The following is a 56,402-nucleotide window of genomic DNA, read 5'->3' as shown; positions in this document are numbered from 1 at the left end:
TAAAGGATGTCCCCGGTCCGCACACCCCGAAGGGGGAGGTGGCAGCGACCGCCAGATCGCTGACGGAGGGGGAGCCCAAACGCGTCGCGGGGCCTCAGTAGGGTTAGCCCTCCCCCCTCCCCGCCTTCGGCGCTACTCCCCCCTACGGGGGGAGAGAGTCGTGAGGTGTTCACAGAAGTCGAGAGTCGGGGACTGGCTTGGGTCGTGGCGAGCAGGGCGAGATTGGTGGGTTAGTTCCAGAGCTCAAGGATCGCGGCCATCCAAGAACTCCTCAATCCACGCGCATGGCAGGTACATCACGGCGAGACCGGTCTCGTTCGAGACTTCCAGCACCTCGAACTTAAACCGCCCGTAGTAGCCCACGGCCTCTGGCTTGGCGTCGACAAGGACACCTGCGCATCCGTGCTTCCGGCGCAGCGCCAGTGCAGCGTCAAGCGTGTCTTTCATCAGCAGGTCTCCAACGCCCTTGCCCTGCTCGGTAGTCGCGACGGCTAGCCGCGCTAGGCGTAGGGCGGGAACCCAATCAGGCAGGCGCTTGCCGAGTGGTAAGTCCCCGTCGTGGTGGATCTCAGTCGCAACGGTTGTCGCGTAGCCAACGATCTTCCCATCGAGAAGAGCTACTCGAATCCCGGCAATCCCGCGTTTGAGCGCCTGTCCTGCCTTGGTCTTGAAGTAGTCGTCGAGATCCGGCTGACCGCAGGTGAATCCTGATCGATCGTCGCTCGGTTGAAGACTCCGCATCTCGATGGAAGCTCGTGCCATCAGGGCACGTGTCTAGCAGACTCGACTGCCAGCTCCGGTTGAGAAGGGGCGTCTACTCCCTCGTCGACTGGAGTGCGGCCGGAGTCGGAGGGGCAGGCGAGTCGTTGAGTTTGGCAACCCTCTCCATTGACGAAGCACTCACGATGACCGGCAGTTCGAAAAGGTCCGCGACTTCCTTGATACGAATGGAGAGTTGCGAAACACGGCTTTCCACGTACTCATTGACGGCTTCGTCAACAAAGGCCTTCTTGCTCATACCCAGAAGTGCAGAGGCCTGCGAGATTCGCTCATCGGTCTCCGAACTCACCCGGATCGGTGATGTCGTCATGGTTGCCTCATCGGTTGCTGATGGTTGGTACTGTAGCACAAGCTACATGTAGCACAACCCGGGTCCAGGTAGAGCTTCGGGGCCCCGGAGGGCCCCGAAACGACAACTCGAGCGGCCCGGAGGGCCGCACCGTTTACATGCCCAGTTCGGACTTCAACTCGGCGAGCTTGGCGTCGGCCTGAGCCAGGGAGACGGCCTCCTTGAGCTCCATCTCGGCACCATCCGGCGTTGCCTCGTGCAGCTCGGCATTGGCCATAGCCACGGCCTTGCGCCTCTCGATCTTGTCCTCCACCGAGTCCAGACTGACGCGGTCGAGGTCGGAGGTCGACGAGATCGCCTGGATCGCCTCATTGACCGTCTCCTGCATCTTCGCCTGCTGAAGGGAACCGACCAGCTCCATCCGCTTGGCGGCGAGCTCCTGGAGGCGCATGGCGTTTTGCTGCACCGCCTTCTTGGCGTCGTCGGCCTGCTTCTGCGCCGACTCGAACTGGCTCTTGAGCGATGACAGGTTGTTCTCTGCAGCCTGCATCTTCATGGCCAGGCCCTGGGCCGCCCGGTTCCACTTGTCGGTGCCGGCGGCGTCGCCCGCATCCGAGGCTTCCTGTGCCTTCACGAGCGCCTGCTTGGCGAGCTCACGAGCCTCACCGGCGTCATCGGCAGCCCGGTCGATCTTGCTCTCCAACTGCGTCCGGTGGGCGAGCACCTTGGCCGCCTGATTGCGGAGATCCTGATCGCGCCGCTTCGCCTCGTGGACCGCCTGCTCGATCTCGACCTCGGGGTCCTTGATCTGCTCGCTCTTGGTACGGAAGAGGGCCTTGATGTAGCCCCAGAACTTCTTCATGTGATGTGTCTCCTGACTGGTCAGTGTCATGTTACGGGAGCCGCCGTGGTTCAGCGTCAGCGGCCCCGCTTCTTGGTCCTGCCCGCCCGCGAGGTCGACCCGGTCGACGGTCGGGGGGCACGATCGGTCGTCGTGGCCGAACGCGGGCCGTCTCCCGCCCGCCTGCTTCCCGCAGAGGACCACGTGTTCCGCTGGGCACGGACACGCTGCCTGCCCCAGTTGTACGAGGCGCCGGTGGCGGCGCCGCTGGTGAGGATGGTGAACAGATCGAGTCCGTCGAACCCGCTGCCCCCGTGCGACTTGGGGGCCGACGGCGCCGGCACCGGACGCCCGCCCACGTTGACCATCCGCGGCTCGGGCGTCTGGCCACGCTTCAAGAGGTCGGCGTCTGCCTTGCACACGCGGACGGTCCGCTTGCCCGTGGCCGTCTGGATCTCGGCGGTCTCGCTGGCGTCGTGGTGGGTGGGGTCGAAGAAGCACACCGGCCGCTCGGTCGGTTTCGGCTTGGGCGGCACCGGCTTGTCGAAGGCGATCGCCTTGGCTGCATCCAACTCCCAACGCGCCCCATCCAACCGATCGGAGAGAACTTCGAGATCACGCAGATCGGTGACCTCCCGGTACGCCTCTTCGACCTCGGTGAAGGTGGCACTCGCCTGGCGCAGGTACGTGTCGTCCTTGCTGGTGGCGGTCGCCGAGACGATGTCGGCGATCTCCAGCATCGTGTCGGCGACGGCGCTGATCTGGGCCCGCAGCTCGCCACGGGCTTCCTCGAGGAGCTGATCCCGCTTGCGGGTGTTGGCCCGCGAGGCCCGGCGGATACCCCAGATGACGAGCAACACGACCGCGGCGAGGACGAGGAGCAGGATGAACCCACCGCCGCCACTCGATCCGATCGACGGGTCGATCAGGTAATCGACCACCGCCGACACATAGCCCTCGTCGTCCGACGAGCGGTCCTCGGCGTAAGCGAGGGCGCCCGCGAGAGTGTCCTGTTCGAACTCCTCATCGGTCGAAAGCCCTTGCTGCGTCTCAGACAGCACGAGGACCGTCGCCGGGCCACCGGTACGGACCAGCAACGCATCCCCAAAGGTGACGGCCCCGCCGGCAGGGTCGTCGAACAGCAGCACCGCGGAGAAGCGAAAACCGGCGTTGCGCGCCCGCGACACCGACCCCGAGATGGACGCCGCGGTCGCCGGGAGCCCCTCGTCGATGAAGAAACCGGTGTTTCGGACGGCGTCGGCGACCTCGTCGACCGTCGGAGCGGCCAGCGCGGGAGCGAACACAAGCAGGCTGAGGGCGGCGAAGCCAAGGGCGAGACGCTTCATCGGCGCGAGGATAGATGATGCAGTTGCGTGTTCAGGAGACGACTGGGAGGCCGAGACGCCCTGCCGCGTCTCGGAGTGGCCGGTCGCGGGTGAGCAGCGGGCAGCCAGCAAGCAGCGCCGCAGCGAGCAGGTGCGCATCGACCCACCCCAGGCCACCTCCCCAGAGCCGGTGGGTCTCGACCGTCGTCATGACCTCATCGTGAGACACGACCTCGACGGCGGGGAGTCGCGAGAGCAGCCCGAGGACTTCCGCCCTCTCCGCCAGGGAGCCGCACGCCAGCTCGCCCACCACGAAGGGATGCGTGAGCACGGCGCCGTCGTGAAGTAGGTCTTCGAGTCCGCCCTCCCCCCGGAGATGATCTATCCACATCGATGTGTCGACGAGGACCGGACGGCTCATTCAACTCGCCGGCGGCGGCCTGCGGTCGCCGCCGGGTCCGACCCTCCAAGCGCGGCGAGGCGTCGCGATGCCTCGCGGGCGATGAGCGCGTCCAAACCGGCCCGAACCACAGCCGACTTGCCGCGGATCCCCGAGAGTCGCTGGGCTTCCTCGATCTGGGCCTCGTCAATGATCAGTGTCGTGCGCATGGCATACATATACGCCATACTTGTATGCACTGTCAAGTGCTCTCAACGACCGAACAGCGCCCGAATGAAGAACCACAGGTTGGCGGGGCGCTCCGCCAGGCGGCGGGTCAGATACGGGTACCAGGAGTCGCCGTAGGGCAAGTAGACCCGCATGGGATGCCCGGCCTCCACCAGTTCCTGCTGCAGCTTCGTTCGCACCCCGTAGAGCATCTGGAACTCCCATGGGCCGGTGCGCATCACCGCCAGGTCGAGGGCGCGGCTGATACGGGCGCCGTCATGAGTGGCGACCGCCGGCATGGTCGGCGACGACTCCATGAGCCTGCCCAGCAGGCGGTCGTACGCGGAGTCGATGTCCACCCGCGAATGGAGGGCGACGGCCACGCCCTCGTCGTAGGCCCCCTTGCACAGCCGGACGTGACCGCCGAGCGGAATGACGTGATCGAGGTCGGCGGGTGTCCGGTGCAGGTACGCCTGGATGGCCACGCCCAGATTGCCGTGAACCCGCTGCACCGTCTCGTAGAGGCGCAGCGCGGCGCCGGTGTAGGCACTCTCCTCCATGTCGATGGTGACGGTGAGCCCCAGCTCGGCGGCACGGCGGGCGAGCGCCTGCAGGTTGTCGGTGCACCGCGACTCGTTCAGACCCAATCCGAGTTGCGTGAGCTTCACCGAGATGTTGGCGTCGAGCCCATCGGCGGCGATCCGGTCGAGGCAAGCGAGGTAGGCATCCCGCGCCGCGGTCGCCGAGGCGGCATCGGTGACGTGCTCGCCGAGATGGTCGAGCGACACCGACATGCCGGCATCGTTGAGCTCCTTGGCCACCCGGGCGGCGTCGTCGAGCGCCTCACCGGCGACGAACCGCAGGGCGACGCGCCGCCCGATGCGGGTACGGGTGAAGAGCCACCGCACCGCCCGCCACGAGGTGACCGCCAGCACCACCCGAACGATCAACGCCTTCACGAATCGGACCCGCTCACCCGCGATCCCATCTCCTTCGCCCGCAGCGCCGCCACCCGGACGGCGTCCTCGACCAGCGCCCGGAACCCTCGCTCCTCGAGCAGGTGGACCGCCGCGGCCGTGGTGCCACCCGGCGAAGTCACCTGAGCACGCAGCCGCTCCGGCGTGAGATCCACCGACGACAACAGCATCCCGGCACCGCGGACGGTCTGCTCGACGAGCATCTCGGCGGCGTAGGCGGGAATGCCCTCGCGGATGGCGGCGTCGACCAGCGCCTCAGCGAGGAGGAAGACGTAGGCCGGTCCGGTGCCCGACACGGCGGTCACCGCGTCCATCAAGTGCTCGTCGAGCACGATGGTGCGACCCACGGCACCGAGAACCCGGGTGGCCACGCCGAGGGCGGCCTCGTCGGCCGATCGACCGGCGGCGACCGCGGTTACCCCTTCGGCGATCCGAGCCGGGGTGTTCGGCATCGCCCTGACCACGGCGACCCCGGGAAGGACCGCTTCATACACGGTGGTCGGCACCCCGGCGGCGAGTGACACGACGATGCCTCCTGGGTGGACGGCGCCGCTCAACGCTGGGAGTACCGCGGGCACGTCGTCGGGCTTGACCGCCACCACCACGACATCGCGCCCAACGACCGCGGCACCCACGTCGAGCCCACAGTCGAGGCCGGTCGCCTTTGAGACCTCGGCGGCGCGCTGCTCCCGGCGGGCGACGAGCACGACCTCACCGGCTTCCCAACCCCCACCGAGCAAGCCGTGGGCGAGCGCCTCCCCCATCGCTCCTGCCCCCACGATGGCCACGGTCGGACGCGTTTCGGTCATGGCGACCGAGTGTAGGGAGGCGGTCTAGAGCAGGCATCGGCGGTTGAGATCTACGCCCGGCGACCCGTTACATTCGGGAATTCATGAGTCCGACAGGATCCTCCAACGGTGTAGCACGACGCATGGCGGTCGTCGTGTCCGTGGTCGTGCTCGCCACCCTCGGCTGGGTGTCCTATCGGATCTGGGACTCGTGGAACAAAGTCGAACGGCTCTCATTCGACACCGAGGAGGTCCGCGAGGCACTCGACAGACAGCGACTACCGGTCCCGGGTGCTTCGTCGGACACAGTCGCGGACACCGTCCCACCACCGACGAGATTCGACGAATCCATCGCCTTTCTCATCGTCGGGAGCGACGAGCGACACGAGACCGATCTCAGCCGCCGCGCCGATGTCATCATCGTCTTCGTGATCACACCCGACGCGGATCCCCTGTTGTTCTCCATCCCGCGTGACCTCTGGATAACGAATCCCTGCACCGGCGGCAGGAGCCGCGTCAACGCCAATCTCAACGGTTGTGGCGACACCGCTCCTGGACCCGAACAGCTCGCCATCGCCGTCGAGGACTTCACCGGGATCGGGATCGACCACTTTGCCGTACTCGGCTTCGACGGTTTCACCGCCGTCGTCGACCGTGTGGGAGGCGTCGAGATCTGTGTGGAGAACGCGGTTCGCGATACCCGCGCCGAACTGGACCTCCCTGCCGGGTGCACCCTGGCCGATGGTACGCAGAGCCTCGCATGGGTCCGTTCACGAAACACGCAGGAGTTCGTCGACGGCGTGTGGCGTCGGATGGCGGTCGACGATCTCACCCGCAACCAACGCCAGCAGGACCTGGTGATCCAGGCGCTGGCTCGCCTGAGTGGGTTCAACAGCGTCGCCGATCTGTCCGGCATGGTCGACGACCTCGCTGGAGCATTCCTGATCGACGACGGCCTCGGCATCAACGGGGCGGTGGAACTCGCCTGGCGCCTGCGAGGAATCGACACCTCGCGGATCGTGCGCATCGTCATACCGACCGTCGGGTTCTTGTCTCCCGACGGAGAGTCGGTTCTGCGGCCCACGGAAGCCTTCCGGGACACTCTCTTCCGGGAGTATCCAGACGCCGCGCAGCTGTTGGACTCGTAAACGGCGCCAGGGTCTAGTGTCGGCGCCGATGCCCGCTGCCACACCGCCGTTCGCCGACCGCTGTCGCAGCTCTCTTGGCGTTTTCGGTGCTCACAGTCGGCATCGGCGAACATGGAGCCCGACCACGGACCCCTCCGACAATCACTGGGCTTACCGCTGACCGAGGGTCACCCATAGGGTCGCCCGGATGCGCTACCAGGTGGTCCCCAGCGACGAATCGGCCCTCTCACCATCGGTTCAAGAATTGCGGTCACCGCGCCGATACGAACCAGGTATGACGCCAACCCTCCGATTTCTCAGAACATTCCTCATCGCCGCCGCTGTCACCAGCACCTTCCTGGTCGCCGACTGGCCGACCGCTACCGCCCACCATCCCCAGGGCACCGACTTCAAGAGTGGACCCGACCACGAGTACGGTGAGATGGTCGACTACCCGCTGGTCTTCCCGCTCGAGGGCAATCTGAACTTCGCCGACAACTTCAACGCCTGGCGTGCCAACAACACCACGCACCACGCCATCGACATCATGACTTCCAGGGGCACCCCGGTACATGCGGTCGCCGCCGGCACGATCGTGCGCATCAACGGCACCCGGCGTAACAGCGAACTGCCCGGCAACTGCTGCACGATCGTCCTGCAACACGACGACGGATGGCAGAGCTGGTACTGGCACCTGAACCGCGACTCCCTCGACTCTCCGCTGTGCCTGCCCGACTCGAGCCAGGGCGACGGACTCGGCTGGGGGATCGCCGACGGGCTCGAAGTGGGCTCGTACGTCGACGCCGGTCAGCTCATCGGCTGGGTGGGGAGCTCCGGCAACGCCCACTGCAGCTCCCCACATCTGCATTTCGAGTTGCACGACCCGCACGGAGTGCTGGTCAACCCATACAACAGCCTCATGAACCCGGTGCAGCCGGGTCCGGCGAGGCCGTCGGTCTATCCGTGCACCGGTGAGGACTGCTCCGGTCTCGCCATGACGACCGGCTCGGGTCAGTGGCGAATCGCGTCCCTGGTGGACCAGTCCACGGTCAGCGATCTGTTCTACTTCGGGAACCCGGGCGACTATCAGGTCTTCGGCGACTGGAACTGTGACGGCACCAAGACCCCGGGCCAGTACCGGCAGTCGAACGGATACGTATACCTGCGTGACTCGAACACTCAGGGCAATGCCGATGTCAGCTTCTACTTCGGCAACCCCGACGATATTCCGATCGTCGGCGACTTCAACGACGACGGCTGCGACACCGTGTCGATCTATCGACCGTCCAACCAGACGTTCTACGTCATCAACAAGCTCGGCGAGGACGACCGCGGGTTGGGCATTGCAGATGTCGCCTACGCGTTCGGTGACCCGGGCGATACGCCGTTCGTCGGCGACTTCGACGGCGACGGCATCGACACGGTCGGCCTGTACCGCGAGTCCACCGGCCTCGTCTACTACCGCAATACCCACAGCAAGGGCAACGCCGACATCCAGTTCATCTTCGGTAACGCGGGCGACAAGATCTTCGTCGGGGACTGGAACGGCGACGGCACGGACACCGTCGGCGTCTACCGACCCTCCACCAAGATGATCTACCTGCGGCTCGACAACAGCCAGGGGCCGGCCGACGTCTCGTGGTGGGTGGGCGAGTACGCCACCGTCGTCGGCTGACCGACCCAACGGTTCTCCACCTCAGGGGTAGCCTGCCGAGCGATGCTCCCCACCATCCTCCGAGCGGGTGAAATCGGCCTGCTGGCACTCGTCGCATACAACGCGATCACCGCACTCCCGGGCTGGCCAACGCCGCAGCGAGCTCCGCGGTCATCGAGACGCCAGCGGTTCCGCGTCGTCGTCGCCGCCCACGACGAGGCTGCGGTGATCGGCACGCTCCTCGACGACCTCGCCCGACTCGACTACGACGCCGCTCTGCTCACCGTCTGGGTGTTGGCCGACCGATGCACCGACGACACCGCGACGATCGCACGCTCGCGGGGTGCCCGCGTGTCTGAACGCCAGACCGGTCCCAGTGGCAAGGGAGCGGTGCTTCGAGAGCATCTCGAAACCCATCCCCTGGACGAGGACGAGGCGCTGGTGGTCATCGATGCCGACAACCGGATCCCCACAGACCTGCTCGCCAGGTTCGCCGACGAGCTCGCCGCCGGCGGACACGCCCTCCAGGCATATCTCGACGTCGCCAACCCCGGCGCATCGCCCCTGACGACGGCCAGCGCCCTGTCGTACTGGGCCGGGAATCGGATGGTTCAGCTGGCGCGTACGCGGCTGGGCTGGCCCGCCGATCTCGGCGGAACCGGGATGTGCCTGACTCGCGAGGCTCTGGAACGGGCGGGAGGCTTTGGCGACTCCCTCACCGAAGACGCCGACCTCGGCGCACGCCTCGCCCGCGCGGGAATCCCGGTGCGATGGATCCACGACGTGAGGATCGGCGACGAGAAGCCGACCACGGTGGGCGTTGTCATCCGCCAGCGGGCTCGGTGGACCGCAGGTCGTCGAGGGGTGGCCCGCCGCCACGCCTTGCCGCTCCTCGGTGCCGCGCTCCGACGCAGCGACGGGGGGCTCGCCGACCTCGCACTCCGGCTCGTCCAGCCGGGCAGATCGTTCGTCGCGCTGCTATCGGGGATCCTCGCCGTACTGGCTGCGACCGTGGCCAGCGACGTTCTCCTACCCCCGGGCCTCTGGGCGGCTGCCGCCTCCACCCAGTTCCTCATGCCGCTCGCCTTCCTGGCCAGGGAAGGAGTGGCGCCCCGCTACCTGGCGGCCTATCCGCTCCTCCTCCTCCTCGCCGCGTTGTGGATACCGGTTCGGATCGCCAGTCGACTCACCCGAGGCTGGTACCACACCCCTCACCAGGGCGGCTGAACCGCCCGGAGACGGCTACGGACAGGCCACGGGCCACGGACGACGCCCCACCACAGCCCGAGCCCATACGACAGGTGCATGACCCCTCCGGCGAGTTCGACGAGAAGTCGCGGTCCGGGCCAACCGGCGAGTGCCGCCGAGGCCAGGAGCGCAACGACCCACACGCCGAGCAGCACCGCCATCGGCCAGTATGCACCTACCGCCGCCCAGTACACCCCAACTGCCAGCAGACCGGCTACCAGGAGCGCAGGTGCCAACGGTCGGCTCGACGGCCATACCCCGTTGGCCCAGAGCATCTCCGCCTTGGCCTGGCCATATCTGAAGTACTGACGGAACAGCGCCCGCGGCGATCGGCGCGGTCGGTACTCGCTGCGGATGGTGGGGTCCATCCACACCGTGCGACCGGCGCGCCGCCACCGCCAGTACAGGTCGGCATCCTCGCCGGCACCGGACGGGAAGGACCGCAGCCCACCGATCTCGAGGAAGTCGCCACGGCGAAACGCCCCGAGATAGACGGTGTCCACGAACCCCCGGTGATCCTCGCGATGGAACCGGCCGGTCCCCGTCATCAGCGGGATGCGCATCGCCGCCGCCACGGCTCGGGCGAACCCGCCAGCGGCACGCGGCCTGATCGGGCCTCCTACCGCGACCGCGTCGGTTTCGAGCAGCGCGCCAACCGATCGGGTGACGTAGTCACGGTCGTAGGTGCTGTGGGCGTCCATCCGGACGATCACCTCGCCGACGGCGGCGACAACAGCCAGGTTCATACCCGGGGATTGCCGGCGAAGCGGGTTGTGTATCACCCGCCACCACCCATCGCTGGTCTCCCACCGATCGAGACGATCGAGCGTGCCGTCGGTAGAGCCACCATCGGCGATCACCACACCCCACTCACCCTTGTAGTCCTGGTCGGCTACCGACTGCAGGCAGGCGTCGATGGTCGCGGCCTCGTCGAGCACGGGAATGACGACAGTGACCGAGGGGAGGGCGTCCGGCACCGGCGCAGGTTACCGTCGCGGCGCACGGCGACCTGAGGAGCCGAAGCGGCAAGGGATTAGATTCGCTGTCGCCCATGTCGACGCTCCCAGCAACCATCGCCCCAACTCTCCGACGGCGCCTCCTGCTGGCCCTCGTCGCGCTGCTACCGCTGCACACGGTGTTCGTCGATGCGTGGGTGGCGTGGAAGCCATGGCTCCTGCTCCTCATCGGCCTGACCGCCATCCAGGCGTGGGACGGCCTGCGGCGCCGGGTGTGGCCGTGGCACCGCGGGCTGTCGATAGGGGTCGGGCTGTTCCTGGCCGGCCTGGCGGCGTCGGGTCCCACGCCTCACATGACCAGATTCACCGGACTCTGGTTCGCGGCTGCCGCAGGCGGAGCGCTGCTGCTCAGCCTCCACCTGGAGCTGACCAATCGCCCCGGGACGACGGACGCCGTCCTGCGGATCGTCTTCCGGTCGGGTGCCGCCATGGGAGCGACCGCGCTGATCATCTCTCTAGTCGCCGTCGGTGCCTTCGGATCGTCGGCGGCCGCGGCCCTCGACGAGCTGCCCGGAGTCGCCCGCGTCGTCCAAGCCGCCTACCTCGACAACGGATTCCTCGCCCTCACCAACTGGCACACGGATCCGGGCTACGCCGCCGCATGGATGAACCTGTGGGCCGTTCTCGCCGTCGTCGCCTGGACCCGGCGCCTCGGCTCGGGGCGAATGTGGGTGGATGCCACCGTCGTCGGGAGCCTCGCCTACGGGGTCCTGATGACGCTGAGCAGAACCGGCCTGCTCGGCCTCGGCGTCGGCATGCTTCTCGCAACGTGGTTTGCCGTGCGCGAAGGGACGGCCACGGCGCAGGTCGTCCGTTTCCTGTCGGTCGCGGCCCTGGCCAGCGGGGTCCTGCTGGCAGTGACACTCGCCGTCGATCGCGCCGGCGTCGCCGGCGACCTGGGTGAGGCCTTCTCGTTTCGGCTCGGTCAGGGCGCCTCATTCGGCCCGAGTGAGGGTGAGGCCTACCCCGGAGCCGACCATCGCAGCGTCGTGTGGCCCATCTACTGGCGCTTCTTCCTGGACGATCCGCTCCGCGGGGCAGGACTCGGCACCGGCTGGGCTGCTGGTGTGCAGGAACCCCACAATCTCGCCCTCCAGCTCCTCGGCGAGACCGGCGTCGTCGGCCTGGCCGGCTTCGTCGCGCTGTTCCGTACGGTCGTCCGCGGCGGGGTGGGCCGACTCGGGGTCCTCGCATTGGCCACGACGCTGTCGGCGTCGATCACGCAGACCGTGCTCTTCGAACCCACCTGGTGGTTCGCCGCCGCCCTGGCATCGGCTCACCGTACGCTGAGCCCGTCGAGAGAGTGACGGCCATGACCCTAGTGGTGATCCCCGCCTTCAACGAGCAGAGCACCGTCGGTGAGGTGGTCCGGGCCGTCGCCGAGATCGGGCTGGACTGTGTCGTCGTCGACGACGGCTCCACCGACGACACCGCCGCCGTTGCTAGGGCCGCGGGCGCCGTCGTGGTGCGCCTCCCGGTCAATCTGGGTGTCGGCGCAGCCCTCCGAGCCGGCTTCCGCTACGCCGTCCGCAACGGATATCGCCGGGCGGTTCAAGTCGACGCCGACCTCCAGCACCACCCCGGGTCGATCCCCGACCTGCTCGCCGCCGCCGATGCCGGAGCTCACCTGGTGATCGGTTCTCGGTTCGCGGCCGGCTACGAGGTCGGCAGATCACGCCGACTGGTGATGCGAACCCTCGCCCGATTGGTATCGCGCCGGGTCGGCGTGCCTCTCGACGACGTCACCTCCGGGTTCCGGGCGATCACCGAACCGTTGCTGGGGCATTTCGCCGAGGACTATCCGGCCGACTACCTGGGTGATACCGTCGAGGCCATCGTGATCGCGCACGAACTCGGAGCAACGGTGGCACAGGTCCCGGTAACGATGGCCCAGCGGCGCGACGGAGCAGCCACATCAGGAGCGCGAGCATTCGGGCATTTACTCAGGCTGCTCCTGGTCCTGTCGATCCGACCGATCCGTCATCGGCGATGACCGGACGCGCTCAGATCGCCGTCTTCGTCCTCGCCGGGATCGTGTTTCTCGCCATCGTCGTCTTGGTCCGGCGCGGCAAGCTCAAAGAGCGGTTTGCTCTCCTCTGGCTGGGTATCGGCTTTGGCGTGGTCGTACTCGCCGCGGTCCGTCCCTGGCTGGACGCGCTCAGCGAGTTCCTCGGTATCCAATCGGGTACCACCACCCTGTTCGTCGCGTCCACCCTCTTCCTCCTCGGGCTGGTCCTCCACCTCTCGATCGCCGTGTCGCGGTTGACCGAGCAGGTCCGCGACGTGGCGGAGACACTGGCGATCCTCGAGGCGGAGCAGCGCGAGGGTTAGAGCCCGCGTCGCCGATCGAGAAATCGCACGAGTGGGATGACGACGCCAACGTAGGCCCGGGTGAGACGATCCACGATCCCCGTTCCCAGTGGCACCCGCACTTCGGGAATCGGGATCGACGCCACGGCGCCGGTTCTTTCGGCAAGGATCTCGGCGTCCCCGACCACGCGCTCGGCCTGGATCGATCGGTAGCGACGACGGCCCTCACCGCCGAGGGCGCCCGTTCGCCAGGACCTCATCTTCGCGAGGAACCAGCGGTCGCGAATCGACACCACGAGGGTGCCCAGCTCGTGCAGCACGAGCACCGGGGCCAGGAGGAGCACCGTCGACCTTCGGTAGTTGGTGAGCACCATCCGGAGCCGGTTGCGCTCCAACAGCCACAACTTGCCCGGGTTCCGGGCGAACTCGTACCGGTGCATCACCCGGGATGCCGGGACCCGGACGCTGTGGAGACCGCGCATTCGCAGCCGCCACCCGAGATCGGTGTCCTCGTGGTAGAGAAAGAAGTCTTCGCGAAACCCACCGAGCCGGTCCCAGATCGCCCGCCGCATGGCGAAGGCCGCCCCCGACGGGAAGGGGATCGGCACCGACTCGACTTCGTCGGTGGGAATCGGCTGGCCCAGGTCGGTTATCCACGCCATCCCGGAAACGGTCACCGCCCCGCCCGAAGTGTTGAACGAGCCGGGGTCGTCGGTGAGCGCGACCGTCGCCGATGCGGCCCCGATCCCGTCGGCATCGAGCGCATCGACCAGGGGAGGGAGCCAGCCCGGCGAGACCTGCACGTCGTCGTTGATCACGGCGACCACCGTCTGGGTCGCCAGTTCCACGCCGGCGTTGGCGGCAGCACCGAACCCGTCGTTGGTCTGACGAGCGTGCAGCTGCACCGTGGGTCGCTGTGCCACCACCTCGGCCGTGGTGTCGCTGGATCCGTTGTCGACGACGATCACCTCAGCCGGGCCCTCGGGATCGGAGAGGAGCGCGTCGAGCGTTTCACCGATGTGGTGGGCTGAGTTGTGGGCGACGACGATCACCGTCGCCGGCGTGGCACCGGGCATCAACCCCAGTTTCCACTCACCGGCGTTCGATTGGGCGGACCAAAGTTGAACACGACCTCGGCGCCACTCGGCCCGTAGTCGTTGCGGAGGGTGAACGTCGCCGTCGACGGCCGGTAGACGCCGACCGTGTCGATCCCGTTTCCGTTCCAGTCGCCCACGATGACCCGGTCACCCGCCTGAGCTTCCGAGTAGGAGTAGGTGATGTCGACGGTCGAACCCGTCGGAGAGTTGCTGAGGTAGAGCATGCGGGAAGACGGGCGGTAGACCCCGACGGTGTCAAGACCGTTGCCGTTCCAGTCGCCGACCAGGGGCACGTCGCCCACGTTGCCAAATGGGATGGTGACATCGGCCACTCCGGCGGTGTTGCTGTTGCGCAGGTAGAAGGTCGCGTTCGACGGGCGATAGATACCAACGGTGTCGCACCCGTTGCCGTTCCAGTCGCCACCGAGAGGAACGTCACCCGGGTTGCCGTAGTAGATCTCGACGTCGGCGATCCCCTGGGTGTTGGTGTTGCGCAGGAACAGATAGCCCGCGCTCACCCGATACAACCCTGGCGTGTCGACGCCGTTGCACGACCAGTCACCCGTGTACGGGATGTCAGCGGGGTTGCCGAAGTAGAAGGTCCTCTCCGCTCCCCCGGGCACAAGCTGCGAGAAGATCCCCGTGGCCGGATCGTGGTAACCGACCGAGGTGGCGACGTGGGTGTCCGCAGGCTCGCCGCCGCCCTGGCCGCTGCCACCGGAGATGGACTGGATGTAGTGGGACCGCAGGCCGAGCCGGCTCACCAGCTGTGGGATGGTCCCCTGGCCTGCCGACGGTGAGCGGCTGACGAAGTCCTTGTGGATGAGCTGGCCGCCAGCGACGCCGGTCACCCGGATCCGCTTGGGGCTCCCCGATGCGTTGTGCTCCTCGATGGTGATCGACACCAGCTCGGTCAGGCCGGGGAAAACGGGCTCGAGCAAGCTGACGATCTGACCGGCCGTGAAGTCGAAACGCCACCGGATCGACGTTGACGACGACGGCGTACTCGGGGCGTACAGGGAGCTCCATGGGTCGGACTTCGACACCAGGTAGGGATAGGAGGCCTGGTTCGATCCCCACACGTCGGAAACGTTCTCGGTGGCTCCTCCGGTGGACGACGAGTAGTAGGTCTGCGCCAGCGTGGTGCTCGACGGTGACGTCACGACCACCTGGCCAGCAGTGCTGTCCACGGCATCACGCCAACGCTGTCCGTAGATCGGGTCCCCCTCCGAGTTGTGGTGCCAGCCCCGATAGGCCTGATCCCAGGTGTCCCATACGAGGTGACACGAGCAGTCGGAGCGCACACCGCCGGTCGCCTTCCAGGCGCCAAAAGTGCGGGCGGCGACAGCCTGTGACTTGAGGGCCTCCATGTGCCACTTCGGGGGAACCTCGGCGATGCCCTTGACGTAGTCCTCGAGCGAGAGCACCACGTTGAAGTGGAAGCCGGTCCACCCGAGATAGCCCTCGTTGCGATGCTCGGTGACCGGTCCGACGAACGAGATGTACCCACGGGCAAAGGTCCGAGCCACATCTGGGTTGGTGGCGAACGACACCCTGGTATTGGGCTGGTCAGACCAGAACAGCCTGATGTTGCAGTTCGATGCGTCGCTGTACATCACCGCCGAGTTCCGGGTGACCGCGCAGAAGCCTCCGTCCTCGGGATGCCAGCGATATCGCCAGCTCTCTCCTGGATTGGCCGTGAAGCAATCGCCCCCCGCCTCCTGTCCCGGCTTGCATACCTGGACGGGACCGTTGACCGCGGTGAAGTCCAGCCACCTGAAGGGGCGCTTCTGCAGCTCGCCGCCGCTGAGGACGTAATTGATGCCGATCCGCAGCGGATCGGGCACGGTCGCCGACACCTCGGTCACCTGCTTCAGCGCGGTGCCGGAGTACCAATACGAGAGGATCGAGTCGTAGGTGTTCCCGCCGTGCTCGGCCATCCCCTGCGCACCCCACTGGGGCATACCGATGGCGTGACCCCAGCCGCCACCTTCGATGGTGATGGGCGTGCTCGAGGGCACCGCAAGGGCGGTGTGGGCTGGCAGCAGCGTCACTGCCGTCACCATCGCCGTCAGCGCTACGGCAAGTCGTCGACGCATGGTCTCGGTCCTCTTACGCATCGGGGCTGCCGTCCCTCGGACCGCCCGTTCTGCAGCCGACCCGATGCTCGGTTCGATCGAATCTAGACCGACCTCGAAATTGTGCATACAGCGTTTGTCGGCCTCACTACTCCACACTTGAACGGATTTCGCGACCTCGAGTGATTGGTCACCGTTGGTCAACCCGAGTCCCGCGGAGACCGAAGAAGCGTAATGCTGGTGTGCATGACCTGCGCCCGACTGATCGTCTTCGCCGAAGGCGGCTGGTCTCACCGCGAGGACTCCGAGTGCGCAAACCTCGTGATCGCATGGCCCCCGCACCTCGAGGACGAGCCCGAAGAGGCGGCGATGCCATCGGCGGACCCCAACGCTGCCTGAGAGGGAGTCGAAGGGCGGGTCGGCCACTAGCCTCGGCCCCGATGCGGAGATTCACTTTCGCTGTGACCACCGTCGGTCTCCTCGTCGGAGCCTGTTCGTCGCCACCCGATCAGTCGACCACGATCACCAGTGCGGCGGATCAGGCGACCACGACGACGACACCCACCACGACCACCACCCGCCCGCCGGGGACCGAGGCCATCTCCCCACTCAACGGCCTTCCGGTGGACGACGAGACTCTGCTGGAGCGTCGAGTCCTGGCGATCAAAGTAGACAATCACCCGTCGGCGCGGCCGCCATCGGGCCTCCAGGAAGCCGATGCGGTCCTCGAACTCCTCGTCGAGGGAGGCTTCACTCGCTTCGTCGCGCTCTTCCACAGCGCCGACAGCGGCTACGTCGGGCCGATCCGTTCGGTCCGGCCCACCGATCCGCAACTGATCAGTGCGCTCGGCGGCACCATCGTGATGTCAGGGGGACAGCCCTGGGTCCAACAGATCGCTGCCGGACACGGCGTGAGCGTGCTCACCGAGGCATCGGGCGGTTCGTTCCGGATCGGAAGTCGGTCGGCTCCTCACAACCTGTATGGCGATACGACGGTGTTGCGAGAGATCGCCGACACACTCGGATACCCCGATGAGCCACCACAGGCCTGGTTCCCGATCGGCGACTGGCACACCCCGAACGACACCGCAGCGACGATTCTGATCCACTGGTCGGTCAGTGACGTCGTCGAGTGGACCTACGAGGGTGGCGAGTACCGGCGGCGCTTCGGCGGCTCCCCCCAGGAGTGGGTTGATGCCGACGGCGAACGCGGTCAGATAGCGGCCGACGTCATCGTGGTGATCGGGTCGCGCTTCTACCTCGCCACACCACCACCGGGTGTCGAAGCCACCCCCCTCCCCGCGGTCGATACCATCGGCGAGGGGCCGGCCTGGATCTTTGCCGACGGTCGGGCCTGGGAGGGCACCTGGCGACGCGCCTTCCCCGAGGATGCCTTCACGCTGTTGAACGACGACGGCACACCGGCCCTGGTACCGACAGGCCGTCCCTGGATCTCGTTCCTGCCGCTCGGCCAACTGGTCGAGTGGGACTGACGCTCGGACGCGTCCCCCGCACTCTCCTCCCCCGAAGGGGGAGGTGGCAGCGGCCAAAGGCCGCTGACGGAGGGGGAGGCCAAACGCGTCCCCCACACTCTCCTCCCCCGACGGGGGAGGTGGCAGCGGCCAAAGGCCGCTGACGGAGGGGGAGGGCTGACGCGTCGCGAGGGGCCTCCAATAGGGTTCGCCCTCCCCCCTCCCCGCCGCTCGCTCCGCTCCCGGCGGTACTCCCCCCTACGGGGGGAGGAACCGCGGGGAGGGCAGGCGGTTCCGATTAATGGGAGGGACCCTCTGTGCAGTCACCTCCCCCGAAGGGGGAGGTGACTGCGGCCAAAGGCCGCTGACGGAGGGGGAGGGCTGACGCGTCGCGGGGCTCCTGCCTGCCTCTCCGCTGATGCTCTAAGTCACTCCACGACCGAGTTGTAGGGCCCGAAGCCAGCCCACTGGTAGACCAACAGCCCGCGCGGATGCTCCAGGGAAGTGGACCGAACCCACACCCGCCCGGGCTCGTGATCCCAAGCACTGTCGACCGCCGAGGCGAGGAGGTACTTGCCCAGGCCTCGCTCGATGAAATCGGGAGCCAGTCCGAAGTGCCGCAGCTCGACCTCACCTTCCACGCGCCGATCCAACTCGAACATGCCGGCGGGCACACCGCCCATGTAGAAGACGAAGACATCCACGGCGGGATCAGCGATGACCGTCAACAGCTCCTCATCGTCGAGACCCGCCCGCTCCTTCCAACCCCACCGAGATCCGACCGTCTCGTACAGGTATCGATAGAAACCGACGGTCGGAGGATCGAGCCGCAGGAGCATCCCCGACTGAAACGGGCGCGGAACCGACAGCGAAGGACGCGAGCGCATCTCCAGGAAGGTGGTGATGACCGACATGGACGTATCCTGCCCGAGCCAAAGACTCGATGCACACGGCGAGCGCCCGCCTGCCCCCTCGATGTAGCGCGGTACCCTTGACCCTCATGGGGCCACCGAGCATTCGAGGCCGATACAAGCGAATGCGGAGCACACACCTGTGATCCTCGTGACCGGTGGCACAGGACAGCTCGGCACGGCCCTTGCCTCGATCCTGGACCGAGCCGTGTATCCGACCAGGGATGAGCTCGACCTGGCGCGACCGGAGACCGTCGCCCGAGCCGCCGACGCCTATTCCCCGTCGGTGATCATCAACGCGGGTGCCTACACCGCCGTCGATCAGGCTGAGCATGACGAGGCGACGGCATGGCGGGTGAACGCCGACTCGGTCAAGGCCCTGTCTGCCTATGCCTCAAGGCAATCGATCCCGTTTGTGACGGTTTCGACCGACTATGTGTTCGATGGTGATACGGCGACTCCCTACCTCGAGTCATCACATCCCAACCCGCTGAACGCCTACGGGCGCAGCAAGCTTGCGGGAGAAAGGGCGGCACTGACCGAATACGGCGACGCGCTGGTCGTCCGTACCTCCTGGGTCATGTCCTCGACCCACAACTCCTTCCTGACTATCGCGATCAAGGCCGCACGAGCCGGAGGGATGCGCGCGGTCACCGACCAGCGAAGCTGCCCGACGTCCGCCTCCGACCTTGCGATCGGGTTGGTGGCCGCCTTGGAAGCGGGCGCGACGGGCATCCTTCACATGGCGAACGACGGAGATGCCACGCGTTACGAACTGGCTCTGGAGGCAGCACGGCTGATCGGCCTGGACTCGAACCTGATTCAGCCAGCCCTATCCACCGACTTCCCGAGTCCCGTCGTGAGGCCCCGATACTCGGTGATGCGGTCGGAGCGGCTCGCCAGCCTTGGACTGGCTCCCCTGAGGCCATGGCAGGAGGCCCTCGTCCCGTTGATCTCGGCCTTGGTCCTGGGGAGCACCCCAGAGAACTCGTCGACCTAGCGAACCACCCGATATGGCCTCATCGAGCCGGGCTGCCGGAAGCAACCACAAGCCCAAGAAGCGCGGCGGTCTCGCCCACGAGGAGCGCCGTCGCGACCCGGGCCGTTGGATCGATCTGCAAACTGATCACGGTGATCACTGCCATGATCAGTCCGAATACCCAAGCCAGAGCCAATCGCCCCGTATGTCCACGGCCAACCAGCACCTGCGTCGCGACGAGCGCGGCGAGGGCGACGACGACCGCTGCTGCGGCTAGACCAGCAAGCAGCGCGGTTGGGCGGAACTCCTGGCCGTAGAGCGTCTGCACTATCCATGGGCCGACCAGCATCGCTCCGGCTCCTGCTGCGCCAGCCGCGACCCCACCGCCGATCGCGGCCCGCCTGACAAGAGTACTCAGGAGATGATCGCCTTCACTCGCAGCACGACGGGTCACCGATGGCAAGAGCCTCGCCATCAGATTGTACGAAACGGACAGCGGGCCTCTGAATAGCGTGGTGGTCACGAAGTAGACGCTGATGGCGGCAGCCGAGGCACCCAGGGCGCCGAGAACGAGCGGACCGGACGCGAGGAGAACTTGCGACGCTGCGGTCCCCACCAGATAGCCACCGAGGAACCGCCGGTCCGACCCGGGCGGTGCTCCCGCGGGCACAGCATCGCGCGGAGTTCGCCATGGGCGGGCCAGGACTACCACCACGGGTGTCAACGCCAGCACCCAGCACAACGCGACACCGCCCAGTCCGAGCAGCACGACGAGTACCGTCCCAACGACTTTGCTGAGCGCGTCGCCCGCCACTACCGCCCCATAGGCCGTATACCTCTCGCGCCCCGCAAGAAGACCGCGGCCGACCACATGAACGGCTGAGACCGGAAAGAGTGCCACAGCGACGAGCACGTACCCCCAGTCACCGACGAAGAGCGACTGACGGACCGCCACCGCGAGACCGCCTGCGAGAACCGTTGCAGCGAGGGTGACCATGGCTACCACACGAACCGTGGGCGAAGAGACACCCCCGCCGGCGAGGGTCACTCGCCGGATGACCATCTGCTCGATCGGGAGCATGAAAATGGTAAACCCGATGAAGAGCATCGCCCATATCACGGATACCGGGGCGAATCCCGTCGGGCCAAGGGCCCTACCGCCGAGGACCTGAACCACATAGGCGCCGATAGCACCGATCAGCGCGCCAGCGACCATGAAGGAGGTCCCGCGGCGATGCGTAAGAGGACCGCGAGGCCTAACTGACGCCACGCCGGGACGATACACGACGCTGCGCCTGGTTCAGCGGCGCGTTCTGTCAGCAAAGCACCGTACCATTGCCGCCCCGCACCCCAACCGGAGGCTCCGTGAGCCCACAGCACCCACCAAGAGGCTCGATAGCGGTCGTCTTGGGCACCCGACCCGAGATCATCAAACTAGGCCATGTCATCCGGCTGTTGGGAGATGCCACATCGATCGTCCACACCGGACAGCACTACGACGCCTCGCTCTCGTCGGACTTCTTCGACGCGTTCCAGCTTCCAGCACCCGACCACCAACTCGGCGTGGGAGGTGGTTCGCGGGGTGCTCAGATCGGCTCGGCGTTGCAGGCTCTAGATGAGCTGTTCTTGAAGACAGAGCCAGCCGCCGTGATCGTACAGGGGGACACGAACTCTGCCGTTGCTGGCGCTCTCGCAGCCAATGCGCGTGGGATTCCGCTGGTTCACGTGGAAGCTGGCCTCCGCAGCTTCGACCGCCGGATGCCCGAAGAACACAACCGGGTGATCGCCGACCACCTCGCGGACCTGCTCTGCGCCCCAACAGCCACGAGCCGGTCGAACTTGCTTGCAGAGGGGATCAGCGAGGAACGCATCGTCATTACCGGAAACACGGTCGTCGAAGCCGTGACCTCGCTGCTTCCGGACGCGAGCGTGCGACGCTCTCTGCTCGCTGAATTCAACCTCGAGCCAGGCGAGTTCATCCTGAGCACATTCCACCGACCTGAGAACGTGGATGACCTACACACGCTCCGGACGATCCTCGACGAGCTAGCCCGCCTCCCAAAGCCGGTGGTCCTACCCCTGCACCCTCGAACGGCCGCTCGGGCGGGTCGCGACCTCGCGACATCGAAACTGCTCGGACAGTTACGGGTTGTCGAGCCGCTGCCTTACCCGGCGTTCCTGGGACTCTCGGCCGAGTCAGCAATGATGATTTCCGACTCCGGCGGGGTCCAGGAGGAAGCCTCGGTGCTCAAACGGCCTGTTCTCGTAGTGCGCAGATCCACCGAACGCCCGGAGGTGATCGGTACGTTCGCTGAACGCGTCGAGGTCGGTCCGGACATGGGCACCACGGCGTTGGCGTGGCTCGCAGATCTCCCGGCGCTCCACGAAAAGCTCGGGGCGATCGCGAGTCCCTACGGAGACGGGACTGCCTCGAAGAGAACCGTCGACGCGATCCTTGAGCTACTGGCTGATTCGGGTGTCTAAGGGCTTCGCGTTGATCCGCAAAGCCCTCGGTCGCCGCAGGGCTGCCGAACCCGCGCTTGTGCTTCCTTCGCCCGAGGCGACCGGCTCGACACTGAGTGTCTGCCATCCCAATTGGCGAGGGGTCCGCACCTCGGCCAAGGCCTTCGGCGACCCACTGGTCGAAACGGCGGACGCTGGTGCCCACGCCGCCGCCATCGTCGACTCCGCCACAACCAACGGTGCCGCTGCAATCGTGATTCATGGCTTCCCACCCGGAGCCGACCTCCTACTGACCCGCGCCAAGGCCGCCGGCTTGCGCACCCTGGCAGTTGTCCACTCCTCACCGGCCCAGCACGGTGCCGAGGCGTGGGAGGCAGCTGTGGTCGACCGCGTCATCGCTCTCGCCCGCGACGGTGTCGTCGACCGAGTCGGTTTCGTCAAGGCCGGAGTCGCCGAAGTCTTCTCGGGCATGGGTATCGACGCCGTGCACACGCCAAACCGGGCTCCACGCTTGGAGGCATTCGAACCGCTCGACCTGGGGCCCGGGAAGCACATCGGCGTGTTCGCTGCGCCGTTCTGGCGTAAGAACGTGGTGACCCAGCTGGCCGCGGTGTCCCTGATGGGAGGGACCACGGCGCACGTGCTGGAGCGGCCGGCGGTGGGCTATCTGGATGATCTCGACATCGTGGAACACGGTGAGGTCTCCTGGCCCGACTTCGTGCGGCTTCAGGGGAGCGTCGATCTCAACCTGTATGTGTCGCTGTCTGAGTGCCACCCGATGAGCCCGATGGAGTCGTATCTGGCGGGTGTGCCGTGCCTGATGTCCCGTACCTCAGACCTGTTCCGGGACGACCCCGACCTATGGGAGACGGTGACCGTTTCGGAGGCCGATGATCCGACCGCGATCGCTGCCGCGGCGGGTCGCCTCTTGGACGCTGGCCCTTCAGTGGTCGCGCGGGCCCGGGAGTGGATAGAGGCTGCCGATTCCCGGGCCGCTCGCAGTTGGGCCGCATTCACAGGCGAGACCCCCGCGTGACGGCCGCCATACCTGCCCAGTGGCGTACCCACGGGTTTCGCGGTGTCGCTGTGATCGAGACCTCCGCTCGATAGCAGTCGTACGCCTCGATCGGTCGCGCCACCCCCACCTGATCCGTCGGGATCAGCCCCCGCTCCGATACGCCGACACCGTGCGGGCGACGCCATCGGACAGACTCGTCCGCGGCTGGAAGCCGAGGTCCTGGAGTCGGTCGATCGAGGCCACTCGAGACGACGGGCCGGACGGTTTGGCGGCATCGAAGACGATCCTGGCTTCAGGCGCAACGGCTGCCACCACCGCTGCCGCCAGATCCCGAATGGCGACCGCCTCACCACTGTCCACGTTGTAGGCGGTGCCAGCGGCACCAGCGGTGAGGATCAGGCTCACCGCCCGAGCCACGTCCTCGACGAACACGAACGACCGCACCGCCGACCCGTCGCCCCACACGGTCAGCGGCTCACCCGCCTCCAGCCGGGCGGCGCGATCGATCAACGCGTGCACCACCGTGGATCGCTGTGCGTCAAACGGCGCGCCGGGTCCGTAGACGTTGCCGAACCGCCCGACCACCACCTCGACGTCATCCACCCATGAGGCGACGACCTCATCGGTGATCTTTGACCACGCATACGGCGAAGGATTGTCTCCAAGGCTGAGGAGCGGGTGATCCTCGGTGAGGGGCTCTGGGGCGGACCGGTACACGACCGTCGACGACGCCAGGAAGACGCGCGATACACCCGCCCTTCGGGCACCTGACACGACCGTGTCGGTGATCTCCCGGTTCGAGCGGAACACCTCCGCGGCACGCTCGGCCTGGAACTGCACGCCGCCCGCCCGGGCCGCCAAATGCACCACCGCCTCGGCACCCTCCAAGAGAGCATCGACCGCAGGGGCATCGGTGAGATCGACGACCGCCGACTCGTGGGGGACATCCACCGGATCACCCTTCGGGTGGGCCACCGCCACCGTGCTGAATCCGTCGGCGGCCAGGGCGGCGACCACATACCGACCGATGAATCCGTGACCCCCGGTGACGACGACGCGGGCTCCGGCGGCGAGCCCCTCAGGCATCGAGGCCATGGGCGGCGAGGTCGGCGAGCACCATCTCGCGAACCAGCTCCTCGAAGGTCACTTCGGGTGACCATCCCAGAACCGTCTTCGCCCTCAGGGGATCCGCCTGGAGGAAGTCCGCCTCGGCGGGCCGGTAGAAGCGGGGATCGATCTCCACGAAATCGGTCCAGTCGAGGTCGACCACGGCAAAGGCAGCGTCCAGGAACTCCCGCACCGAGTGCGCTTCACCCGTGCCGATGACCAGATCGAGTGGCTCATCATGCTGCAGCATCAGATGCATGGCACGGACGTAGTCGCGGGCATGACCCCAATCTCGCTTGGCATCCAGGTTGCCGAGCAACAGCTTCTTCTGCTCCCCCTTCATCAGTCGGGGGATCGCTGCCGTGATCTTGCGGGTGACGAACGCCTTCCCGCGCCGGGGACTCTCGTGGTTGAACAGGATCCCGTTGGACGCGTGGATACCGTATGACTCACGATGATTGATCGTGGCCCAATAGGCGTACACCTTGGCGACGGCGTACGGGCTGCGAGGGTGAAACGGCGTCTCCTCGTTCTGCGGGGGCGGAGCGGCGCCGAACATCTCGCTGCTCGATGCCTGGTAGAACCGGATGGACGGATCGGCGTGGCGGATCGCTTCGAGCAAGCGCACCGCTCCCAGACCGGTGACGTCCCCGGTGTGCACCGGTTGATCGAAGGAGGCGCGAACGTGCGACTGAGCGGCCAGGTTGTACACCTCGGCGGGCCGAGTGTCGTCGATGAGTCGCATCAGCGAGTGCGAGTCGCCGAGGTCCGTGATGTGCACCTCAACCTGCGGGGGGTCGGTGGTCACCAGGTGGCCGATACGGGTGTCCTCGAGGTCGTGCGTGGTGGTGCGAATAGTCCCATGCACCTCGTAGCCCAGGCCGAGCAGATACTCGGCGAGGTACGAACCGTCCTGTCCTGTGATACCGGTGATGAGCGCCCGCGGCATTCACCCTCCTCATCGACGCATACCGGCGAGGATCGTACCCACCTCGCTGCCCCGCCGCCTCCCTAGAACGGACCGAGGCGAAAGTGGTACCGGCGAATACAGCTTGTTGACGTGGTGACGTTGTCACGTCGTCGGACATCACCGCCTGGTCGGCGTCGAACGGCACCGACGTCGATCGCATCTGGGAGGTCAGCGCCCCTGACTGGAGATTGCCGCCAACGCCGGTCCACGTCGGGTGAAAGCGCGGGCAGCAGTACGATACCCTTCCATCCTCAATCAGCAAGCCGCGAATATGAGTCGAGAATCCATCCTCGCCGCCGTGCGCGAGCATGCGAGCAAGTCGTTCGCGCAAACACCCTTCATCCCAGGCCAAACCCCGATCCCTGTCTCTGGCAAAGTCCTCGACGCCGACGACATCGTGGCGCTCGTCGAGTCGAGCCTCGACGGCTGGCTGACCGCAGGCCCATTTGCGAAAAGCTTCGAAAGGAAACTCGCGAGTCGAGTCGGTACTCGCCACGCCCTCTTGGTCAACAGCGGATCTTCGGCCAACCTCGCCGCCTTCTCTGCACTGACCAGCAGGAGGCTCCCGGAGAAACGCCTTCATCCCGGCGACGAGGTATTGACTGTGGCCCTTGGGTTCCCGACAACGATCAACCCTGCGATTCTCCACGGTGTTCGGCCCGTTGTGGTCGACGTCGACCCGTCGACATTGAACGCGGATCCGGACCTCCTGCGCGAAGCTGTCGGTCCAGAGACGAAACTGATCATGATGGCGCACACGCTCGGGAATCCGTTCGATCTCGACGTCGTAACCGAACTCGCAGTGCAGAACGACCTCTGGGTGATCGAAGATGCCTGCGATGCCCTCGGAGCAACGTTTCGCGGCAAGAACGTCGGCACCTTCGGCGATCTTGCGACATTCAGCTTCTACCCCGCCCACCACATCACAACAGGCGAGGGTGGAGCTGTGGTCACGAACAAGCCGCGACTCAAGAAGCTCGTCGAGTCCTTTCGCGACTGGGGGCGAGACTGCTATTGCGAACCGGGCAAGGCCAACACGTGCAAGAAGAGATTCGATTGGCAACTCGGAGACCTCCCCTATGGCTACGACCACAAGTACATCTACTCCGACATCGGCTACAACCTGAAAGCGACAGACATGCAGGCAGCCATCGGCTGCACCCAGCTCGACAAGCTCGACTCGTTCATCAAGCGGCGAAAATCGAACTGGGCAGTCCTGCGAAGGAACCTCGAGGACATCCCCGGGCTGCACCTGGTCGACCCAACACCGAACTCCGAACCGAACTGGTTCGGGTTTCCCATGTCGGTCGACCCCGGCGTGGGATTCGAACGCCGAGATCTGCTTGTATTCCTGGAGAGTCGGCAGATTGCGACGCGACTCGTCTTCGGTGGGAATCTCCTCCGGCAGCCGGCCTATGAAGACGTCGAGTTTCGGGTGGTCGGAAGTCTCAAGAACACTGACTATGTAATGCGGCAGACGTTCTGGATCGGGGTCTTTCCTGGCCTCACGACCGAGATGCTGGACTATGCCGCACATTCAATCCGGGAGTTCTTCGAATCCCCCGGGCGGTTCATCTCCTAGGTGGTCGAAAGAGAAGCCCAAGCCGGTATCCGATTCAACTCGGTAGTGACTTGACTCCTCGTCGATCACGTAGAGCGGCCGAGCCTTGACCTCCATGTAGATCCGCCCTACATACTCTCCAATCAATCCAACCGCGGCCATGTTGACTCCAATGGAGAACAACAACAGCAGCGCCAGCGTTGTCACGCCGGGAAGAGTGCGACCGATGATGAACAATACGAAGTATGCCAGGGCCCCCACGGACGCCGCAGCTGCGATAGCGAATCCGGCCGCTGTGAGTAGTTGCAGGGGACGTAGAGAAAAGGAAGTGATCGCGTTGAGAGCAGTCCGAGAAATCGCGGCGAAATTTGCCTTGCTCCGCCCCGCCGTGCGAGGTTGGCGGTCGTATTCGATGGGGACCTGGCGAAACCCCAGCCATGAAATCAATCCGCGGGTGTAGCGCACACGTTCCGGCATTGCCAGGAGCGCCATACAGACCCGCCGGGACACCAGCCTGAAATCTCCCGAGTCCGTATGCATCGGTGAATCCGACGTTCGCGTCATGAGTCGGTAGAACACACGGATCGCGGTCCGGCGAGTGCGCGACTCCCCTTGGCGCCTTCGCTGGCGGCCATACGCGACGTCGGCTCCCTGCTCCCACGCTTCGACCATCGCAGGGATGAGTTCGGGTGGATCCTGAAGGTCGCTGTAGAGCACGACTACCGCATCCCCACGAGCAACTCTGAATCCCGCCGTCATAGATGCCTCGACAGATGGTCCGAAGTTGCGGCTGAATCGCACGTACCGGATCGAGGGGTCGGAGGCGGCCAGGCGCGCGATCTCTTCGCCAGATCCGTCGTCCGAGGCATTGTCGACGAACACGAGCTCCAACTCGTGGTCGCTCAGACCCTCCCTCACCAGGTTCAGACGGCGCAGTAGCTCCGAGAGCGTCCCTACCTCGTTGTAGATCGGAATCACGACGGTAATCAGTGCCACTTCGGATCCCTCGCCGACGCCGCGACCAACTTAGCCGGGATACGGGATCGATCATCTGATCCAGGTTCGTGCAGCGCCGGATCCAATCGCGACCGCTCCGCTCTCCCACTACCCTTACGGCACACCCCAACCGCGAGATCGAGGCACCCCGTAATGGCCCTCAAAGGCAAGCGTACCGGCAAGGAAACCAGCGCACTTCGTCCGTACCACTTCATCGAGTACGCCCGTCGCGAATTCGAATGGATGAAGATCAGCCACCGCACTCCCGCCGAAGTCGTCGTCGAGGGGTTGGGACTGCGGCTGTTGCCGGTTTCCGAAGGCACCGTATCCGGGGACCTCGTGGCGGAATTCGGGCAGTGGCGTGCCGCCCATCAGTATGCGTATCCGACCCGATTCGAAGTGACCGCCGAGGGAACTGAATCGTGGCTCAGGAAGGCCGTGCTGGCGAATGCCGACCGTCTCCTGTTCTTGATCACCGACTCGGCCTCGTCACGACTCGGCCACATTGGTCTCGTGCTGCGTGAAGACTTGGACTGCACCGTGGAATTGGACAACGTCCTGAGGGGCAGGCCGGGTGTCAAGGGGGCGATGTCCTCCGCAACGCTTGCCCTCGAGAACTGGGCCTACGAACAACTCGGGGCTCTCAGAGTCGTACTAAGGGTTCTCGCCTCTAACTCCAAGGCGGTGGCGTTCTATGAGAAGATCGGCTACGAAGAGTGGGAGCGCACGCCGTTGACGAGGCGCGACGAAGGAGACGGCCGAGTGAGTCTGGTCGCTGCAGCGTCCGATGAACAAGTCTCCGATGAATTTATCACGATGGGAAAGCACTTGGACGATCAACCGACAGCTGGTGAGATGGTGCTCACCGCTGGTCCCTCCATCGGCCACCGAGAGACGACGTACACCTCAGATGCAGTCCGCTACGGGTGGAATGCCAACCACTCGGACTACCTGGCGCGATTCGAACGGGAGTTCGCCGACTACGTAGGCGTGGAGTTCGCGCTCGCAACATCGAGCTGCACAGGCGCACTCCACCTGGCGCTGCTCGCCCTCGGGGTGGGGCCGGGCGATGAGGTCCTAGTTCCGGATGTCACATGGGTTGCGACGGCATCGGCCGTTGAGTACGTCGGAGCGACGCCGGTCTTCGTCGATATAGACGCCCGTACATGGACGCTAGATCCACAACAGGCCGAGGAGGCAGTGACGCCACGCACAAGGGCAATGATACCCGTGCACCTCTATGGCGTTCCGGCCGACATGACGGCGCTGCAGGCCGTCGCCCGACGCCATGATCTTGCCATCATCGAGGACGCGGCACCGGCGATCGGCGCGTTGCACAAAGGCTCGCCGGTTGGCGGAATCGGCGAATTCGGGGCGTTCAGCTTCCAGGGAGCCAAGATGCTCGTCACCGGCGAGGGCGGGATGCTAGTCACCAACGACGCAGATCTCTACGCAACCGCTCGCCAGATTTGGGACCACGGGCGTACACCGGGCACGTTCTGGATTGAACAGCTCGGTGTCAAATACAAGATGCCCAATGCGACAGCCGCGTTGGGGTTGGCACAACTCGAGAGGTCGGAGCAGCAGATCGACGCCAAGACAAGGATTGCTCGCTACTACCGAGATCTCCTGGCAGATGTCGATGGGTTGAGGTTCCAGGAGCCGATGGATTCTGACCGCAGCATTCACTGGATGACCAGCGTGACTCTGCCTGTGGAAGACACCGAGCAACGAGCAGTGGTCACCGATCGCATGCGGCAGAACGGCGTAGACACGCGGCCCGTCTTCCCCCAGATCAGCTCGTTCACGATCTGGTCGGGGGATGACGGCGGGCCGGGCAGACGCCAGACCGCCCAGCAAGTGGCCGCGAGATCGGTCAACCTACCCAGTGGCGTCAGGCTGAGACGGCCAGATCTGGAGAGGGTAGCAACTGCTCTCCGCGCCAGCCTCGGCAGTCCCGGCTAGATCGATGCCGACTCGCTCACGAGGGTCATCCAAGGAATTGGCGCGAGCCATGAGAACGGCGATCGTGCTGATGACTGCAGAGGCGCAAGCGGCACATGTGGGATCCAGCATGTCCGTTGCCGACATCCTCGCCGTGCTCTACTCAGGCGGAGCGAGGATCGATCCAACACGTCCCGATTGGCCGGATCGCGATCGGGTCGTCGTCTCCAAAGGACATGCATCGGCTGCCGTCCTTGCCTGTCTGGGGATCTCCGGGTACTTCGAGACCAAGCGACTGCGGGAGTACTGCAAAGATGGGTCGATGTTGGCTGGTCATGTCACGCGCAGTGGGGTCCCAGGAGTCGACTTCTCCACCGGTTCCCTGGGCCACGGCCTGCCGTTTGCGGTCGGAACCGCCCTCGCTGCGAAGAGGCAAGGCAGCGATCGACGAGCCTTCTGCGTCCTGTCGGACGGGGAGTTGGACGAGGGCTCGGTATGGGAAGCGGCACTGTTCGCTTCCCACCATCAGTTGTCGAGTGTCATCGTCCTGATCGACAGGAACGGGATCCAATCACTTGGATCGACCGAAGACACAATTGCGCTCGAACCCCTCGAAGATAAGTGGAAGGCGTTCGGCTGGTCGACCTCTCGAATCGATGGCCATGACCACAGTCAGATCGCTTCGGCGATCCGACGGGCAGGAAGAACGACTGCTCCGACCTGCATCGTCGCCGAAACCACCAAGGGCAAAGGTGTCACGTTCATGGAAGACCAGGTCGTGTGGCACTATCGATCGTTATCCGGTGATCCCCTCGCCGATGCCATTGAGCAGGTCACCGGAGAGCGCCTCACCCCGGCTGATGCATGGGACCGCGTCGTGTGCGCCGAGAATCTATGAGAACGACGTTCATTGAGTCACTGACCGATGCGGCCGCAGCCGACGACCGAATCTTCCTGGTCATCGGAGACTTAGGGTTTGGAGTCGTCGAGCCTTTCGCGCAACGATTCCCCGATCGCTTTGTCAACGCGGGCGTGTCGGAGCAGTCGATGATGGGCATCGCCGCCGGCCTGGCAGATTCCGGCTACCTCCCGTTTGTCTATTCGATCGCCAACTTCCCGACCCTGCGGTGCCTGGAACAGGTGCGCAACGACGTTTGCTACCACGATCTCCCCGTGACGATCGTCGCCGTTGGGGGAGGCGTCTCATACGGGGCCCTCGGTTACACGCACTTCGCGGTGGAGGATATCGGGATCATGCGCTGTCTGCCGGGCCTGCGCACCGTGATCCCATGCGATCCAACCGAGACCGCCTCGCTGTTGGCGATGCTCATTTCGGATCCCCGCCCTTCGTATCTGCGGCTCGGGAAGTCCGGTGAGCCTATCCTTGGCCGCGATCGGCCGCACTCGATGATTCGCTTTGGCTGGCCGCGTGAGATTGGCGGATCTGGGGGCAAAGTTGCCCTCCTGGCATCAGGCCCAATCGCAGCTGAGTGCCTGACCGCTGCTGATGCGCTCGCTGAGCAAGGTGTGTTGAGCACAGTCTGGAGCGTTCACAGTCTGCCGGTGGCCCCCGAGTGGTGGGACGAAGCCCTGCCCGCGGCGGAACTCATCGTCACGGTCGAGGAACACTCCAGGGTGGGGGGTCTCGGCAGCGCAGTGCTGGAGAGCCTTTCCGACGCTGATCGGTGTATGCGCGTCCTGCGGCTGGGTTTTGAAGACACACGCCTCAAGGCGATCGGCTCACAAGATTATCTCCGCAGAGCCCATGGCTTGGATTCCACCGCGATCCACCGCAGAATCACCAGCGCGATCGCCTCAAGCACGGCACGAAACAAGCCATCCGCAGAGGAGTATCAGTGACCGAGGACCTGGATGCGAGAACCGTGGCAATAGTCCTCGCCGGTGGTCTCGGGACGAGGCTGCGCGAGGAAACCGAATTTCGGCCGAAGCCAATGGTGGACATCGGCGGGCACCCAGCCATGTGGCACATTATGAAGGGCCTGGCGCATCATGGAATCACTGACTTCATAGTCTGCGTCGGATACAAGGCGGAGGTGATCAAGGACTACTTCCTCAACTACGAAGCGCGTAACAACGACTTCACCATCCACTTGGGGCAGCAACACACGGTGGACTTTCACGGGAACCACACCGAGGTCGATTGGGACGTGACAGTTGTCGACACCGGTCACCTCACCCCCACGGGTGGACGAATCCATCGGGTGCGCAACCATGCCGAGAAGTACAGGCGATCCATCGTTGTATACGGTGATGGCATCGCGAACGTCGATATTGCTGCTCTCTTGGCACACCATGAGGAGCAACGTACAGCCGCGACTCTCACAATCGTGCGGCCCCCGTCCCGGTTCGGATTGGTGACGGTCGACGAGAAGACACGACGGGTCACAGGATTCAGGGAGAAGCCGCTGCTGGACGATTGGATCAACGTCGGCTTCTTCGTCTTCGAGCACAGGGTATTCGACTATCTCGAACCCGACTCCGTACTTGAGAGAAAGCCCCTCGAGCGCCTCGCCGCGGATGGCGAGCTAACAGCCTTTGCCCACGACGGTTTTTGGCAACCTATGGACACCTATCGAGAGGCAACTTTACTCAATGAGCTCTGGGACTCGGAGGATGCTCCATGGAAGGTGTGGAGTGACTGATACGCGTAAGTCCATGAAGTGGGGATCCCAACGCGTCCTGGTAACCGGTGCGACCGGGTTGATCGGTCACCACCTCACGCGCGAGTTGTTGTCACTGGGTAGCGAGGTCGCTGCATTGGTTCCAGATATCGATCCCAACTCTGAGTTCTATCGCACCGGCATCGACCGCTCGTGCACTGTCTACTCCGGAATCCTCGAGAACGACGACGACGTAAGGCGCGCGCTCGGCGGTTTCATGCCCGATATCGTCTTCCATCTGGGAGCTCAGACCCTGGTAGGGCCGGCACTCCGAGATCCCGTCAGCACATACCGTACGAATGTTCTCGGAACCTGGAACCTCCTCGATGCATGCCGCCTGATCACGCCAGCCGCAGCAGTCGTCGTCGCATCCAGCGACAAAGCCTACGGTGAGACAGCGCATCTCCCCTATCTCGAATCGCTGCCCGTCCAGGCGGGTGCGCCATATGAGACCTCGAAAGCTTGTACGGATCTCATCGCCCAGTCGTACGCTCGGACCTATAGGGCCCCAATTGCAATCACAAGGTGCGGCAATGTCTACGGCGAGGGTGACCGCAACTGGAGCCGGCTGGTACCCGGTACCTTCAAGTCGCTGATTGCTGGGGAGTCCCCGGTCCTACGATCAGATGGAACACCGCTACGCGACTACATCTACGTCGCCGATGTGGTCAACGGCTACCTCTCGACAGCCGCAGCGATCACGGCCAACCATGATCTCGCAGGAGAGGCATTCAACTTCAGCACCGAAACCCCGCTCAGCGTGCGCAGCATGTATGGGGCCATCTGCGAGGCGTTCGGTGAAAACGTCGAACCCCTGGTCGCAGGTGGGGCAAGCGCCGAACTCCAGGATCAGTACCTCGATGCAAGCAAGGCACGTCGCGTCCTGAACTGGAGTCCCGAGTTTGAACTCGCCGATGGCCTGGATGCCGCGTGCCTCTGGTATTCAGAGTATTTCGCGTCGCCCGACTCAATCCGATAGCCCTCAGTCGATCGGCTCGGTATGTGGCCGGAATCGGCTCAGAATCCAGGGCATCCGTAGTGCGCCTACGACTGGAGCAATTGACTTTAATGGATACAGGTATCTGGTTTCGAAGTGGACCAAGAACGACGAACCGACAATGGCGATCGCCAAGCTGAAGAAGATCAGCCACCCCGCCTCACCCAGAGCTTTGGGCCGCCAGAAGATGACTAACCCCAGGAGTGTAAGCAACAGACCGTTTTCGATGAGTTCGAACCCGGGACCCGACGCGAACCAAAAGCGCGTGAATCCGAAGCTCTTGAGCGCGACCCAGTCAACCGGGTTGTGTAACAGAGCTTGAAGCGACGCGGTGCGGAACTCAGACATCTCGAGACCCTCGCCGTCGTGAGGCGAGTATGGCTGTGCCGCCTGGACCTCGATCATAAAGATATCGAGACACTTCGCTGGTTCGAGCCGACATGGAACGTTCATCAGACCATAGAGAAGGAAGTAGTGGCCCTTCTCCTCCAGGTAACTGCTCGGAATCCAATGTTGTGGCCAGAAGTCTGAGCCTGCGGTGCTCCACACGATATTCCCGGGCCGCACCTCAGTCGCGGCTATAACGCGCCACGGCATCGTGAATGCGTGGAATGCAACGACGACACTAATGAGCACGAGGGACGATCGAAGTGCCCTGCGCAGTTGACCACGACTTCGCAGCCGCACTGCTTGTACGATCCTAAAACCAAACACCACAACGGTGGCTGCCGTAAGCACCAAAGCGGCGGTCTCATACGGAGCCCTGAGATAGGCAGCCGCAGCAAAGAGAGCACCCGAGGCCGACCCACGGACGATCGCCGATCGCCTAGTGGGGGCCGACGACGCGCGGATCGCTTGAAGCACCGCGGACAAGAGCAGCGCGACAGAGATCGACTCGACATAGAACAGGCCCACACCCAAATACCACTCGCGCATCGGTTGCCCGACAGCAACAAGGAGGACCGCCCCAAGCGAGACCACAGGGCCAACCCTCGGCCGGAGAAATCGGTACCACGCTGACAAGACAAGTGTCCACACCGCGATGTTGATCATGCCGGCCGCGAGCGGAAGCCAGATACCCAAACGAGCCACGGCAACGTAGAGCGCCGAGAGAACAGCCACACCGGGCGGCCACAGGTTCAGAATCCAGTAGTTCGCCGGAGAGATCCTCCCGGTGTCGAGCAATTCGACTCCGGCTGTCAGGTAATAGCAGGCATCCGGACCCGGACAGATCCGGTCGATGACCTGGTCGGTAGACGCTGTGAGGGGTATGCCGGCGAGGAAACCGTCCCCGATTGCGGACGCCAAGAACGACAGGGTGAGCAATGTGGCCAGGAGTACCGGAACCCAGACCCTCGCCGACCTCACGAGCCACGGTCTCTCTTGAAGGGCCGGTTGAGCGAACCTGGGGTCTGGACCCCATCTTGCCCGGTGATCCCTGTGATGAGCGCCCGCGGCATTAACCCCTCCTTGTCGACGCAGACCGGTGAGGATCGTACCCACCTCGATGCCTTGGGCCCCTTCTGGGTCGCGAGGCTATCCTCCTCCCGGTGCGCGCCCTCCCCCTCGGTTGCGCCACAAATGTAGACACACGGTTGACGGGTGCCGCGGTGATGGTGAGGCTCCTTCTAGGATCTTGGGAGTCCTCGAGGCCAACCCGCGTAGACTACGCCGCCGCCGAGGCGACGCCCGAGATCTGCACGGAAGGCACACCCATGGGCCAGACTCACCGATTCGGCCGATCTCCGCTGCTCGGCATCTTCGGCAGCGGAGCGAGCGAGATCCGTCTCTCCGCCAAGCGGATACGGGCTCGGGCTGCTGAGCCGTGGGAGTTCGTGGCCACGCCGGACGCCGCCCGCGATGGATGGCAGGTGGCGAGAAGCCTCGATGCCAGAACGGCTCCGGGGGACCTGATCATCGCCGACGACCGCGACGGTGTTGCAGGTCTCTACGCGCTCGAGCAGGCGATGCGTCCTCCGCAGGAACGCCGACACGTGGTCGTGGTGGCCGGGGAGTCGAGCACCCTTGAGCGTCTGTGGACTGGAGGCACCCTCGACGGCGAGCCGGCGGACGAGTCGATGATTGACTGGGAGATAGTTCTGTATCGGTTCGCCGAATGGGTCGTTACCCCGTCGAAAGCCGCCGCAGAGTTGCTGCAAGCCGCCGGGGTTCGTGCGGATGTGACGGTCGTGGACATCGCTGAGCCACCGCTGAGGGACGTCCCCGGGCACCGGAGTGTGCGCTCGATCTGGTTACCCGAAGATCAGTCGCGACGCGCCCAGACTGCGAGGATCATGCGCGTTCTTCTCGGCTCCGTCCCCGACGTCAGACTGGTCGTATCGCCGGAGAGCGCCCAAGATCGCATCTGGGCCGATACGACCCGACAGGTCAACGGGCACCTGTTCGACATGTTCGAGACCAGGGTCGACGCGGGTAGGCGACCGCTGACTGATCCGGACTTGGTTGTGCTGGGCGATCCGTTTCGCCTCCCGGCCCCGAGCGTCGGACGACTCAGGGACCGCGGGGTTCCGGTCGTCGTGTACAAGGGTTCGACGGTGGCCTCGTACTGGCCGGAGTCGCCGACGTGGTCTTCGGAAGAGGAGTTGGTCGGCATCGTGTCCGGCGAGCGGATTGGGGAGCCCGCGGCGCGACCTCCGCGACCGGGAGTCGACCAGGCGCTGAGTCTGGCGCCACTGGGTGTCGAGGATGGAAGGGCTCGGCGCGTTTCAGTCGGTGTCCCGATCTTCAGGGATGTCAGGTTCCTCGACGAGTGCCTGGAGTCCATCGTGGCTCAGACGCAGCCGGCGGAGGAGGTGCTCCTCATCGACGATGGGTCACTGTCGGCTGAGGTCGATGCAGGCCTCGAGCGATGGGAGGCGTTGCACCCTGGACTGATCCGCGTCCTGCGCCAGCACAACCGCGGCGTCTGCGTGGCTCGCAACACCATGCTCGACGCCATGCGGGGGGACTCGTTCGTGCTCGTTGACGCGGACGATGTCCTAGCTCACGACTTCATCGAGAAGACGGCGACCGCGCTGCGGGCGGCGCCGGATCTGTGGGCGGTAGCGACGTGGACCGAATTCTTCGGCGATTATGAGGGGGTCGAGGCGAAGCCGCCGTTCGATGAGAGGGTGGGTCGGCGTGAAAACCCGATCGTGTCGACCTGCGCCCTGGTCGACATGAAGGTTCGGGACCTCGGAATCCGGTTCGACCCCGAGCTGGCCTTCATCTACTGCGAGGATTGGGACTTCTGGTCACAGATCGTGGCGCACGGCGGCAAGTTTGGGCTCGTGCCCGATGCCCTCGCTCGGCACCGAGTGCATGGCTCGTCGGGTGCGAACGTGCGCACCCCCCTCGCTCATCGGATCGGAAAGGCGCGGGCGAATGCTCGGATGGATGGGGTTCCCCGTGTCGGCGTGGTCCACGGGCGCGAGGGTCGGTGAGGTGCTGCCTGTCGGCGACGAGGGGTTCCAATCCAGGTCGAAGGACCGAATCGACTCACTCCTGGAGACGCGTCTCTCGGTGGTGTTGGTGTCTCACAACCTTGATCAAGTAGTCGCACTCGCCGATCGTGTTCTGTGGATCGACCACGGGCGACCCGCAATTGATCAGCGACCCATTGGAGGTCGCGGAGGCTTATCGGGAGTGGAGTGGTGATCCACCGTGATCGGCTGGTCTTCGGATGACGATATCTGCGAAGCGTCCCGTTGATCTCCGCGCGACCGTGCCGGACCCCGGGGTGTGCCGTGTCGCCCGCGCGTCGTGCCCTAACATCTGGGCCACAGCCGTTGGGTGCTCCCGTTGGACTACTCAACGCGGTCCATCGCTCCAGCGCCAGGAGGTAATCACGTGACCAGGGTGTCTCGGATTCGGCGACGCTTTGCGAGGGAGATGAGGACGAGCGGCCTTCTTGGGACCATCAAGATGCCCGCGGCATACTCGTGTGGCGACTCCGGGGTTCGCCTCCGGCAGCCATTGGATCCTGGCACGTGACCGGGTCCACTCCGGATTGGGTGTTCGAGGGCTTCTACGGAGCCGACGATCCGCGTCTAGAGAGTATGAGCGCCCATGACCGCTTAGAGCACTTCATCAAGCACGATGTGGGGCGTGGGGTCGACCCACATCCCCTCTTCGACATCGACTTCTACGTCGGGCAGGTTCCGGGTCTCGATCGAGAAGAAGCCTTGGCGCACTACGTCGATCAGGGTGCCGCCTTCGGTCTCTCACCACACCCGTTGTTCGACCCGGCCTTTTACCAGGAGCGCGCTGGACCTGTTGCAGACCCCTTGGGCGGGTACTTGGCCGACGGTTGGCGATCAGGATTCGATCCGCATCCGTTGTTCAGTGTCGACTACTACCAGATGCATGCGCCCGACGTGGCAGAGTCGGGTGTCGACCCGCTGACTCACTATGTGACCACCGGAGGCCGCGAGCTTCGCCGTCATCATCCCCTGTTCGACCCGCGGCACTACCTTACGAGCGTCCTCCAGGCGGGTGGGGGCGCTATCGGAGAACTTCCCCTCAGGCACTACCTTCGGACGGGGGGTGTTGTTGATCCGACACCGCACTTCTCGAGTCGTTGGTATCTGGCGAATTGCGAAGACGCGAGGGAGAGTCCCCTAACGCCTCTCGTTCATTGGTTGACCGTCGGAGCAAGGTTGGGAGTCTCTCCGTCCGCACGGGGACTTCCTGAGCTTGCAACTGACTTGCTGCTCAGCGGGGATCCCCTCGGCGCGTTGCTCGCGCTCACCTATGTGCACTCGGATCACCGGGGATTCCCGTGGGCGCCAAGGGCCGTTGCGTACGGTTTCCCTGTGGACCGCCGCGACCAGGCCGTTGAAGAAGGCCTGGTAGTGGGAGGGTTGCCTGGCGTAGTGGTGGGCGAGAAGACTGTGTTCGGTGCAGTGCCGCCGGAGATGCCTACGAACATCGCGCGCGGCGAGTTGTCGGCCGTTGTCAGGCCGGATCGGGTTCTTGCTTCCGGGATGGTGAATCGTTCGCAGAGACCGCTGGACGGCACCCTGGTCCCTGAACTGCCGTTCGAGGCCGGGGAGGCCGACTGGTTGCTCGAAGCGATTCCTTCCATCTGGGAGTATCGCGCGCGCCGGTCGGACGCGACTCTCGTGTTGCCGCTGATGCCCCCGGAATTCATACTCGAGGTGCTTCGTGACGTCATCGGCTGGGTCCGGATTGCGAGCGTTCACGACGGTGAGTTTCAGTTACTGCGTCGCACCACGATTGCCCGGGCTGCGCCCGGCGCGCTCGCGGAGTTCCGTAACGCCCTCTGGCGTCATCACGTCCCACGTGATCGGCGGATCGTCCTCGTCTCGCACCGGCGCGATCCGTTCGATGCGGAGTCAAGATCACTGCTGCGTCGTGCGGTGATCAGGGCGGGGGGCGTTGCTGTCGACATCGAGTGGGGCGCGCAGGTTGTGCGTTCAGCCCTAGAAGATGCGGCGACCGTCCTGGTGGCCGAAGGCCTGCCCCACACTGTCCTCCTGGCTCCTCCTGGCTGCCGCCTCGTCAGCATGGCGCACAACCACGACGATGTGTTGGGCAGGGCCGAAGGAACGGGTCTCGTCGTCGACCGTTTGGCCCTGGCCCCGATCGAGTCAGACAGCCATGCTGAATCCCACCTGCTCGATGTCACCATGGCATCGGACTTCATCGAAGCCGCGTCCACTACATGACGACCGCGGGTTTCGTCCTCTCTTCGTACAACCGGGCACGCTACCTGGTCGGTTGTATCGAGTCGGTGCTGAGCCAGACACGCCAGCCTGATCGGATAGTTGTTGTCGACGACGGGAGTGGGGACGGGAGTCAGGACATCGTCCGAGGCTTCTCGGACCAGGGCGTCGAACTCTTCGAGACTGATCGCCTAGGTCCCAGCGGCGCACTCAACGCCGGAGTGGGCTCGATCGGCACTGATGTGGTCGCTGTTTTGGCGGGAGACGACCAGGCACTTCCTGATCGTCTCGCCCGGCAGCTGGCATCGCTCGAAAGTAGTGATGTAGAGCTCGTGATGGGGCTCCCGCTGGTCATGGATGAGCAGGGTGAGCCTCGGTCGGACGACCTTTGTCCCGAGTTCTTCGTGCAGGCGCGGGTCGGAACCGGGCACTTGCTTCGTCAGTTGTTCCAGGTCGGGAACTTTCTGTGTGCTCCGACAGCGACCTTTCTCCGGGAGACGTTCCTAGAGCTCGGTGGGTTCCAGCCCGGCCTTCTGCAGCTTCAGGACTTCGACCTGTGGGTGCGGTGGGCGGGAGGTCGCCGTGTAGCGGTCTCCGACGAGAGGGTCATTCGTTACCGCAAGGAGTCGAATAGCCTGTCCAGCCAGGGCCACGATCGGAGAATGCACGCAGAACGAGTGTGGGTGTACCGGCACTTCTTCGATGATGTCACCGACAGTGTTGTCGAGACAGCCTTTCGCGAAGAGCTACAGCGACTAGGTCGGGAAGGCCACTTCGACCGAACGCTCGACATAACATTGCTCTACCTAGGCCATCCTGATCCGTTGGTATATCAGATTGGCTGCGAGCGACTGCTCGATATTTGCAATGGTAAGGATGGGGCGGCACGGCTCGCGGAGTTTGGTATGAGAATCCAGGACGTCTATGACATCGTCGGCCGAGGTGACCTCACGCGTCTGGTCGACCGTGAGTCCCTTTTGCAGGGGATGCTCCGCCTTCGTGCGAATCTTCATGCTTGATGAGGCTGAACTGGGACTCGGCGAGGGCGTCATCGAAGCTGTCTCCGACCGACCCGATCGACGGGACAGCCCCCAGCTCGACGAGTCGTTCCCCCCAACGGATGGAGGTGAACTGGCTGCCGGCGTCGGAGTCGGCGCCTGATACGACTCTGACATAGCTCCCATCCTTCCAAACTCGGGAGCCTCCAAGAAAACCAGGGCGATTCACTTTGCGGGCGGGTTTTCGGGGTTGGCCGCGTGACCTTGATATGCCTGATCCCCGATCGAGGACCTTGTGGCGTGACTGGGACCGGTCTCGCCGCCGCGGCGAGACCGACACATCTGCCTGCATCGACCCGAGGCCACTCCCGCCCGAGACTCGACATGAGGCTCATTCGCCGCTTCGGTTGGGCGGCAGGGCTTGCGGGAGGGTGTTTGACAGCAGTCCCCCTGCATTCGGTGCCACCCGACCGCGGCGCGCTCCCATTACCATCGATACGGCAGTGAGTCCTTGGCGACACCCCGGGAGCCAGACGTGGCGATCACCTCCGATGTGAAGTTCGGCGTCGGTGTACGAATCCCTCAACCGGACCTCGTAAACCTCTTCGGCTGCTCGATCGGTGATGAGTCGATGATCGGCCCCTTCGTGGAGATCCAGGCCGGCGCGGTCATCGGTCGCCGCTGCAGGATCCAATCGCACTCATTCATCTGCGAGGGTGTCGTGATCGAGGATGAGGTCTTCGTCGGTCACGGAGTCATGTTCATCAACGACAGACTTCCTAGGGCCACGAACGCAGACGGAACCCCAAAGGGCAAAGGAGATTGGATCATGGAGGGCACCACCGTCGAGCGTGGTGTTTCGATCGGATCCAACGCGACCATTCTCGCTGGTTTGGTGGTGGGAGAAGAGTCCATCGTCGGTGCCGGTGCGGTGGTGACGACAGACGTCCCCGCCTTCTCGGTCGTTGTCGGGAACCCCGCAAGGATCGTGCGGGATACCAGGGAGAGAGGACCGAACTAGATGTGCGTATGCGGGCCGGGTGGGAGCATTTCTGCCGCGGGAAAGGTATCCGACCCGGTCGAAGCCAAGTCGAACCGGATGGGTGTAGTGGCCATACGCGAAAGCATCGAGACCGTGTTCGGGCTGTCGCCGCTGATGCCTCCAGAGACGCCCGAACGGCAAGGCGAAGGGGTTCTCGGCGTCGTGTCCCGACGGCAATAGGTGATGTTCCATCGTCGTGGAGCCTTCGGAGTCATCCCTCGGATGATCCAGTGGGCCCTCGAGCACCCTCCCGGGCGATGGGTCGTCTTCCCGCGCGTCGCGGAGAGGGCGATTGCGCGCCTAGTCCGACAGTGGCGATCCACCGATGATCGCGAAGCCCTCGAGGGAGCGTCCCGTCTGCTCGTGGCTTACCTCAAGGCCTGGCGTGGCACATCTGAGGTCACCTCAAAGGTGCGGCATTGGCGCCTCCGCATCGAGGGCTGGGCCGCCAACGTGTCGGATGGAGTTGCTGCCGCAGACGTGAGCCTCAGCATCGGGGGCGTGCCCGTGTTGACCCGTCGCCCGCGAGTCCATCGCCCCGATGTCGCCGCCCACTTCTCGGATCCTCGCCTAGCGCACTGCGGTTACAGACTCACAGCTCGTGTGCCCGACCCGGCCATCCTCGACGAATTCGTCGTGGTTGCTCGACTCGCGGACGGGGAACTCGCCCCGCTCCCGCTCACTGTCGAAGCTCAGTCGACCTTGGGCGAACGCGGAGTCGACCGCGCCGACCCGACAATGGGTGCGATCGCCGGGCTCCCCCGCGGCTACGTCGACTACGTCGTCGTCACACCGAAGTTCGTTCGCGAGAGCCGGCCGTCGCGTGCGGGCCTCGTCCGTAGTGCGGTCGAGAGTGACGATTGGCTCACTCTCGAGGCTGCTCTGGCGTGTGGAGAGGTGGACTTTGCTGCTGCTCTGGTTCGGCTGACAGATTCTCTCAGAACGTCACCACAACTCGATCTAGCGCTGGCGTACTTTGGCCTAGGAGCTGACGAGAAGGCTGCGAAGTGCCTTCGCCGCCGGTGGTCGCCCGAGCCCGGCAAATCTGTTGAAGGAGTACTTGGAGTGAGAGAATCCACGAGCCTGTCAAGCACTCCCGTATTGTCTGGGACCACGGTCGAAGTCGCTCTGCCGGAAGTGTGGCGTACCCGGCCGGCGGGTACTCAGTGTCGCACGCTCATAGTGCCGCCGCTCGGCGTGTCGCACCTTGAGAAGGCGACGATCGTGCGTGGTTCCACGGTGATCCAGGGTGAGTCCCTGGTCCTCTACGACGAGTCCGCTCGCCCATCTCTCGGGTTCGTAGCCGGGAACCAGGACCATCTTGCGGGAGTCGAGCATCGGGCCGACGAGGCACTGCTCTTTGCGCGCTACCAGGATGTTCTGACCATCGAAGAGGGGATCCTGCTCAGCGGCAGGGCGGACTTCAACCACTTTCACTTCCTCGTGGAGTACCTCCCTCGGCTCGGCCTGGTGGAACGTATTCCCGAGCTCGGGGGCGTTCCTGTGATCGTCACCGACACGCTCGGAAGTGCGTCACGGGAGGCGTTGGGCGTGGTGGCTCTGGGTCGCCCCGTCATCACGATCCGTCGAGACCAGCGTGTCACCGTGGATCGGTTGCACATTCCATCGATGCACACCTATGCCCCCGACACGACGCGGATTCCCTGGATCGAGGGCTGCCGATACTCGGTCGACCTACTCGGTGGGATCCGAGGCGCGCTGCTCGATCGGGCAACCCCAGGAGATTGGCCCCCCTACGTGTTCCTCGAACGGAATTCGTCGGCCCGCGGGCTGCTCAACTCGGATGCCGTCTTCGAGGCATTGGCCGGTGCTGGGTTCGTGTCCGTCGACCCGGCTTCATTGTCAATGCTCGAGCAGGTCAGCCTGTTCAATCAGGCACGTGTGATCGTCGGTGTCGGCGGTGCGGCGTTCGCCAATCTACTCTTCGCTCATCCCGCAGGCCATACAATTGCGCTCGTCTCGGATCAGTTGCACGACTTCTGCATGCACGCGACGCTCGCAGCGTTCTCCGGCCACCGGTTCACATACGTCACCGGCCGAAGCCCGCACAAACCTACCGACTTCTCCCATCGGCGTGACTACCTGCATGCGCCCTTCTCTGTGGATCCAGAGTTGGTGAGAGAGGCGGCCGAGGCCGCGCTCGACGGGTAGGCACATCGGGCAGGTATGCAGGAGTGGTAGGTGGCGGACCTCGGTTCGGCATGCTCTTGTCGTATGGAGAGGAGCATTTGGGTGAGCACACGAGAGCACAGCCCGTCTAAGACTTCACAACACCGCGTCGGCGCTGGCTCTCCATAGAGGGTCGCTGGCAAGTTCCGGTGCTCCTCATCGCGATTCTCAGCCTGTCGTTTCTCGCCGCGGGGGCTGGGCGCGGGCACCTGGCGGGGGTGGGCATTGGGCCTCGCGTAGAGGCCGAGATTGCGGTCGTCCCGGATGGCGGTCGTCCTCAGTATCGAATTCAATGGCTCAGTGCTTCCACTCAGCGATGGCTTGGACGACGCGCGTCTGGTCGTCGGCGGAGAGATGCGGCCCCATGGGGAGGCTCAGCGCTTGCGCATGGATGGCTTCTGTGATGGGAAACGATCCTGGTCCGAAACCGAGGCTCTCGTAAGCCCGCTGGAGGTGTGGCGGGATCGGATAGTGGATCCCGGTCTGCACGCCGCCAGCCTCGAGATGACGCTTGAGAGCTGCGCGCTCAGGTGTGCGGACCACGAACAGATGCCAGACAGATCGAGCTTGTTCGTGAGTGTGTGGGAGACGCAGCACGCTCTCCGGCAGCTCGGCGAGGTACCGGTTCGCCACGACCTCTCTCCGATCATTCCAGGCGTCGAGGTGTTGAAGCTTGACACGCAATACGGCAGCCTGCATCGGGTCGAGTCTGCTGTTGAGGCCGACTTCCTCGTTCACGTACTTCGCGGATGATCCGTAGTTGCGCAGCCGTCCGACGCGGTCGGCCACCTCAGGATCATCGGTCGTCACGGCTCCCCCGTCACCGAAAGCACCGAGGTTCTTTCCCGGATAAAAGCTCCAGGCAACGATGTCAGAGCCTGCGCCGACTCTTTGCCCTTCGTACGATGCCCCGTGAGCTTGGGCGGCGTCCTCGATGATCCGCAGCCGGTGACTTCGAGCGATTGCCCGAATCGGCGTGAGGTCGGCAGGTTGCCCGTACAGGTGGACCGGTATCACGACCTTCGTCCGCTCTGTGATGGCAGCCTCGATGCCATCCGGCGCCAGGTTGTACGTTCGATCGTCCGGTTCCACCGGGACCACCACTGCGCCCACAAGGGTGACCGCGTACCATGTGGCGATGTATGTGTTGGCAGGCACGATGACCTCGTCGCCGGGGCCGACATCGAGGGCACTCAGTGCCAGACGAAGAGCGTCAAGACCACTCGCAACACCTACGCAGTGTCGTGCGCCGACGAACTCGGCGTACTCATCCTCGAAGGCATCCACCTCAGGTCCGAGGATGAACCATCCGCTCTCCAAAACGCGGTGGAGCGCAGCATCGATTTCCCCCCTCAGTTCTCGATAAGAAGCGCCCACGTCGAGGAATGGGACTGTGGAGAGATCATTGGTCATGATTCGCGAGAAGCGACAGCGTCCAGATAGCTCGAGTAGTCGCGGTAGTAGTCGGACTCGTCGTAGGGTTCAGATGCCAGAACGAGGCACACCGCGCCCGAGGAGAAGTTCTGAAGCTCCCGCCAGTACATCGGTGGCACGTATAGCCCTTGGTCGGCACGTCTGAGCGGGAAGATCTTCTTCCCGGCTCCTCGATCGAGCACGACGTCGAAACTGCCCGACACCGCGATGATGAACTGCTCGAGGCTGAGGTGTGCGTGACCGCCGCGGGACTCGCCGCCGGGCACGTCGTACAGGTAGTAAACCCGACGCACGCCAAAGGGGACGGGGCCGCCACTCTGAATGTACGTCAGGTTGCCCCGGGGATCGGAAACCTTCGGCAGCTTGATGATCTGGGGACCCAACACAGCCCTCCTCACTTATTGCCGAGGCCAGGCCCCAGCTCGAAGCCGCGACCTGGTGTGCTGGCACCGGGCGGGGCCGCGCCTCCGCGGTCGGTACGCTAGTGCTCACAGGCCTTCGACAAGGGCTGGGGGCATGGACGAGATCTGCCAATCGACTTTTGGGATGTCGACTTCTGTCTGAGGCTTCGGAGTGGGGTTGGCGGGGAACTGATGTATGACCCGACATTTCCGCTCAAGCACGTTCAGTCGGCGAGTCGCGGCGACCTGCAGGGCCTCGAGTGGATACATAGTGCGCGTATGCGGTTCAATTGGGGACCCGAGCTCGCCTCCCCCGATCAGTATTACATCCCACATCTCAGCCTCAGCCACGGTGGACATTCCCGTCGATCGCGAGCTGCGCCGCGCCCGTGTGAGTGGCCGCTGACACACCAGGGTGAACCCAAGCCCCAGTGCGGCTGTCAGTGAGCGCTCGTCACTGCCCGGATGGCTCGATCACCGGCGAGTGTCGCCGGAAGAACGGTCACTCGACGGTTCGGGTGACCCTAGTTGCAGCGCTCCCGCCTCATCGCTCAGAGCCGAGCGCCCGTCCCTTGCCTCACGCAGAGTCCACACAGCCAAGAGTGCCATCAACGCAGCAACCGAGATGCGGGCGATGAAGGTTTCGGGTCCCCCCGGGCCGCCCACGAGCAGCGTGAGGTTGAGGACGATGAAAGTTTCGACTGCCTTGGGAAGGGCGAGAACAGGTGTGCGGCGGTTTGCGACCAAGCCGAGGGCAAGCGCTATGGCAAGCACCGGGATCATCGGTTGCAACAACTCGCGTCCCAACGCCCGCGGCCATACACCCCATAAGAGCGTGGCCAGCCCGAGCTGGGCACCAATAGCCCAACGCACATCCGGCAAGGTTCGCATGCGCCGGACCATCCCGAAGCCGTATCCGATGATGGCGACGCCGACAACACCGAGCATGCCAATGAGGGTCGTGTCATAGAACAAGGTCAACCGGAGCCGATCTCGATCGTTCAACGCTTGGAAAAGACCCACAGGATCGAGCGAGTCGCGAATGCTGGTGAAGCGATCGGCGAGAAACCCGAACGGAAACCGGCCAGTGAAGTGACGGATGGCGGCCCCAAGCTCGTCCGACAGAGAGTCCGGGGTCGTCAGTATCCATCCAATTGGATAGAGCACCATACGCGACGACCGCTCGAGGACCAGCGAGACCCACGCCATCCACGGAAGAACCACTAGCGCCGCGCTTGCCAGGACTACTGCGAGGGAGCGCATCCTTCGGTCGGTGCGCGCGGCAATGAAGAGCACGCCCACCGGAAGCAGCACAAGCGCAGTCGGATGCACTAGATAGGCGAGACCCAATCCTACGCCGCCCAGGACGTCACGCCTCGCTCCGATGAGCGCTACTGCGACGGCGGCGCAGGTAGCCCCGAACGTTTTCGGCCAGGTGAACAGTGCTTCGACGAAGGAGAACACCGAGAGCAGGCCGACGAGGGCAGCCAGTTCGCCGATTCGGCGACCGAACCAGACGGTGCCCAGCGCTGCGATGCCGATCGGCAGCATCGCATTGAGAGCGATCATCGCCGCCCTGACGGCCCAGTAGCCGTGGGCGTCGACGGCGCGCCACTCAATCTCTTCGGCTGGGAGATACCACAGTTGATCGGGTGGGACCTGTACGCCCAGGGCGCTCACCACGGTGGCCACCGCGGCCGAGGCCAACTGCGTTCGATCGGTGATCGCCCAGTCGATGAAGTACTGCGTCTCGACGGGATCGAGTCCATTGAGGATGAATTGCACCGATCGGTAGGGAAGGCGGTTGTCCGGTGGTCTGGTCGACACGCGGCTCTCGAAGACCGTGCCCGGATCGATTTGGCCATCCGGCTGAAAGGGTGCCGACATGGTGAGGGTCGCCACCGCGGCTAGGGCAATTGAGGCCAGAGCGGGCCGGTACGTCGCCACCCATCTCGAGCGCCGGGCACCCATAGCCGCCACGACGATCAGCCCGACCACTCCGAGCGTGGCTGCGATTCGGAGGTGGCCGGAAGCCAGCCCTATTAGCGAGCTGGCGGCGAGAGCGGAGACCGCGAGGAGCATCCCCACTCCGAGTTGCACCGGCTGGGACTGATCAGGGGTGACTCGACGGCCCAAAGGGGCGGCCGCTCCAAGAATCAGCAGGGAGAGGCCGACGGTGAGAGCGAGATTCAGCGCCATGTGACCGTGGTCGTTGGCCCCATGGCTGGCGAAACCTGCCGTGTAGCATCAACGCACATGGACTCACCCGGAGACCCTGACGGTCGGCTGCCGCGCACTCGATCAGGTTACCGGCTGATCACCATCGCAGCGATCGTGGGAAGTCTGGTCACGCTCTACTTGGGCCGCAATCTGTGGTTCTTCGGCGACGAATTTGCATTCATCCTCGACCGCTCGGCGACCTCGCTGGCCGACCTGATGAGACCACACAATGAGCACTGGTCGATCGTTCCCATCCTCGTGTATCGGTCGATCTTCTCGGTAGTCTCATTGAGCAGCTACCTCCCCTACCTGGGGGCCCTCGCCGTAATCAACGCATCGATCGGCACCCTCGCCGGGGTGATCCTTCGCAAGGCGGGCGCTCCCCTTGGCGTCGCCGCGCTCGTGGCGCTTGGGGTCACCGTGCTGGGAGCCGGCGCTGAGAATCTGGTTTGGGCGTTTCAAATTGGATTCACCCTCTCGTTGGCGACGGCTTTGGCTGTCGTCCTCGTTCTCGGGTTCGGTGACCGGTCGCGCCGGGAGGATTGGCTGGCAGCATCGTTGCTCGTGCTGGGCGTCGCCTCCAGCGGGATCGGGTTCGCTGGACTCGCCGGTGCGGTGGTCGCTCTCGTGCTCCAGCGAGACTGGAGGCGGCTGGCGCGCGTTGTCGGCCCGGCGGCCGTCATCGGCGTGGCGTGGCTCTCGATCTACCGGGGAGCGATCACCGGTTCACACGGATCACCATCGATCACGGAAACACTCCTTCTCCTGCCGCGATACGTTGGCACGGGGCTGACCGCGGCTCTCGATGCGGTGATCGGGTTTGGCATCGGAGTGGGCTTCGCAGCGTTGGTCGCTGTGATCGTCGCGCTGGTCGCATGGTTCGGCGGCCACTGGCGACCTCCGATCACGGTGTCGATGCCGCTGGCGGCTGCGGCGGCGATGTACGTCAGCACGGGCATCGCACGAGCGCAGCACTTCGGCATCGAACAGGCGGCGTCGTCGCGCTACACCCATGTCGGTGGGGTCTTGCTCACCGTCGGGCTCGGGTCCGCCCTGGTCTCCTCGCAGACATTCAGGCGTCATTGGCGACACCCTGCAGCGCGCTTCATCATCACCGGCGCCCTTTGCATCGCTGCACTCGCACATGTGGCAGCGCTGCGCGAGTTCGCCCACAACCGAACTGGCCTGACCGATCCCACCCGCGACGGAGTGGTGGCGGCGATCCTCGCCATTGAGTCCGACGAGTCAGCCGGCTTCATCCCTTGGGCTCAGCCGGTGCCACGCAATCCCGACGTGAGCGCTGAGTCTCTCGCAGCGGCTCTCGACTCAGGACAGTTGCGCCTCGGAGACTCCGACCGGGGGGCCGTCGGCGCGGAACAGATCGCAGTAGCAACGGCATCGATGAAGGCGCAATGGACCGAACCGGGGAGGGTGCCAGCGGCGTCGGCGATGCTGATCGAGCAGGTCGATGTCGAGGTCGAGCGAGTCGACGGGTGCGTCGTCGTGACGCCGCTCGGCCCGGAGGCCCACGTGGTGCTTGCCGTAGCCCGCGGTGGGGCGATCTCCTTTGCGTCGTCCGGCCCGGGAACTGCCGAAGCATTCATCGACACGGTTGGTGGGTTTGCCACCGCGCCGGCACTCTGGAGGGAGCTCGCGCCTGATCAGCCGGTCGACCTCGTGGTTGCTCAGGCCGGAGATCGTGCGACCCTCGTTCGTGTCAGCCTCGTATCCGAAGCGCCGTTTGGCGTGTGTGCGACGCTCGATACGTAACGCCGGGGAGTCACTCCGAGGACCGGCCCAGGCTAGAATCGCCTCCCTCCGTTCCTTCTCATCGTAAAGCAGGTACGCATGTCGGCTCGAGATGCTTCCGCATCCGCGGACGTCGTGATCATGGGTGGGTGTGGGCATGTCGGTCTACCGCTCGGCATTGCTCTCGCCGATCGCGGGTTGACGACCATCCTGTACGACCTCAACGACGAAGCGGTCGCGTCGGTTACACGCGGGGTGACGCCCTTTTGGGAGCCGGGGGCCGAGGAGAAGCTCGAGGCGGCCCTTCGCAGCGGCGTCCTGAGCGCGACCACCGACCCGGGGGCTCTGAGCAAGGCGGACGCGGTGGTCGTCGTGATCGGGACACCGGTCGACGAACACCTGAACCCAGACCCGCAGGCAGTGCCCGATGCCATCGCAGCGGTGGCCGACCACCTGCGAGACGGCCAACTCCTGATCTTGCGCAGCACCATCTATCCCGGAGTGACCGCCCTCGTGGAGCAACTGCTTTCACGCCTCGGACTGAAGGTCGATGTTGCCTTCTGCCCGGAACGGATAGCAGAGGGTCGGGCAATGACGGAACTCTATGAGCTCCCGCAGATCGTCAGTGCCCGCACTGAACGAGCCTACGAACGTGCGGCAACGATCTTTCGCAACCTCACCGATTCGATCGTGCGACTCGAGCCCGAAGAAGCGGAACTGGCGAAACTGTTCACGAACACATGGAGGTACATCAAGTTCGCCACCGCCAACCAGCTGTACATGATCGCCAACGACTACGGCCTCGACTTCGAACGAATCCGCTCGGCGCTGGCACTCGACTACCCCAGGGCCGCCGACCTCCCAAGGGCTGGTTTCGCCGCGGGGCCCTGTCTCTTCAAGGACACGATGCAGCTCGCGGCGTTCAACAACAACAACTTCATGCTGGGTCACGCTGCGATGCTCGTGAACGAGGGCCTACCACTGTATGTGGTGTCTCGTCTGGAGCGCCGATTCGATTTGGCAGACATGACGGTGGGCATCGCCGGTATGGCCTTCAAGGCTGAGTCGGACGACACGCGTTCGAGCCTCAGTTACAAGATCAAGAGAATCCTGGAGTTCAAGGCAGCTCGCGTGTTGTGCACGGACCCGTACGTGACCAGCGACCCCGACCTCGTACCGTTCGAAGAGGTGCTCGAACAAGCCGACCTGATCGTGGTTGGGGCCCCCCACGCCGAGTATGCGAAGCTGGTGGGTGACAAGCGCGTTATCGATGTGTGGAACGTCGCAGGCGATGGCGTGTTGGTTTGACCCCAATGCTGACCTCGATCGTCATGCCCGTGTACAACGAGGGCGACAGCATCAAGCTGGCTTTGGACGGGGTCTTGTCCCAAGTCGTCGGCGACGTTGAGCTGCTGGTCGTCTACGACAGCCCGGTCGACTCGACCGCAGAACCGGCAGCCGCCTACGCACGAGCCGATCCACGGGTGAAGCCGCTGCTGAACACCTATGGACGCGGGCCTGCGAATGCGCTGCGATTCGGAATCGACAACGCGGCCGGTGATGCAGTTGTCATCACCATGGCCGATGGGAGCGACGACGCTCGCCAGATCAACGCTCTTGCGTCGCTGGTGCGAAGCGGGTTCGCTGTGGCCGCAGCATCACGGTACTCGCGCGGCGGACGCCAAACGGGTGGCCCATTTGTGAAGCGAACACTCTCCCGGATCGCAGGCTTATCGCTCTACTGGCTCGCCCGAGTGGGGACTCGGGACGCCACGAACTCCTTCAAGGGTTACGCCCGCTGGTACTTGGACCAGATCGAGATAGAGAGCACACACGGCTTCGAAATGGGCCTCGAACTGGTCGCCAAGGCCCGACGTTGGCGACTGCCGATAGCAGAGATCCCGACGTCGTGGGAGGATCGCTCGGCCGGAGAGTCCAACTTCCGGCTGTGGGCTTGGATGCCTCGATACCTCCGCTGGTATGTGCACGCGTTCGGGCCACGAGTCAGAAGAGCGGTCCAGGGCGGAGAAGGGTAGGGATGGTGGTGTCGAAGGGGAAAGTGCTGGTCACGGGATCGGCTGGGTTCATCGGCGGCTACATAGTCGAGGAGCTGCTCGAACGCGGCTATGAGGTCGTGGGCTTGGACAACTACTCCAAGTACGGGCCGGTTGTTCGGTCGTATGACAGTCATCCCGACTATCGATTCATCGAGGGTGATGCGCGGGACCGGCGAACCGTCGAATCGGCGCTCGATGAATGTCGCTTCATGATCGCCGGAGCGGCGCGGATCGGTGGTATCTCGTACTTCCACACCTACCCCTACGACCTGCTGGCCGACAACGAGCGCATCATGGCCGCCACGTGCGACGCGGCCATCGAGGCCCACCGGCGTGGCGATCTTGAGCGAGTCACTTACATGAGCTCGTCGATGGTGTTCGAGTCGACGAGCCACTGGCCGAGCGCAGAAGGTGACGAGCTCCTCATACCGCCCCCGCTGTCTTCTTACGGCTTCCAGAAGCTCGCCGTCGAGTACTTCGCTCGCGCCGCCCACGATCAGTACGGCCTGCCGTTCACCATCGTGCGCCCGTTCAACTGCGTCGGGATCGGTGAGGGCCGGGCCCTGGGCGGCAACGAGATCTTGTCGGGCAACGTCAAGCTCGCCATGTCTCACGTGGTGCCAGATCTCATCCAGAAGATCGTCCGTGGGCAGGATCCGCTGCACATCCTCGGCGACGGATCCCAGGTACGGCACTATACGTACGGAGGAGACCTGGCACGGGGCATCGCAATTGCGATGGAGCATCCTCGAGCGCTGAACGAGGACTTCAACCTCTCCACCCCGCACTCGACGACAGTGCTTGAGCTGGCCGAAGTCATCTGGAAGAAGATGAAGGGCTCGGACGAGCCATTTCGCTATATCAGCGATGATCCGTTCGAGTACGACGTTCAGAAGCGGATCCCCTCGACCGGGAAGGCAAAGGACGTGCTCGGGTTCGAAGCAACTACGACGCTCGATGAGATGCTCGACGATGTAATTCCCTGGGTGACAGCCGCTGTGGCTGAAGGTCGCATCTGAATCCAACCAAGCGACAATGCAGCAGCGAGGATCAGGTGGAGGTCCAGGTTCGGTGAATGGCCCGCGCGCTTCGTGAGCCGATCAACGATCGACCGACTCAGGTGCCATGCGGCAAGTCCCGCCAGGAGCGACGGGAGCCGGAGCCATATGAGGTCGTTGGAGACAGCCGGGACTGCTCGCAGCAGTGCCAGGTGCAGGTACATCAGCGGTGAGGCGTCGTTGAAGTTCTCGTAGTACCACGCGTACCGGCCATCGAGATGGAAGTTCTCGGCCATCGCGGCGAACCAGCCGTCGTCGATGAAGACAGGGACGACGATCCATCAGAGTGAGAGGATCAGATACACCAATAGATGGTCTGCCGATCGCACCAAGAGATTCCGTAGCCCGGTCAATGCCTGTGCCTCAGATCTTCCTAGCGCCACGCCTTCAGGAGGCAGACCACGGCGAGGCCGCCGAGCAGCAACGCCAACGCTTGCATGACCCTTGTGGTCGACGAACCGGTGGAGCCGTGTGGGCGCGTGGTCAGCGCCACCTCGAGCTGTCCCACGACGTCTGCAGGGGGCACGCCGGCGAGATCGCTGGCGAACCCAGTCGTCACGGGAGACGCACCGTTCGACCCGCTGTGCAAGAGGTCCGTGCCTTCATAGGCGTGCCAGGTGCCATCTGATGTCAGATGAAACCGATACCAGCAGTCAGTCGGGGATGCTCGATATGGGAGAGCAACAAGTGCTTCTCCGGCCACAGTGAGTACGAAGACTCCATCGACAAGGGTCAGCAGAAGCGCGCCTGCCGTGTCGCGCTGCTTTGTTGTGGCGAACACATCTACCTCGTGACCGCCAGTTGCTGCAATCCCCGCATCACATGTCCATGTGATCTCGATGTTCTCCGGAGTGTGCGCGGCTAGGAGGAGCGGTGTGAAGCTGCCTTGATGCTCGATCACCTGAGAGTCAGTGCCGACATTCGCCGGAGCGGTGGGTACGCCCCACACGTAGGTGGTTCGAACAGGGTGGATTGTGAGCGCGGAAAGGGCAGAGAGCACGAGAGCGGCAGCGGCCAGAACGACAGCTGTCACGCCCCCATACAGACCCCGGACTTCGGGTTTGATGGGCATCTCAGGTGTGTTCGCTCCGCAGAGTCGTCATCCTCGACGGGCGTCGAGACCTGGCACGGCGCCGAATACGGCGCCTCGGGATTGGGATGTTCCCGGCACGGCAACGCTGGGGTTGGTTGGCAACACTGCGGGTCATTCTGAGGTCGTAGGGCGACCAAGCAGCGTTGACGCCGCTGGGCTAGCCGAGGCAGTTCCAGGCGCATCGGCTCCGGTCCGTCCTAAGCGGCGGCAAAGGTGCTGCTCAAGACACCTGGCCTCCATGGAGTCCTCCCTCCCCGCAGGCTCGCCCCAAGCCTGGTCGACTTTGAGCCGGGATACTACAGCCTGCATAGAGAAGACGCGTTGCTCGAGTACTGGTCGCGAGAGAGTGTCCTGAGCCACTATTTCCACATTTCACTTCATGCTCGAGGCGGCGGTGGTGCTGCACGAGGAACTGCGTGAGCAGTAGGAGTCGACCCCGCACTTCAGCTCTCTCCCTCCACACCTGCTCCAGGAGCGGCTCGCCGCTCTGTGCAGTGCCTTCTGGATCCACAAGCTGACTTGGAAGATGGACACGAATGAGTCCGGCACCTTCATGCATCATCTGATCGGCTCGTGACCAGAGGTGGTCGGGTCGATACTCGCGCCCCTCGGCCCGAGAGCAGCGGACTCGGTCGGTATCAAGGCTGTGGTGCTCCTCCGGCGAAGGCCCGGTGGGTTACCGCATGGTGAAACGCCTCAGACCAGAGAGGAAGCGGGTCGAGTCCAATGCGGGTCGTGCGTTCGGAACGCAAGACTGAGTATCGGGGTCGCTGTGCCGCGGTCGGAAACTGGTCGGTGGTGGTCGGTCTGATTCGGTCGTGCGCCAGTCCGGCTTCAGCTCACGCGGCGCGAAAGCGAACTCGAACCAGCAGGTCGCGCCAGTGTTGTTCACGTGGAGCAACCCAGATACGCCGCACTTGAGAGCCCACATCGCGTCGCTGGCGAGGTCGGGCGCGTAGGTTGGACAGCCGGTCTGGTCGGCGACGACATCGACGCTTCGTGCCGTCGCCAGTCCGAGGATGGTGACGACGAAACTGCGATGGGTTGCAGAGAACACCAACGAGGTGTGAGTGACGAGGTTGCAACGAGGTCCTAAGCCCTCCCCCCTACGGGATACACCGGAACGTCGTCGCTTTCTCAGGCTCTCCAGAGGATCTGGTCGTCGGTACATGCCCAGGTCGAAGCGAGTGTGATCTAACCTCTCCTGCTGGCAAGTAGGAGAGGCGGAGGACTTGGCCCAGCTCATCGCCGGTCGTTCACACACAAGTGCGTTGTCCCGTGGAGCGTCGCGGCAGCGCACGCCTCCTATCTCTCCGAATCTCGTTGAAGATCGGTTTGACTCTCGGTGTCACACAACCGTCAGACGAACAAACACCACCACTTGGGGAAAGGACGCCCAAAGACCGCGACATACGAGTTCTCGCAGAGCGCAAGTGGAAGTCCTTGTGGGATCTCCTGGTGCAGCTGGCCGTGGCGAGTGACGAGGTACCCCAGGCGTGGTCCGGTAGCGTTCGCCGCTAATGCAAGGGTCCGCCGTGTTTTTGGGGTTTGTCGCAGTGCCCTGCCTATTGGTGGCTTGGCGTGAGGGAGGATAGGGAGGTGCGCCAGTTGAACACGGCACGAACCCGCTTCCTCAGTGTGGGATGGCTGCGATCTGCCGATCACATGGTGGTCTACGGTTCCCTCACACTGCTGTGGATCGTCGGGCCGGTCTACTTGGACGACGGCTGGCTGTTGGCAGCGGTTGAAAACTATCAGCCCGATGGGGCGTACGCCACCTATTACGCGAACTTCAATCTCGTCAATCCGTTTTGGGTTCCCCATCTCACGCTGCTGCGGATCATCTCGTGGGTGAGCGTAGACCTAGTCTGGTTGCGACTCCCAGCAGTCCTCGCGGGAGTCGGTGTGTGGCATCTCACTCGCTCCATCGTGGTCCGGATCGCTGCTCGCGTTGGTCGTGCACCGACGCTGGGGCTCCACATGATGACGGCAGGGGGGTTCCTCTTGGGATGGATGAGTTGGAACGTCACGCTGCGACCGGAGCCATCTGTTGCCTTCCTCGGTGCTGTAGCCCTCTGGGCGGCTGTTCGATTCGGCCAGAAGCCACATGGTCGATACCTCCTCTTGGGCGCGATCGCCGTGGTGTTTGCCGTCTCCGTTCATCCCGCGGGCTTGGTAGTGCTGGCTCCGGCGATTCCGTTGACCCTGGCGGTCGTGAGATGGCTACGCATCTCGCTCCTTCAAAGGTCGCTCATGCTCCTAGCGATCCTGCTCGTGAGCGCAGCACTGCTGCTGCTCCTCGTATGGGGGCCTCTCGGCCGCGAATGGTTTGGTCTTGCTGTCGACGGCACCGCTGCACAAGCTTCTCACGCCCAGGGATGGCGTCATGAACCCAGTCGCTACATGGAATTGGTCAATTACGGTAACTCGGCTCGCAGACTCACAGTTACCCTTCCGCTGGTCGGCGTGATCATGTTCCTCGGACAGCGGCGGCGAGGCAGAGATGTCGTCGCGGATCTCCCGATCTTGAGCCTCATGATCGGAGCTCTACTCCTTATGTGGACACCGAGCAAGTGGATGTGGCACCTTGGATCCCTGATGCCATACGCCGCGGCTGCGATAGCTGTTGAATGGTGGCGATGGCGCGGCGTGCGGCGATCCGATAGGTCGCTTGAGTCCGCTTCGGCCGCCATCATTGGGGTGGTGGGTCTCACTGTCATTGCGTGGACGGGCGGCTTTGGATGGCATACCTCGTTGGCACTCGGCCATCTTGACTTCAGCCAAGGCATACTGAACGCGCTGGTGGTTGTGTTGGCCAACCCCTTGCTCTGGCTTGGGTCTCTGGTAGCTGCGTGGCTTGCTACTGAGCTGTTTGCACACCTTCGGTTACGGCGCGCGAGGGCACGGTTGTGGCACGAACGAGCTGCCGCCGAGTTCACGCCGTGGCTCCATGGAGCGGCCGCTGGGTTGTTGTCGATCTCGCTAAGCCTTGCTGTGGTCGTGCCACTCTCGGTGTTGACCGCCGACGGGTTGATGTCTCCCGGCGGTTGGAGCTTGGCGAAGCAGAATCTGAGAGCTGCCTTCACCTCCACATGTGGCTTGTCGGAGGAGATTGTGGTCGAGTCGGGAGTACGAGGCCTTCCCTTGGCAACGGAGTCTCTCCTGGACCATGGGATCGGCGACTCTCTCGTATCCGAGCATACGAGTCTTGCCTTTGAGTCGGACGGTGTCTATCTG

Annotated in this window: 49 protein-coding genes (1 of these 49 only partly in view); 28 read left to right on the top strand and 21 right to left on the bottom strand. The window is 64.4% G+C overall.

Features of this window, described 5'->3' with window-relative positions:
• Nucleotides 1-243: 243 nt before the first annotated feature.
• The 8 genes from WEA29_03075 to proC all read right to left on the bottom strand — a co-directional run bounded on the left by WEA29_03075 (nucleotide 244) and on the right by proC (nucleotide 5,628).
• Nucleotides 244-762: a GNAT family N-acetyltransferase gene (locus WEA29_03075; GenBank protein ID MEX2322742.1), complete on the bottom strand. Its 519-nt coding sequence runs from the start codon at nucleotides 760-762 to the stop codon at nucleotides 244-246.
• 52 nt (nucleotides 763-814) lie between these two features.
• Nucleotides 815-1,090, bottom strand: a complete 276-nt coding sequence (locus tag WEA29_03070; protein ID MEX2322741.1) for a hypothetical protein — start codon at nucleotides 1,088-1,090, stop codon at nucleotides 815-817.
• Between the two features lie 133 nt (nucleotides 1,091-1,223).
• Nucleotides 1,224-1,931: a PspA/IM30 family protein gene (locus WEA29_03065; protein ID MEX2322740.1), complete on the bottom strand. Its 708-nt coding sequence runs from the start codon at nucleotides 1,929-1,931 to the stop codon at nucleotides 1,224-1,226.
• A gap of 56 nt (nucleotides 1,932-1,987) precedes the next feature.
• Nucleotides 1,988-3,256 (bottom strand): DUF6676 family protein, encoded by a 1,269-nt coding sequence (locus WEA29_03060; GenBank protein ID MEX2322739.1) that lies wholly within the window; start codon nucleotides 3,254-3,256, stop codon nucleotides 1,988-1,990.
• A 31-nt stretch (nucleotides 3,257-3,287) separates the two neighbouring features.
• Complete coding sequence (locus WEA29_03055) at nucleotides 3,288-3,656, bottom strand: PIN domain-containing protein (GenBank protein MEX2322738.1); 369 nt, start codon at nucleotides 3,654-3,656, stop codon at nucleotides 3,288-3,290.
• The gene (locus WEA29_03050) at nucleotides 3,653-3,844 is read right to left on the bottom strand and encodes a type II toxin-antitoxin system VapB family antitoxin (GenBank protein MEX2322737.1); all 192 of its coding nucleotides are present in this window, start codon (nucleotides 3,842-3,844) and stop codon (nucleotides 3,653-3,655) included. The genes WEA29_03055 and WEA29_03050 overlap by 4 nt, the downstream gene beginning before the upstream one ends.
• Before the next feature lie 42 nt (nucleotides 3,845-3,886).
• On the bottom strand, nucleotides 3,887-4,801 hold the full coding sequence (locus WEA29_03045) for a proline dehydrogenase family protein (protein MEX2322736.1): 915 nt from the start codon (nucleotides 4,799-4,801) through the stop codon (nucleotides 3,887-3,889).
• Nucleotides 4,798-5,628 (bottom strand): pyrroline-5-carboxylate reductase, encoded by an 831-nt coding sequence (gene proC / locus WEA29_03040; protein MEX2322735.1) that lies wholly within the window; start codon nucleotides 5,626-5,628, stop codon nucleotides 4,798-4,800. The genes WEA29_03045 and proC overlap by 4 nt, the downstream gene beginning before the upstream one ends.
• Nucleotides 5,629-5,750: 122 nt before the next feature.
• Between proC and WEA29_03035 the strand changes: the two genes are divergently transcribed.
• The 3 genes from WEA29_03035 to WEA29_03025 all read left to right on the top strand — a co-directional run bounded on the left by WEA29_03035 (nucleotide 5,751) and on the right by WEA29_03025 (nucleotide 9,615).
• Entirely contained in the window at nucleotides 5,751-6,755 is a 1,005-nt protein-coding gene (locus WEA29_03035) for an LCP family protein (protein MEX2322734.1), read from the top strand.
• Nucleotides 6,756-7,029: 274 nt separating this feature from the next.
• The gene (locus tag WEA29_03030; protein MEX2322733.1) at nucleotides 7,030-8,409 is read left to right on the top strand and encodes a M23 family metallopeptidase; all 1,380 of its coding nucleotides are present in this window, start codon (nucleotides 7,030-7,032) and stop codon (nucleotides 8,407-8,409) included.
• A 42-nt stretch (nucleotides 8,410-8,451) separates the two neighbouring features.
• Entirely contained in the window at nucleotides 8,452-9,615 is a 1,164-nt protein-coding gene (locus WEA29_03025) for a glycosyltransferase family 2 protein (protein MEX2322732.1), read from the top strand.
• Here WEA29_03025 and WEA29_03020 read toward each other — a convergent pair.
• Nucleotides 9,600-10,613 (bottom strand): glycosyltransferase family 2 protein, encoded by a 1,014-nt coding sequence (locus tag WEA29_03020; GenBank protein MEX2322731.1) that lies wholly within the window; start codon nucleotides 10,611-10,613, stop codon nucleotides 9,600-9,602. The two genes, WEA29_03025 and WEA29_03020, sit on opposite strands and share 16 nt — an antisense overlap.
• Before the next feature lie 74 nt (nucleotides 10,614-10,687).
• Here WEA29_03020 and WEA29_03015 point away from each other — a divergent pair, with 74 nt between their 5' ends.
• The 3 genes from WEA29_03015 to WEA29_03005 are packed head-to-tail and all read left to right on the top strand — an operon-like array spanning nucleotide 10,688 to nucleotide 12,983.
• Entirely contained in the window at nucleotides 10,688-11,959 is a 1,272-nt protein-coding gene (locus WEA29_03015) for an O-antigen ligase family protein (GenBank protein MEX2322730.1), read from the top strand.
• Between the two features lie 5 nt (nucleotides 11,960-11,964).
• A complete protein-coding gene (locus WEA29_03010; GenBank protein MEX2322729.1) occupies nucleotides 11,965-12,645 on the top strand; it encodes a glycosyltransferase family 2 protein in 681 nt (226 codons plus the stop codon).
• Nucleotides 12,642-12,983: a DUF2304 domain-containing protein gene (locus tag WEA29_03005; GenBank protein ID MEX2322728.1), complete on the top strand. Its 342-nt coding sequence runs from the start codon at nucleotides 12,642-12,644 to the stop codon at nucleotides 12,981-12,983. The genes WEA29_03010 and WEA29_03005 overlap by 4 nt, the downstream gene beginning before the upstream one ends.
• Here the strand turns inward: WEA29_03005 and WEA29_03000 are convergent.
• Together WEA29_03000 and WEA29_02995 are read right to left on the bottom strand one after the other, a co-directional pair.
• Nucleotides 12,980-14,038, bottom strand: a complete 1,059-nt coding sequence (locus WEA29_03000) for a glycosyltransferase family 2 protein (protein MEX2322727.1) — start codon at nucleotides 14,036-14,038, stop codon at nucleotides 12,980-12,982. The genes WEA29_03005 and WEA29_03000 overlap by 4 nt on opposite strands.
• Nucleotides 14,038-16,179: a SpoIID/LytB domain-containing protein gene (locus tag WEA29_02995; GenBank protein ID MEX2322726.1), complete on the bottom strand. Its 2,142-nt coding sequence runs from the start codon at nucleotides 16,177-16,179 to the stop codon at nucleotides 14,038-14,040. The genes WEA29_03000 and WEA29_02995 overlap by 1 nt, the downstream gene beginning before the upstream one ends.
• A gap of 204 nt (nucleotides 16,180-16,383) precedes the next feature.
• Between WEA29_02995 and WEA29_02990 the strand changes: the two genes are divergently transcribed.
• Both WEA29_02990 and WEA29_02985 read left to right on the top strand, forming a co-directional pair.
• Nucleotides 16,384-16,536, top strand: coding sequence for a hypothetical protein (locus WEA29_02990; protein MEX2322725.1), 153 nt, complete (start codon nucleotides 16,384-16,386; stop codon nucleotides 16,534-16,536).
• A 41-nt stretch (nucleotides 16,537-16,577) separates the two neighbouring features.
• The gene (locus WEA29_02985; GenBank protein MEX2322724.1) at nucleotides 16,578-17,630 is read left to right on the top strand and encodes a DUF3048 domain-containing protein; all 1,053 of its coding nucleotides are present in this window, start codon (nucleotides 16,578-16,580) and stop codon (nucleotides 17,628-17,630) included.
• A 407-nt stretch (nucleotides 17,631-18,037) separates the two neighbouring features.
• On the opposite strand, the gene WEA29_02980 is transcribed toward WEA29_02985, so the two are convergent.
• Nucleotides 18,038-18,523, bottom strand: a complete 486-nt coding sequence (locus WEA29_02980; protein MEX2322723.1) for a GNAT family N-acetyltransferase — start codon at nucleotides 18,521-18,523, stop codon at nucleotides 18,038-18,040.
• 139 nt (nucleotides 18,524-18,662) lie between these two features.
• Here WEA29_02980 and rfbD point away from each other — a divergent pair, with 139 nt between their 5' ends.
• Nucleotides 18,663-19,520, top strand: coding sequence for a dTDP-4-dehydrorhamnose reductase (gene rfbD / locus WEA29_02975; protein MEX2322722.1), 858 nt, complete (start codon nucleotides 18,663-18,665; stop codon nucleotides 19,518-19,520).
• Between the two features lie 19 nt (nucleotides 19,521-19,539).
• On the opposite strand, the gene WEA29_02970 is transcribed toward rfbD, so the two are convergent.
• On the bottom strand, nucleotides 19,540-20,715 hold the full coding sequence (locus WEA29_02970; GenBank protein MEX2322721.1) for a hypothetical protein: 1,176 nt from the start codon (nucleotides 20,713-20,715) through the stop codon (nucleotides 19,540-19,542).
• Between the two features lie 149 nt (nucleotides 20,716-20,864).
• Here WEA29_02970 and wecB point away from each other — a divergent pair, with 149 nt between their 5' ends.
• Complete coding sequence (gene wecB / locus WEA29_02965; GenBank protein ID MEX2322720.1) at nucleotides 20,865-21,983, top strand: UDP-N-acetylglucosamine 2-epimerase (non-hydrolyzing); 1,119 nt, start codon at nucleotides 20,865-20,867, stop codon at nucleotides 21,981-21,983.
• Nucleotides 21,976-22,998, top strand: a complete 1,023-nt coding sequence (locus tag WEA29_02960; GenBank protein ID MEX2322719.1) for a hypothetical protein — start codon at nucleotides 21,976-21,978, stop codon at nucleotides 22,996-22,998. Before wecB ends, WEA29_02960 begins: the two co-directional genes overlap by 8 nt.
• 123 nt (nucleotides 22,999-23,121) lie before the next feature.
• On the opposite strand, the gene WEA29_02955 is transcribed toward WEA29_02960, so the two are convergent.
• Together WEA29_02955 and gmd are read right to left on the bottom strand one after the other, a co-directional pair.
• On the bottom strand, nucleotides 23,122-24,066 hold the full coding sequence (locus WEA29_02955) for an NAD-dependent epimerase/dehydratase family protein (protein ID MEX2322718.1): 945 nt from the start codon (nucleotides 24,064-24,066) through the stop codon (nucleotides 23,122-23,124).
• The gene (gene gmd, locus WEA29_02950; protein MEX2322717.1) at nucleotides 24,059-25,036 is read right to left on the bottom strand and encodes a GDP-mannose 4,6-dehydratase; all 978 of its coding nucleotides are present in this window, start codon (nucleotides 25,034-25,036) and stop codon (nucleotides 24,059-24,061) included. The genes WEA29_02955 and gmd overlap by 8 nt, the downstream gene beginning before the upstream one ends.
• A gap of 292 nt (nucleotides 25,037-25,328) precedes the next feature.
• Between gmd and rfbH the strand changes: the two genes are divergently transcribed.
• Nucleotides 25,329-26,639, top strand: a complete 1,311-nt coding sequence (gene rfbH, locus WEA29_02945) for a lipopolysaccharide biosynthesis protein RfbH (GenBank protein ID MEX2322716.1) — start codon at nucleotides 25,329-25,331, stop codon at nucleotides 26,637-26,639.
• Here the strand turns inward: rfbH and WEA29_02940 are convergent.
• Nucleotides 26,595-27,614 (bottom strand): glycosyltransferase family 2 protein, encoded by a 1,020-nt coding sequence (locus tag WEA29_02940; protein ID MEX2322715.1) that lies wholly within the window; start codon nucleotides 27,612-27,614, stop codon nucleotides 26,595-26,597. The genes rfbH and WEA29_02940 overlap by 45 nt on opposite strands.
• 153 nt (nucleotides 27,615-27,767) lie before the next feature.
• Here WEA29_02940 and WEA29_02935 point away from each other — a divergent pair, with 153 nt between their 5' ends.
• Genes WEA29_02935 through WEA29_02915 form a run of 5 tightly spaced genes read left to right on the top strand, consistent with a single transcriptional unit; the run spans nucleotide 27,768 to nucleotide 33,218 of the window.
• Nucleotides 27,768-29,579, top strand: a complete 1,812-nt coding sequence (locus tag WEA29_02935) for a bifunctional GNAT family N-acetyltransferase/PLP-dependent aspartate aminotransferase family protein (GenBank protein MEX2322714.1) — start codon at nucleotides 27,768-27,770, stop codon at nucleotides 29,577-29,579.
• Nucleotides 29,580-29,583: 4 nt separating this feature from the next.
• Nucleotides 29,584-30,456: a transketolase gene (locus WEA29_02930; protein MEX2322713.1), complete on the top strand. Its 873-nt coding sequence runs from the start codon at nucleotides 29,584-29,586 to the stop codon at nucleotides 30,454-30,456.
• Nucleotides 30,453-31,418, top strand: coding sequence for a transketolase C-terminal domain-containing protein (locus WEA29_02925; GenBank protein ID MEX2322712.1), 966 nt, complete (start codon nucleotides 30,453-30,455; stop codon nucleotides 31,416-31,418). Before WEA29_02930 ends, WEA29_02925 begins: the two co-directional genes overlap by 4 nt.
• A complete protein-coding gene (rfbF, locus tag WEA29_02920; GenBank protein ID MEX2322711.1) occupies nucleotides 31,415-32,221 on the top strand; it encodes a glucose-1-phosphate cytidylyltransferase in 807 nt (268 codons plus the stop codon). The genes WEA29_02925 and rfbF overlap by 4 nt, the downstream gene beginning before the upstream one ends.
• Before the next feature lie 13 nt (nucleotides 32,222-32,234).
• Entirely contained in the window at nucleotides 32,235-33,218 is a 984-nt protein-coding gene (locus tag WEA29_02915; GenBank protein MEX2322710.1) for an NAD-dependent epimerase/dehydratase family protein, read from the top strand.
• 3 nt (nucleotides 33,219-33,221) lie between these two features.
• Here the strand turns inward: WEA29_02915 and WEA29_02910 are convergent, their stop codons facing one another.
• Nucleotides 33,222-34,544 carry a hypothetical protein gene (locus WEA29_02910; GenBank protein MEX2322709.1) on the bottom strand — a complete coding sequence of 441 codons (1,323 nt, stop codon included), beginning with the start codon at nucleotides 34,542-34,544 and terminating at the stop codon, nucleotides 33,222-33,224.
• A 407-nt stretch (nucleotides 34,545-34,951) separates the two neighbouring features.
• On the opposite strand from WEA29_02910, the gene WEA29_02905 reads away from it, so the two are divergent.
• The 6 genes from WEA29_02905 (at nucleotide 34,952) to WEA29_02880 (ending at nucleotide 43,135) form a co-directional block, all read left to right on the top strand.
• Nucleotides 34,952-36,679 carry a glycosyltransferase family A protein gene (locus tag WEA29_02905; protein ID MEX2322708.1) on the top strand — a complete coding sequence of 576 codons (1,728 nt, stop codon included), beginning with the start codon at nucleotides 34,952-34,954 and terminating at the stop codon, nucleotides 36,677-36,679.
• 1,371 nt (nucleotides 36,680-38,050) lie between these two features.
• On the top strand, nucleotides 38,051-38,926 hold the full coding sequence (locus WEA29_02900) for a hypothetical protein (GenBank protein ID MEX2322707.1): 876 nt from the start codon (nucleotides 38,051-38,053) through the stop codon (nucleotides 38,924-38,926).
• Nucleotides 38,923-39,942: a glycosyltransferase family A protein gene (locus tag WEA29_02895; GenBank protein MEX2322706.1), complete on the top strand. Its 1,020-nt coding sequence runs from the start codon at nucleotides 38,923-38,925 to the stop codon at nucleotides 39,940-39,942. Before WEA29_02900 ends, WEA29_02895 begins: the two co-directional genes overlap by 4 nt.
• Complete coding sequence (locus WEA29_02890) at nucleotides 39,935-40,084, top strand: hypothetical protein (GenBank protein ID MEX2322705.1); 150 nt, start codon at nucleotides 39,935-39,937, stop codon at nucleotides 40,082-40,084. Before WEA29_02895 ends, WEA29_02890 begins: the two co-directional genes overlap by 8 nt.
• A 372-nt stretch (nucleotides 40,085-40,456) precedes the next feature.
• Nucleotides 40,457-40,942 carry an acyltransferase gene (locus WEA29_02885; protein MEX2322704.1) on the top strand — a complete coding sequence of 162 codons (486 nt, stop codon included), beginning with the start codon at nucleotides 40,457-40,459 and terminating at the stop codon, nucleotides 40,940-40,942.
• Between the two features lie 384 nt (nucleotides 40,943-41,326).
• The gene (locus tag WEA29_02880) at nucleotides 41,327-43,135 is read left to right on the top strand and encodes a glycosyltransferase family 61 protein (protein ID MEX2322703.1); all 1,809 of its coding nucleotides are present in this window, start codon (nucleotides 41,327-41,329) and stop codon (nucleotides 43,133-43,135) included.
• Between the two features lie 315 nt (nucleotides 43,136-43,450).
• Here the strand turns inward: WEA29_02880 and WEA29_02875 are convergent, their stop codons facing one another.
• The 3 genes from WEA29_02875 to WEA29_02865 form a co-directional block, all read right to left on the bottom strand.
• Nucleotides 43,451-44,566 (bottom strand): DegT/DnrJ/EryC1/StrS family aminotransferase, encoded by a 1,116-nt coding sequence (locus tag WEA29_02875; protein MEX2322702.1) that lies wholly within the window; start codon nucleotides 44,564-44,566, stop codon nucleotides 43,451-43,453.
• The gene (locus WEA29_02870) at nucleotides 44,563-44,970 is read right to left on the bottom strand and encodes an FdtA/QdtA family cupin domain-containing protein (protein ID MEX2322701.1); all 408 of its coding nucleotides are present in this window, start codon (nucleotides 44,968-44,970) and stop codon (nucleotides 44,563-44,565) included. Before WEA29_02870 ends, WEA29_02875 begins: the two co-directional genes overlap by 4 nt.
• A gap of 492 nt (nucleotides 44,971-45,462) precedes the next feature.
• Nucleotides 45,463-47,187 (bottom strand): hypothetical protein, encoded by a 1,725-nt coding sequence (locus WEA29_02865; protein MEX2322700.1) that lies wholly within the window; start codon nucleotides 47,185-47,187, stop codon nucleotides 45,463-45,465.
• A gap of 57 nt (nucleotides 47,188-47,244) precedes the next feature.
• On the opposite strand from WEA29_02865, the gene WEA29_02860 reads away from it, so the two are divergent.
• The 4 genes from WEA29_02860 (at nucleotide 47,245) to WEA29_02845 (ending at nucleotide 52,033) form a co-directional block, all read left to right on the top strand.
• A complete protein-coding gene (locus WEA29_02860) occupies nucleotides 47,245-48,978 on the top strand; it encodes a hypothetical protein (protein ID MEX2322699.1) in 1,734 nt (577 codons plus the stop codon).
• Between the two features lie 78 nt (nucleotides 48,979-49,056).
• Entirely contained in the window at nucleotides 49,057-50,265 is a 1,209-nt protein-coding gene (locus WEA29_02855) for a nucleotide sugar dehydrogenase (protein ID MEX2322698.1), read from the top strand.
• A gap of 5 nt (nucleotides 50,266-50,270) precedes the next feature.
• The gene (locus WEA29_02850; protein ID MEX2322697.1) at nucleotides 50,271-50,993 is read left to right on the top strand and encodes a glycosyltransferase family 2 protein; all 723 of its coding nucleotides are present in this window, start codon (nucleotides 50,271-50,273) and stop codon (nucleotides 50,991-50,993) included.
• Between the two features lie 2 nt (nucleotides 50,994-50,995).
• Entirely contained in the window at nucleotides 50,996-52,033 is a 1,038-nt protein-coding gene (locus WEA29_02845) for an NAD(P)-dependent oxidoreductase (GenBank protein MEX2322696.1), read from the top strand.
• Nucleotides 52,034-52,445: 412 nt separating this feature from the next.
• Here WEA29_02845 and WEA29_02840 read toward each other — a convergent pair whose 3' ends face one another.
• A complete protein-coding gene (locus WEA29_02840) occupies nucleotides 52,446-53,105 on the bottom strand; it encodes a hypothetical protein (GenBank protein ID MEX2322695.1) in 660 nt (219 codons plus the stop codon).
• Nucleotides 53,106-54,746: 1,641 nt separating this feature from the next.
• Here WEA29_02840 and WEA29_02835 point away from each other — a divergent pair.
• Nucleotides 54,747-56,402: the 5' portion of an arabinosyltransferase domain-containing protein gene (locus WEA29_02835; GenBank protein MEX2322694.1), read on the top strand. Its footprint extends 678 nt past the window's final position; the window shows 1,656 of its 2,334 coding nt (coding positions 1-1,656); it begins with the start codon at nucleotides 54,747-54,749; the stop codon falls past the right edge of the window.

The sequence above is a fragment of the Acidimicrobiia bacterium genome (genome assembly GCA_040902765.1).
In the GTDB taxonomy this organism is placed as follows: Bacteria; Actinomycetota; Acidimicrobiia; order Spongiisociales; family UBA11373; genus DATKBG01.
Note: the sequence above shows the minus strand (reverse complement) of the source record. Positions and strands in the feature narration are given on the sequence as shown.

Bases quoted from the DNA above. Each gene is read 5' to 3' on its own strand.
- WEA29_02905 (MEX2322708.1), top strand. From the start codon at position 34,952: ATGGGCCAGACTCACCGATTCGGCCGATCTCCGCTGCTCGGCATCTTC.
- WEA29_03065 (MEX2322740.1), bottom strand. From the start codon at position 1,931: ATGAAGAAGTTCTGGGGCTACATCAAGGCCCTCTTCCGTACCAAGAGC.
- WEA29_02995 (MEX2322726.1), bottom strand. From the start codon at position 16,179: ATGCGTAAGAGGACCGAGACCATGCGTCGACGACTTGCCGTAGCGCTG.
- WEA29_03030 (MEX2322733.1), top strand. From the start codon at position 7,030: ATGACGCCAACCCTCCGATTTCTCAGAACATTCCTCATCGCCGCCGCT.
- WEA29_02915 (MEX2322710.1), top strand. From the start codon at position 32,235: ATGAAGTGGGGATCCCAACGCGTCCTGGTAACCGGTGCGACCGGGTTG.
- WEA29_02935 (MEX2322714.1), top strand. From the start codon at position 27,768: ATGGCCCTCAAAGGCAAGCGTACCGGCAAGGAAACCAGCGCACTTCGT.
- proC (MEX2322735.1), bottom strand. From the start codon at position 5,628: ATGACCGAAACGCGTCCGACCGTGGCCATCGTGGGGGCAGGAGCGATG.
- WEA29_03070 (MEX2322741.1), bottom strand. From the start codon at position 1,090: ATGACGACATCACCGATCCGGGTGAGTTCGGAGACCGATGAGCGAATC.
- WEA29_03050 (MEX2322737.1), bottom strand. From the start codon at position 3,844: ATGCGCACGACACTGATCATTGACGAGGCCCAGATCGAGGAAGCCCAG.
- WEA29_03000 (MEX2322727.1), bottom strand. From the start codon at position 14,038: ATGCCCGGTGCCACGCCGGCGACGGTGATCGTCGTCGCCCACAACTCA.
- WEA29_02895 (MEX2322706.1), top strand. From the start codon at position 38,923: ATGACGACCGCGGGTTTCGTCCTCTCTTCGTACAACCGGGCACGCTAC.
- WEA29_02980 (MEX2322723.1), bottom strand. From the start codon at position 18,523: ATGTCGGTCATCACCACCTTCCTGGAGATGCGCTCGCGTCCTTCGCTG.
- WEA29_03055 (MEX2322738.1), bottom strand. From the start codon at position 3,656: ATGAGCCGTCCGGTCCTCGTCGACACATCGATGTGGATAGATCATCTC.
- WEA29_03005 (MEX2322728.1), top strand. From the start codon at position 12,642: ATGACCGGACGCGCTCAGATCGCCGTCTTCGTCCTCGCCGGGATCGTG.
- WEA29_02845 (MEX2322696.1), top strand. From the start codon at position 50,996: ATGGTGGTGTCGAAGGGGAAAGTGCTGGTCACGGGATCGGCTGGGTTC.
- WEA29_03015 (MEX2322730.1), top strand. From the start codon at position 10,688: ATGTCGACGCTCCCAGCAACCATCGCCCCAACTCTCCGACGGCGCCTC.
- WEA29_02930 (MEX2322713.1), top strand. From the start codon at position 29,584: ATGCCGACTCGCTCACGAGGGTCATCCAAGGAATTGGCGCGAGCCATG.
- WEA29_02990 (MEX2322725.1), top strand. From the start codon at position 16,384: ATGACCTGCGCCCGACTGATCGTCTTCGCCGAAGGCGGCTGGTCTCAC.
- WEA29_03010 (MEX2322729.1), top strand. From the start codon at position 11,965: ATGACCCTAGTGGTGATCCCCGCCTTCAACGAGCAGAGCACCGTCGGT.
- WEA29_02890 (MEX2322705.1), top strand. From the start codon at position 39,935: ATGCTTGATGAGGCTGAACTGGGACTCGGCGAGGGCGTCATCGAAGCT.
- WEA29_03060 (MEX2322739.1), bottom strand. From the start codon at position 3,256: ATGAAGCGTCTCGCCCTTGGCTTCGCCGCCCTCAGCCTGCTTGTGTTC.
- WEA29_02875 (MEX2322702.1), bottom strand. From the start codon at position 44,566: ATGACCAATGATCTCTCCACAGTCCCATTCCTCGACGTGGGCGCTTCT.
- rfbH (MEX2322716.1), top strand. From the start codon at position 25,329: ATGAGTCGAGAATCCATCCTCGCCGCCGTGCGCGAGCATGCGAGCAAG.
- WEA29_02985 (MEX2322724.1), top strand. From the start codon at position 16,578: ATGCGGAGATTCACTTTCGCTGTGACCACCGTCGGTCTCCTCGTCGGA.
- WEA29_03075 (MEX2322742.1), bottom strand. From the start codon at position 762: ATGGCACGAGCTTCCATCGAGATGCGGAGTCTTCAACCGAGCGACGAT.
- WEA29_03025 (MEX2322732.1), top strand. From the start codon at position 8,452: ATGCTCCCCACCATCCTCCGAGCGGGTGAAATCGGCCTGCTGGCACTC.
- gmd (MEX2322717.1), bottom strand. From the start codon at position 25,036: ATGCCGCGGGCGCTCATCACCGGTATCACAGGACAGGACGGTTCGTAC.
- WEA29_02925 (MEX2322712.1), top strand. From the start codon at position 30,453: ATGAGAACGACGTTCATTGAGTCACTGACCGATGCGGCCGCAGCCGAC.
- WEA29_02970 (MEX2322721.1), bottom strand. From the start codon at position 20,715: ATGGTCGCTGGCGCGCTGATCGGTGCTATCGGCGCCTATGTGGTTCAG.
- WEA29_02855 (MEX2322698.1), top strand. From the start codon at position 49,057: ATGTCGGCTCGAGATGCTTCCGCATCCGCGGACGTCGTGATCATGGGT.
- WEA29_02955 (MEX2322718.1), bottom strand. From the start codon at position 24,066: ATGCCTGAGGGGCTCGCCGCCGGAGCCCGCGTCGTCGTCACCGGGGGT.
- WEA29_02860 (MEX2322699.1), top strand. From the start codon at position 47,245: ATGGACTCACCCGGAGACCCTGACGGTCGGCTGCCGCGCACTCGATCA.
- WEA29_02865 (MEX2322700.1), bottom strand. From the start codon at position 47,187: ATGGCGCTGAATCTCGCTCTCACCGTCGGCCTCTCCCTGCTGATTCTT.
- WEA29_02850 (MEX2322697.1), top strand. From the start codon at position 50,271: ATGCTGACCTCGATCGTCATGCCCGTGTACAACGAGGGCGACAGCATC.
- WEA29_03035 (MEX2322734.1), top strand. From the start codon at position 5,751: ATGGCGGTCGTCGTGTCCGTGGTCGTGCTCGCCACCCTCGGCTGGGTG.